The sequence below is a fragment of the Variovorax sp. Varisp36 genome, assembly GCF_047304235.1.
Classification (GTDB): Bacteria; Pseudomonadota; Gammaproteobacteria; order Burkholderiales; family Burkholderiaceae_C; genus Variovorax.
In genome coordinates this window covers 54,776-99,635 of record NZ_JBGLYU010000017.1, presented here as the reverse complement: position 1 = coordinate 99,635, position 44,860 = coordinate 54,776, and the positions used below count along the sequence as shown (strand labels likewise).

At 67.8% G+C, this 44,860-nt stretch carries 51 protein-coding genes and 2 pseudogenes (1 of these 53 only partly in view); 22 read left to right on the top strand and 31 right to left on the bottom strand.

The window, feature by feature from the left end:
* The first annotated feature begins 7 nt into the window (after positions 1-7).
* Together ACCD11_RS12980 and ACCD11_RS12975 are read left to right on the top strand one after the other, a co-directional pair.
* Positions 8-883 (top strand): peptidoglycan DD-metalloendopeptidase family protein, encoded by an 876-nt coding sequence (locus ACCD11_RS12980; RefSeq protein ID WP_413314152.1) that lies wholly within the window; start codon positions 8-10, stop codon positions 881-883.
* 42 nt (positions 884-925) lie between these two features.
* Complete coding sequence (locus tag ACCD11_RS12975) at positions 926-1,177, top strand: nucleotidyltransferase family protein (RefSeq protein ID WP_413314151.1); 252 nt, start codon at positions 926-928, stop codon at positions 1,175-1,177.
* Between the two features lie 84 nt (positions 1,178-1,261).
* Here ACCD11_RS12975 and ACCD11_RS12970 read toward each other — a convergent pair whose 3' ends face one another.
* The 4 genes from ACCD11_RS12970 to ACCD11_RS12955 form a co-directional block, all read right to left on the bottom strand.
* The gene (locus tag ACCD11_RS12970) at positions 1,262-2,197 is read right to left on the bottom strand and encodes a succinylglutamate desuccinylase/aspartoacylase family protein (protein ID WP_413314148.1); all 936 of its coding nucleotides are present in this window, start codon (positions 2,195-2,197) and stop codon (positions 1,262-1,264) included.
* A 111-nt stretch (positions 2,198-2,308) separates the two neighbouring features.
* Positions 2,309-3,280: an MBL fold metallo-hydrolase gene (locus ACCD11_RS12965; RefSeq protein ID WP_413314147.1), complete on the bottom strand. Its 972-nt coding sequence runs from the start codon at positions 3,278-3,280 to the stop codon at positions 2,309-2,311.
* A gap of 76 nt (positions 3,281-3,356) precedes the next feature.
* A complete protein-coding gene (locus ACCD11_RS12960; protein WP_413314146.1) occupies positions 3,357-4,559 on the bottom strand; it encodes an ammonium transporter in 1,203 nt (400 codons plus the stop codon).
* A 151-nt stretch (positions 4,560-4,710) separates the two neighbouring features.
* Entirely contained in the window at positions 4,711-5,616 is a 906-nt protein-coding gene (locus tag ACCD11_RS12955; protein ID WP_413314145.1) for a LytTR family DNA-binding domain-containing protein, read from the bottom strand.
* Between the two features lie 157 nt (positions 5,617-5,773).
* Here ACCD11_RS12955 and ACCD11_RS12950 point away from each other — a divergent pair, with 157 nt between their 5' ends.
* A complete protein-coding gene (locus tag ACCD11_RS12950; RefSeq protein WP_413314144.1) occupies positions 5,774-6,994 on the top strand; it encodes an acyltransferase family protein in 1,221 nt (406 codons plus the stop codon).
* On the opposite strand, the gene ACCD11_RS12945 is transcribed toward ACCD11_RS12950, so the two are convergent.
* The gene (locus ACCD11_RS12945) at positions 6,924-7,358 is read right to left on the bottom strand and encodes a PaaI family thioesterase (RefSeq protein WP_007833850.1); all 435 of its coding nucleotides are present in this window, start codon (positions 7,356-7,358) and stop codon (positions 6,924-6,926) included. The two genes, ACCD11_RS12950 and ACCD11_RS12945, sit on opposite strands and share 71 nt — an antisense overlap.
* A 166-nt stretch (positions 7,359-7,524) precedes the next feature.
* A complete protein-coding gene (ylqF, locus tag ACCD11_RS12940) occupies positions 7,525-8,487 on the bottom strand; it encodes a ribosome biogenesis GTPase YlqF (RefSeq protein WP_413314143.1) in 963 nt (320 codons plus the stop codon).
* Positions 8,488-8,695: 208 nt separating this feature from the next.
* Here ylqF and ACCD11_RS12935 point away from each other — a divergent pair, with 208 nt between their 5' ends.
* The 3 genes from ACCD11_RS12935 to ACCD11_RS12925 all read left to right on the top strand — a co-directional run bounded on the left by ACCD11_RS12935 (position 8,696) and on the right by ACCD11_RS12925 (position 10,368).
* On the top strand, positions 8,696-9,310 hold the full coding sequence (locus ACCD11_RS12935; RefSeq protein WP_413314142.1) for a cell envelope protein SmpA: 615 nt from the start codon (positions 8,696-8,698) through the stop codon (positions 9,308-9,310).
* A 145-nt stretch (positions 9,311-9,455) separates the two neighbouring features.
* Positions 9,456-9,884, top strand: coding sequence for a CBS domain-containing protein (locus tag ACCD11_RS12930; protein ID WP_413314141.1), 429 nt, complete (start codon positions 9,456-9,458; stop codon positions 9,882-9,884).
* A gap of 124 nt (positions 9,885-10,008) precedes the next feature.
* Positions 10,009-10,368, top strand: coding sequence for an HPF/RaiA family ribosome-associated protein (locus ACCD11_RS12925; protein ID WP_007833857.1), 360 nt, complete (start codon positions 10,009-10,011; stop codon positions 10,366-10,368).
* Between the two features lie 6 nt (positions 10,369-10,374).
* Here ACCD11_RS12925 and ACCD11_RS12920 read toward each other — a convergent pair.
* The 6 genes and pseudogenes from ACCD11_RS12920 to ACCD11_RS12895 form a co-directional block, all read right to left on the bottom strand.
* Positions 10,375-10,808, bottom strand: a pseudogene (locus ACCD11_RS12920) (MerR family transcriptional regulator).
* Positions 10,809-10,855: 47 nt separating this feature from the next.
* Positions 10,856-11,782, bottom strand: a complete 927-nt coding sequence (locus ACCD11_RS12915; protein WP_413314140.1) for an SDR family NAD(P)-dependent oxidoreductase — start codon at positions 11,780-11,782, stop codon at positions 10,856-10,858.
* A 96-nt stretch (positions 11,783-11,878) separates the two neighbouring features.
* Complete coding sequence (locus ACCD11_RS12910) at positions 11,879-12,262, bottom strand: response regulator transcription factor (RefSeq protein ID WP_056587832.1); 384 nt, start codon at positions 12,260-12,262, stop codon at positions 11,879-11,881.
* A gap of 123 nt (positions 12,263-12,385) precedes the next feature.
* Positions 12,386-13,942, bottom strand: a complete 1,557-nt coding sequence (gene gshA / locus ACCD11_RS12905; RefSeq protein WP_042673437.1) for a glutamate--cysteine ligase — start codon at positions 13,940-13,942, stop codon at positions 12,386-12,388.
* A 152-nt stretch (positions 13,943-14,094) separates the two neighbouring features.
* Positions 14,095-14,412 carry a putative quinol monooxygenase gene (locus ACCD11_RS12900; protein WP_413314138.1) on the bottom strand — a complete coding sequence of 106 codons (318 nt, stop codon included), beginning with the start codon at positions 14,410-14,412 and terminating at the stop codon, positions 14,095-14,097.
* Positions 14,409-15,098, bottom strand: coding sequence for an alpha/beta hydrolase (locus ACCD11_RS12895; RefSeq protein WP_007833869.1), 690 nt, complete (start codon positions 15,096-15,098; stop codon positions 14,409-14,411). The genes ACCD11_RS12900 and ACCD11_RS12895 overlap by 4 nt, the downstream gene beginning before the upstream one ends.
* Positions 15,099-15,245: 147 nt before the next feature.
* Between ACCD11_RS12895 and ACCD11_RS12890 the strand changes: the two genes are divergently transcribed.
* Positions 15,246-15,719, top strand: coding sequence for a Fur family transcriptional regulator (locus ACCD11_RS12890; RefSeq protein WP_007833871.1), 474 nt, complete (start codon positions 15,246-15,248; stop codon positions 15,717-15,719).
* Positions 15,720-15,725: 6 nt separating this feature from the next.
* Here the strand turns inward: ACCD11_RS12890 and zigA are convergent, their stop codons facing one another.
* The 3 genes and pseudogenes from zigA to ACCD11_RS12875 form a co-directional block, all read right to left on the bottom strand.
* The gene (gene zigA, locus ACCD11_RS12885; protein ID WP_413314136.1) at positions 15,726-16,919 is read right to left on the bottom strand and encodes a zinc metallochaperone GTPase ZigA; all 1,194 of its coding nucleotides are present in this window, start codon (positions 16,917-16,919) and stop codon (positions 15,726-15,728) included.
* A 90-nt stretch (positions 16,920-17,009) separates the two neighbouring features.
* The gene (locus ACCD11_RS12880; protein ID WP_413314135.1) at positions 17,010-17,723 is read right to left on the bottom strand and encodes a DUF899 family protein; all 714 of its coding nucleotides are present in this window, start codon (positions 17,721-17,723) and stop codon (positions 17,010-17,012) included.
* A 104-nt stretch (positions 17,724-17,827) separates the two neighbouring features.
* Positions 17,828-18,016, bottom strand: a pseudogene (locus ACCD11_RS12875) (oxidoreductase); the annotation flags it as partial.
* 201 nt (positions 18,017-18,217) lie between these two features.
* Between ACCD11_RS12875 and ACCD11_RS12870 the strand changes: the two are divergent.
* The gene (locus ACCD11_RS12870) at positions 18,218-18,871 is read left to right on the top strand and encodes a glutathione S-transferase (RefSeq protein ID WP_413314134.1); all 654 of its coding nucleotides are present in this window, start codon (positions 18,218-18,220) and stop codon (positions 18,869-18,871) included.
* A gap of 48 nt (positions 18,872-18,919) precedes the next feature.
* Here the strand turns inward: ACCD11_RS12870 and ACCD11_RS12865 are convergent, their stop codons facing one another.
* The 3 genes from ACCD11_RS12865 to ACCD11_RS12855 form a co-directional block, all read right to left on the bottom strand.
* Positions 18,920-19,717 carry an enoyl-CoA hydratase/isomerase family protein gene (locus ACCD11_RS12865; RefSeq protein WP_007833879.1) on the bottom strand — a complete coding sequence of 266 codons (798 nt, stop codon included), beginning with the start codon at positions 19,715-19,717 and terminating at the stop codon, positions 18,920-18,922.
* A 22-nt stretch (positions 19,718-19,739) separates the two neighbouring features.
* A complete protein-coding gene (locus tag ACCD11_RS12860; RefSeq protein WP_413314133.1) occupies positions 19,740-20,162 on the bottom strand; it encodes a hypothetical protein in 423 nt (140 codons plus the stop codon).
* A 64-nt stretch (positions 20,163-20,226) separates the two neighbouring features.
* Positions 20,227-20,499, bottom strand: a complete 273-nt coding sequence (locus tag ACCD11_RS12855) for a DUF2164 domain-containing protein (protein WP_007833887.1) — start codon at positions 20,497-20,499, stop codon at positions 20,227-20,229.
* A gap of 104 nt (positions 20,500-20,603) precedes the next feature.
* Between ACCD11_RS12855 and ACCD11_RS12850 the strand changes: the two genes are divergently transcribed.
* Both ACCD11_RS12850 and ACCD11_RS12845 read left to right on the top strand, forming a co-directional pair.
* Positions 20,604-21,803, top strand: a complete 1,200-nt coding sequence (locus ACCD11_RS12850; protein WP_413314132.1) for a lactonase family protein — start codon at positions 20,604-20,606, stop codon at positions 21,801-21,803.
* Between the two features lie 30 nt (positions 21,804-21,833).
* Positions 21,834-22,046, top strand: a complete 213-nt coding sequence (locus ACCD11_RS12845) for a hypothetical protein (protein WP_007833897.1) — start codon at positions 21,834-21,836, stop codon at positions 22,044-22,046.
* 16 nt (positions 22,047-22,062) lie between these two features.
* Here ACCD11_RS12845 and ACCD11_RS12840 read toward each other — a convergent pair whose 3' ends face one another.
* The 3 genes from ACCD11_RS12840 to ACCD11_RS12830 form a co-directional block, all read right to left on the bottom strand.
* Entirely contained in the window at positions 22,063-22,971 is a 909-nt protein-coding gene (locus ACCD11_RS12840; RefSeq protein WP_007833898.1) for a DUF808 domain-containing protein, read from the bottom strand.
* Positions 22,972-23,089: 118 nt separating this feature from the next.
* Positions 23,090-23,782, bottom strand: a complete 693-nt coding sequence (locus ACCD11_RS12835) for a PepSY-associated TM helix domain-containing protein (protein ID WP_413314131.1) — start codon at positions 23,780-23,782, stop codon at positions 23,090-23,092.
* 1 nt (position 23,783) lies between these two features.
* Positions 23,784-24,302 carry a GNAT family N-acetyltransferase gene (locus tag ACCD11_RS12830; protein WP_042673438.1) on the bottom strand — a complete coding sequence of 173 codons (519 nt, stop codon included), beginning with the start codon at positions 24,300-24,302 and terminating at the stop codon, positions 23,784-23,786.
* Between the two features lie 87 nt (positions 24,303-24,389).
* Here ACCD11_RS12830 and ACCD11_RS12825 point away from each other — a divergent pair, with 87 nt between their 5' ends.
* From ACCD11_RS12825 to ACCD11_RS12815, 3 genes are read left to right on the top strand one after another with little or no spacing between them, the layout of a single operon-like run.
* Positions 24,390-24,539 (top strand): hypothetical protein, encoded by a 150-nt coding sequence (locus ACCD11_RS12825; RefSeq protein WP_007833921.1) that lies wholly within the window; start codon positions 24,390-24,392, stop codon positions 24,537-24,539.
* Positions 24,536-24,826 (top strand): VF530 family DNA-binding protein, encoded by a 291-nt coding sequence (locus ACCD11_RS12820; protein ID WP_007833923.1) that lies wholly within the window; start codon positions 24,536-24,538, stop codon positions 24,824-24,826. The genes ACCD11_RS12825 and ACCD11_RS12820 overlap by 4 nt, the downstream gene beginning before the upstream one ends.
* The gene (locus ACCD11_RS12815) at positions 24,823-25,110 is read left to right on the top strand and encodes a 2Fe-2S iron-sulfur cluster-binding protein (RefSeq protein ID WP_413314130.1); all 288 of its coding nucleotides are present in this window, start codon (positions 24,823-24,825) and stop codon (positions 25,108-25,110) included. Before ACCD11_RS12820 ends, ACCD11_RS12815 begins: the two co-directional genes overlap by 4 nt.
* Here ACCD11_RS12815 and ACCD11_RS12810 read toward each other — a convergent pair.
* The gene (locus ACCD11_RS12810; RefSeq protein ID WP_413314129.1) at positions 25,107-26,420 is read right to left on the bottom strand and encodes an MFS transporter; all 1,314 of its coding nucleotides are present in this window, start codon (positions 26,418-26,420) and stop codon (positions 25,107-25,109) included. The genes ACCD11_RS12815 and ACCD11_RS12810 overlap by 4 nt on opposite strands.
* Before the next feature lie 87 nt (positions 26,421-26,507).
* On the opposite strand from ACCD11_RS12810, the gene ACCD11_RS12805 reads away from it, so the two are divergent.
* Positions 26,508-27,164 carry an RluA family pseudouridine synthase gene (locus tag ACCD11_RS12805; RefSeq protein ID WP_007833934.1) on the top strand — a complete coding sequence of 219 codons (657 nt, stop codon included), beginning with the start codon at positions 26,508-26,510 and terminating at the stop codon, positions 27,162-27,164.
* A 4-nt stretch (positions 27,165-27,168) separates the two neighbouring features.
* Here ACCD11_RS12805 and ACCD11_RS12800 read toward each other — a convergent pair whose 3' ends face one another.
* The 5 genes from ACCD11_RS12800 to egtB form a co-directional block, all read right to left on the bottom strand.
* Complete coding sequence (locus ACCD11_RS12800; protein ID WP_007833935.1) at positions 27,169-27,609, bottom strand: universal stress protein; 441 nt, start codon at positions 27,607-27,609, stop codon at positions 27,169-27,171.
* 117 nt (positions 27,610-27,726) lie between these two features.
* Positions 27,727-28,485 carry a 2OG-Fe dioxygenase family protein gene (locus ACCD11_RS12795; RefSeq protein WP_413314128.1) on the bottom strand — a complete coding sequence of 253 codons (759 nt, stop codon included), beginning with the start codon at positions 28,483-28,485 and terminating at the stop codon, positions 27,727-27,729.
* Positions 28,482-28,766 carry a DUF427 domain-containing protein gene (locus ACCD11_RS12790; protein ID WP_056587596.1) on the bottom strand — a complete coding sequence of 95 codons (285 nt, stop codon included), beginning with the start codon at positions 28,764-28,766 and terminating at the stop codon, positions 28,482-28,484. Before ACCD11_RS12790 ends, ACCD11_RS12795 begins: the two co-directional genes overlap by 4 nt.
* 170 nt (positions 28,767-28,936) lie before the next feature.
* Positions 28,937-29,833, bottom strand: coding sequence for an L-histidine N(alpha)-methyltransferase (egtD, locus tag ACCD11_RS12785; protein WP_007833938.1), 897 nt, complete (start codon positions 29,831-29,833; stop codon positions 28,937-28,939).
* A gap of 113 nt (positions 29,834-29,946) precedes the next feature.
* Positions 29,947-31,200, bottom strand: a complete 1,254-nt coding sequence (gene egtB / locus ACCD11_RS12780) for an ergothioneine biosynthesis protein EgtB (protein WP_413314127.1) — start codon at positions 31,198-31,200, stop codon at positions 29,947-29,949.
* Positions 31,201-31,360: 160 nt separating this feature from the next.
* On the opposite strand from egtB, the gene ACCD11_RS12775 reads away from it, so the two are divergent.
* The gene (locus ACCD11_RS12775) at positions 31,361-32,707 is read left to right on the top strand and encodes an NAD(P)/FAD-dependent oxidoreductase (RefSeq protein WP_413314126.1); all 1,347 of its coding nucleotides are present in this window, start codon (positions 31,361-31,363) and stop codon (positions 32,705-32,707) included.
* Positions 32,708-32,753: 46 nt separating this feature from the next.
* Here the strand turns inward: ACCD11_RS12775 and ACCD11_RS12770 are convergent, their stop codons facing one another.
* Positions 32,754-33,272 carry a thermonuclease family protein gene (locus ACCD11_RS12770; protein WP_007833944.1) on the bottom strand — a complete coding sequence of 173 codons (519 nt, stop codon included), beginning with the start codon at positions 33,270-33,272 and terminating at the stop codon, positions 32,754-32,756.
* A gap of 122 nt (positions 33,273-33,394) precedes the next feature.
* Here ACCD11_RS12770 and ACCD11_RS12765 point away from each other — a divergent pair, with 122 nt between their 5' ends.
* Together ACCD11_RS12765 and ACCD11_RS12760 are read left to right on the top strand one after the other, a co-directional pair.
* Complete coding sequence (locus tag ACCD11_RS12765) at positions 33,395-33,874, top strand: tetratricopeptide repeat protein (protein WP_413314125.1); 480 nt, start codon at positions 33,395-33,397, stop codon at positions 33,872-33,874.
* Between the two features lie 119 nt (positions 33,875-33,993).
* Entirely contained in the window at positions 33,994-36,996 is a 3,003-nt protein-coding gene (locus ACCD11_RS12760; protein WP_413314124.1) for a transglycosylase domain-containing protein, read from the top strand.
* Between the two features lie 37 nt (positions 36,997-37,033).
* On the opposite strand, the gene ACCD11_RS12755 is transcribed toward ACCD11_RS12760, so the two are convergent.
* Both ACCD11_RS12755 and ACCD11_RS12750 read right to left on the bottom strand, forming a co-directional pair.
* A complete protein-coding gene (locus ACCD11_RS12755; RefSeq protein WP_042673454.1) occupies positions 37,034-38,011 on the bottom strand; it encodes a TRAP transporter substrate-binding protein in 978 nt (325 codons plus the stop codon).
* 226 nt (positions 38,012-38,237) lie between these two features.
* Complete coding sequence (locus ACCD11_RS12750) at positions 38,238-39,929, bottom strand: long-chain fatty acid--CoA ligase (protein ID WP_413314123.1); 1,692 nt, start codon at positions 39,927-39,929, stop codon at positions 38,238-38,240.
* 227 nt (positions 39,930-40,156) lie between these two features.
* Between ACCD11_RS12750 and ACCD11_RS12745 the strand changes: the two genes are divergently transcribed.
* On the top strand, positions 40,157-40,597 hold the full coding sequence (locus ACCD11_RS12745; RefSeq protein WP_413314122.1) for an OsmC family protein: 441 nt from the start codon (positions 40,157-40,159) through the stop codon (positions 40,595-40,597).
* Between the two features lie 43 nt (positions 40,598-40,640).
* Entirely contained in the window at positions 40,641-41,609 is a 969-nt protein-coding gene (locus ACCD11_RS12740; protein ID WP_413314121.1) for a Bug family tripartite tricarboxylate transporter substrate binding protein, read from the top strand.
* A gap of 20 nt (positions 41,610-41,629) precedes the next feature.
* Here the strand turns inward: ACCD11_RS12740 and ACCD11_RS12735 are convergent, their stop codons facing one another.
* Positions 41,630-42,349, bottom strand: coding sequence for a Crp/Fnr family transcriptional regulator (locus ACCD11_RS12735; RefSeq protein ID WP_413314120.1), 720 nt, complete (start codon positions 42,347-42,349; stop codon positions 41,630-41,632).
* Positions 42,350-42,492: 143 nt separating this feature from the next.
* On the opposite strand from ACCD11_RS12735, the gene ACCD11_RS12730 reads away from it, so the two are divergent.
* The 3 genes from ACCD11_RS12730 to ACCD11_RS12720 all read left to right on the top strand — a co-directional run.
* On the top strand, positions 42,493-43,002 hold the full coding sequence (locus ACCD11_RS12730; RefSeq protein WP_007833966.1) for an ester cyclase: 510 nt from the start codon (positions 42,493-42,495) through the stop codon (positions 43,000-43,002).
* Positions 42,999-43,772 (top strand): SDR family NAD(P)-dependent oxidoreductase, encoded by a 774-nt coding sequence (locus tag ACCD11_RS12725; RefSeq protein ID WP_413314118.1) that lies wholly within the window; start codon positions 42,999-43,001, stop codon positions 43,770-43,772. The genes ACCD11_RS12730 and ACCD11_RS12725 overlap by 4 nt, the downstream gene beginning before the upstream one ends.
* A gap of 205 nt (positions 43,773-43,977) precedes the next feature.
* A protein-coding gene (locus ACCD11_RS12720) for a hypothetical protein (protein ID WP_413314116.1) crosses the window boundary here: on the top strand, positions 43,978-44,860 show its 5' portion. 191 nt of this gene lie beyond the right edge of the window; the window shows 883 of its 1,074 coding nt (coding positions 1-883); it begins with the start codon at positions 43,978-43,980; the stop codon falls past the right edge of the window.

The window sequence follows — 44,860 nt, the reverse complement described above, 5'->3', positions numbered from 1 at the left end:
GGGCCCGATGGCAGCGCGGATCAGCCGCAGCGCCGTGCTCGGCACCATCGGCCTCATCGCCACGATGCACGCCGACGCCGCGACCAAGTCGGCGGCAAAGAAGCAGCCAGCCGCAGCACCCGGCGTATGGCCGCGCGCCTCGCAGGTGCCCGGTGGCATCGCCCGCCTGTCGCTGGGCCCGTCGGCCAAGCGGCCGCAGGCCTTCGCGGGCGACATCCCCCTGCTCGTGGTGGGCGACGCCATCGAATGGACTGCGATCGTCGGCATCCCCCTCGCGACCGAACCCGGCGAGGCGAGCATCACCGTGCGCGCCGAAGGCAAGCCCGAGCGCCAGATCGCCTACACCGTGGCCCCGAAGCAGTACCGCGAACAGCGCCTCACCGTGGCCCCGCGCACCGTCGACCTGTCGCCCGAGGACGAGGCGCGCTACGTCAAGGAACGCGACCACCTCACCGGCGTGATGGCCACCCTCACCGACATGCGCCCCGACACCGTTCTGCAGATGCGCGTGCCCGTCCCCGGCCGCCGCTCCAGTTCCTTCGGCCTGCGCCGCGTGTTCAACGGCCAGTCGCGCAATCCGCACAGCGGCATGGACATCGCGGCCGGCACCGGCACGCCGGTGCTCGCGCCCCTGCCCGGCAAGGTGATCGACACGGGAGACTATTTCTTCAACGGCGGCACCGTCTGGCTCGACCACGGCGGCGGCCTGCTGACCATGTACTGCCACCTGAGCCGCGTCGACGTGAAGGTCGGCGACGTGATGAAGACCGGCGAACCATTGGCCGCCGTCGGAGCGACTGGTCGCGTGACGGGGCCGCATCTGCACTGGTCGGTGATGCTGAACCGGGCGATGGTGGACCCGGCGTTGTTCATCGCGGTTTGAGATCGAGCGAGCAGCCGCACCACACTCCAACATCGCGCCGGCATTCACGAAATTGCACTGAGTCACCACGTCAATGGCGCGTGGGTGTTCGGCTCTGGATCGCGCGGCGAGGACGGGCCTGACAGCGACCTCGATCTGCTGGTCGAACCCACCGCGCAAGCCACCCTCATGGACATTGGAGCGATCAGGTTCGAATTGAAGAGCCTGCTTGGCTTGGAGGTTGACGTGCTGGCGCCCAACGGTTTGCCTCCGAAGTTTCGAGATCAAGTACTACGCGAGGCTGTGCCGGTATGACCGGAAAACGCAAGATGCCGTAGTGCGCAACCTCGAAGTGATCGGTGAAGCCGTGAAGCTATTGGAGACCTGGACCTCAGTGCCTCAGATCGGCTTGGTCAGGTAAACCGCCTCCCGCCCGACGATCACGCGCTGCGCCGGCATGAAGATCGTGCAGTCGTCGCACAGCGCGCGAATTTCCTCGTCGCCGTTGGTCGCGATCAGTTCGCCCTTGGCGAAGGTCTCGAAGCCGATCAACGGTCGCACGAAGGCGAAGTCCGGCGACCTGATGACGTGCGTCTGCAGCAGCTGGAAGCGCCGTTGCGGCTCGGGCGCAGGCGCGGCCAGGTCCTTGTCGACGAGGCCGAAGTACGCGAGGAAGTCGTACGTGACGGCCGTCGCCAGTTCCGATGCCGAACGCAGAAAGTGCTGGCCGCACTCGACCACCATCGCCACGCCCTTGCCGTCCGGCCCGCCGTGGCTGCCGTACTGGATCAGCGGGGTGCCCGAGCCCAGGCCGTCGGGCATCACGAGGTGCACCGAGGGACGGCCGATGGCCAGCGCGACCTTGGCGTTGCGTTCGAACGCCGGGTAGACCCAGAACGGCACGACGGGCTGGCTGGTCGAGTGGATGTCGAGGATGTGGTCGGCCGCATCGACCACCGGGCGCAGGATGCGCGCACGGCTCAGCTCGGGGCTGTCTTCGCTGCCGTCCAGCCACTCGGGCGACCAGATGCGGTTGAGGTTGTGCACGAGCTGGCGGCTGTCGAAGGGGAGCGCCTCGTTGAAGGACTCGTACGCGGCCACGTTGGCAAAACTCACGGTAAGCGTGCCGATCTTCGGGCGCACGTTGTTGTCGAGCAGGTGCGTGGCCGCCGTCATGCCGCAGATCTCGTTGCCATGCGTCAGCGCGTTGATCAGCACGTGCGGGCCGGGCTTGCCGGACTCGAAGCGGTGCACGTAGTCGATGCCGACGTTGCCCTTGCGGTACGCAGAAAGGTCGCGGGGGAGGACTTCGAGGGCGGGGGGAGATTGGGTCATGGGGCGAATGGTTAAGGCGAAGCGGTCGGCCAGTTTGCTACAGGACGCGCATTCGCGCCGAGGGCGCAGCAACACCGGGCCGCGCCGCTCGGGCTTCATCCATTCAGCCGGCTATCGCACCTGCTGGTAGTCCACCGGCACCCACACGTAGCCCTTGCCCTCGGCCCGCACGTGGCCCAGCCCCGGGAACGGCAGGTGCGCGCTGCCCACGAGGTAGCGCCCCTTGGCCGCGTCGGCGTACGCCTTCTTGCGCTCCACGGCGGCAGGCTTCGAGTCGACGTCGAACGAGATCGTGACCTGCGGCTGCGCGAACTGCACGGCGGCAACGTGCATCAGGTCGCCCCACAGCACCAGCTTCTGGCCCTTGGACTCGACGACGTAGATGTTGTGGCCCGGCGTGTGGCCATGGGCGGGCACGGCCCTGATGCCGGGCAGCAGGTCGGTGCCGCCCTTCATGCCCTTGAACTTGCCGGCTTCCACGTACGGGTTCAGCGACGCCATCGCGCCCCGGAAGAAGTCCTTCATCTCGGCAGGGGCCTTCTCCAGGTTGGCCTTGCTCAGCCAGAAGTCGGCGTCTTCCTGCCCGGCGTGGATGGTGGCGTTGGGAAACACCAGCTTGCCGTCCTGCACGAGGCCTCCGACGTGGTCGCCGTGCATGTGGGTGATGAGCACGTCGTCGACCTGGTCGGGCTGGTAGCCCGCGGCCTTGAGGTTGGCCTGCAGGCTGCCGAGGGTGGGGCCGAACAGGCCGCCGGCGCCGGTGTCGACCAGCACCAGCTTGCTGCCGGTGTTGATGAGGTAGCCGTTCACCGAGGTGGGCACGGCATCCTTCTCGAAACCGCGATCGAGCAGCTTGCCGACCTGCGCCTGCGTGGTGTTGGTGAGCAGCTTCTTGGGTTCGAGGTCGAGAGTGCCGTCGAACAGCGCAGTCACCTCGAAGTCGCCGAGCATCATCCGGTAGAAGCCGGGCGCCTGGGTCTTGACCTGCGGGGCGCCGGCCTGCGCCGCGAACGAAAGCATCAACAGGCTGCCGGCCAGTGCGGCGATGCCGCGGCGCAGCCAGCGGGCGGGTGTTCTTGTCATGGGTTCTACTCCTCGGCGGTTGTAAGGGGCGCCGAGAATAGCCCAAGCAGGCCCATCCTGCTGCGATGGCTGGCGATTACCAGTTGACCTCGCGCTCCGGCGTGGCCGAGATGTGATGGATCGACAGGTCGGCGCCGTCGTACTCCTCCTCCTGCGACAGCCGCAGCCCCACCGAAGCCTTGAGCGCGCCATACACCGCCGCACCCGCCAGCGCGGCCCAGGCCACGCCGATGACGGTGCCGATGAGCTGCGCCCACACGTTCACCCCGCCGATGCCTCCCAGCGCCTGCGTGCCGAAGATGCCCGCCGCGATGCCGCCCCAGGTGCCGCACAGGCCGTGCAGCGGCCACACGCCGAGCACGTCGTCGATCTTCCATTTGTTCTGCACCAGCGTGAACATGTAGACGAAGATCGCGCCCGCCACGCCGCCCACCACCAGCGCGCCCAGCGGATGCATCAGGTCGGAGCCGGCGCACACGGCCACCAGGCCGGCGAGCGGGCCGTTGTAGACGAAGCCGGGGTCGTTTTTGCCCATGGCCAGCGCGACCAGCGTGCCGCCGACCATCGCCATCAGCGAGTTGACGGCCACGAGGCCCGAGATCTTGTCGATGCTCTGCGCGCTCATCACGTTGAAGCCGAACCAGCCCACGCACAGCACCCACGCACCGAGCGCGAGGAACGGGATGTTCGATGGCGGATGCGCGCTCAGCGAGCCGTCGCCCCTGTAGCGGTTGCGCCGCGCGCCCAGCAGCAGCACCGCCGGCAGCGCGAGCCAGCCGCCCACCGCGTGCACCACCACCGAGCCCGCGAAGTCATGGAACTCGTGGCCCGTGAGCGAGGCGATCCAGCCCTGGATGCCGAAGTGCTTGTTCCACGCGACGCCCTCGTACAGCGGGTAGACGAAGCCGACGATCACCGCAGTCGCGATCAGCTGCGGCCAGAACTTGGCGCGCTCGGCAATACCGCCCGAGATGATGGCCGGGATGGCTGCCGCGAAGGTGAGCAGGAAGAAGAACTTCACCAGCTCGTAGCCGCTCTTTTCCGCCAGCTCGCTGGCACCGACGAAGAAGTGCGTGCCGTAGGCCACGCCGTAACCCACGAGGAAATACACGATGGTCGACACCGAGAAGTCGACCAGGATCTTCACCAGCGCATTGACCTGGTTCTTCTTGCGTACGGTGCCCAGTTCGAGAAAGGCAAAACCGGCGTGCATGGCCAGGACCATGATGGCGCCGAGAAGGATGAACAGCGCATCTGCGCCCTGTTTGAGTGCGTCCATTGAAGCTTCTTGCTGATTTTTGATTCGAATTGGTGCGTCGCACCTGAATGACCTGGAGCGGTCGATCGATGAAGCAAAAATGGTGCCCGAAGGCTCTCCGATGGTGCGCAATGAACCAAAACGGACTTCCGCGAGCCCGCCACGCACCGGATCAGCCCGCCCCGGCGCGCAACGCGTCCCGGTGGCGGCGGCTGCAGGGCACGGTGGTGCCGTCGTGCATGTGCAGCCGGGCATCGCCGCCGTCCAGCGGCTCGATTTCCTTGATGCGGCCCAGGTTCACCGCATGGCTTCGGTGCACCCGAACGAAGCGGACGGGGTCGAGCTGCGCCAGGAAGTCGGTCAGCGTGGCGCGCAGCAGGTAGTCATGGCCGTTGACGTGCAGGCCGACGTAGTTGCCCTCGGCCTGGAGCCAGTCGATGTCGGTGGCGGCGATGAGGAATTCGCGGCGCAGCTTGCGCACCAGGAAACGCTCGGGGCGCACGGGCGGCGACAAGGCTTCGGGCTCGGCGGGTGCGGCGCCCTTCTGTTCCGCCGGAGCCTCCGGCGCATCGAGCACCCGCGCCTCGCCCTGCAGCCGCAGCATGAACAGCCGGTAGGCCCAGATGCCGAAGACGATGCTTGCGTACACACGCACGTCCTTCAGGTACTCGTAGCCCCATTGGTCGATCCAGCCGCCGAATTCGTAGCGTTCGCCGGCCAACGCGTAGACGACTGCGCGCAACCCGAACATGCCCACCACGTGGACCACGCTGAACGCCACGCTCGCCACCGCATGCCAGGCCAGGAAGCGCACCCAGTGCCCGCGCACCAGCGGCGACAGCCGGCGCTCGACGGCGACCAGCGCCGGGATCAGCAGCAACAGCACCAGGTGGCTCGATCCTTCCCAGGTCGCGACCTCCCAGTTGGCGCGCGGCACGGCGCGCGCGCGCATGTCGACGATCGCGACCATCGTGCTGAACACGGCCTGCAGCGTCATCAACACGATCCAGAAGGCCACCTCCACGGGACGGCGGATCGGCTCGTAGCGCTCGTAGAGGTTCCTGCGTGGGTCTCCCATGGGGCGGGATTCTCCCGAAAACGGGCCTTTGGGGGCGGTGAATTTCGTCCCTCGAAACCACCGCTCGTCACAAAGCGGGGGGCATCCGTCCCCCGGATGCGCCGCGCGGGGAACACGGGCCCGAGCATCGCGGCTTCTTTGCTTCGAGGAGCTTGCGATGAACATCACCGCCGACCCGTCCGCCCATCGCCGCCACGACATCGACGCCCTGCGCGCGCTGGCCTTCCTGTTCGTCGTCCTCTATCACGTGGGCATGTACTACGTGGCCGACTGGCCCTGGCACCTGAAGAGCCCGCACGCGGCCGAATGGCTGCAGTGGCCGATGCGCGTCCTGAACCTCTGGCGCATGGACCTCGTCTTCCTGGTCTCGGGCGTGTCGCTCGGCTTCCTGAGCCGGGGCCAGGGCACCTGGGGCCTGCTGCGCAGCCGGGGGCTGCGGCTGATGCTGCCACTGGCCTTCGGCATGGCGGTGATCGTGCCGTACCAGGCCTATGCGCAGGGGGTGGCCAACGGGCTGGTCGCGCCGGGCTTCGGTGCCTTCGTGCTGCGCTACCTGTCGATGGCCGAACCGTGGCCGAAGCGGGCCTTCGACGGCGCGGAGTTCGGCATCACCTGGAACCACCTCTGGTACCTGCCCTATCTGTTCACCTACACGGCGCTGGTCTCGCTGACACTGCCGCTGTGGAATTCCGCCGCCGGCCAGTGGCTGCGACGCGGCTTCAACGGCCTGCGCGGCTGGAAACTGCTGTTGCTGCCGGCCGTGCCGCTGCTCGTCTTCACCACGCTGCTGGCCTCGCGCTTTCCACCCACGCACAACCTTGTGCGCGACTTCCACCTGCACAGCCTGTATTTCACGATGTTCCTCTACGGCTACTGGATGGGCGTGGACACCGGCGTGTGGAGGGAACTGGAGCGGCTGCGCCGGGTGTCGCTCACGCTGGCGGTCGCGGTGATCGCCGCCTTCATCGCGCTGCGGGCCGGCGCGAAGGGCCCGGCGTCCGGCCTGCCGATGGACACGCTGCGCATGCTCTACCTGTGGCTGGCCGTCGCGGCCATCCTCGGCCATGCCCACCGCCACCTGAACCGCCCATGGCCCTGGCTTCGCTGGGCCAACGAGTCGGTGTACCCGTGGTACGTGCTGCACCAGACGCTGATCATCGCCGCCGCGAGCGCGCTGGCACCGCTTGCGCTCGGCCCGGTGCTGGAGCCCGCGTTGCTGGTGGCGCTCACGGTGCTCGGCAGCTGGGCGCTGACCGACGGTCTGATCCGCCGCGTGAACTGGCTTCGGCCGCTGTTCGGGCTGAAGCTCAGGCAGCCGGCTTCGCCGCAGCCTCTTCCACCGGAACCAGGATGGCGTTCCCCGTCGCCACGAGCTTGAGCGCATCGTCGCCTCCGCCTTCGGGTTGCGCATAAAGCTCGGACGCAACGAACACCTGCTTGCGCCCGGCCTTCGCCACACGCGCGCGTGCCACGAAGGCTTGACCCACGGCCGGTGACATGAAGTTCACCGAGAAGTGCGACGTCATCACGCGGCCGGCCAGCGAGGCGGCTGCGTAGCCGCTCACGGTATCGAGCAGTGCGGAGATCATCCCCGCGTGGAGGAAGCCGGCGTACTGCCCCATGTCTTCCTTGCGCCATTTCATGCGCAGCTCGGCCTCGCCGTTGCCGGCCTGGGTGGCCTCGATACCGGCCCAGCGATTGAAGGATGCGGTTTCGTTGAGAGCCTTGAAGGTTTCGAGCATGGCGTGTCCTTTGCGGGGGCGGGTGTGAGAAGCGGTTCAGGCCACTCTACGAACCACGCAGGACAGGCGCCGTCACGCGCGTGACGGGCGGGGTAGTGAACAGTTGCATTGGCGACAGCGGCGCTCTTCGCGCCGGAGTGGCGAGTCTCGGGGCGTCGGGCGCCTCTCAGGCGTCCTGTTCGGGCGCGATCTCGGGCTTCGGCTTGCCCTTGTGCTTGCGCGCGGCCTTCTTCGCCGCGCGCTCGGCATCGGCACGCTGGCCATCGGCCAGCCACAGCGCGAACTCTTCCGGCGTTTCGAGCGTGATGTGCCCCAGGTTGCCCGCGCGAAACTCGTGCATCACGATCTCCGCTGCCTTCTGAAGGTTGACGCGGCCCTTGCCCAGCAGCGCGCCGCGCTTGCGGCCGATGGTGTCGAGCAGCGCCTCGTCCTTCATGCCGGCCATGGTCTCGGTGTCGAGCTCCACGAGCTTGAAGCGCGCGGCCACGCCCGCGGCGTAGTGCGTCTTGAGGTAGTTGAGCAGCTCCAGCGCCACCTCTTCCTCGTCGAAGGCGTTGCGCCCCACCGCGCCGCTGGCCGCTAGGTTGTAACCGCTCTTGGGCACGATGATGCGCGGCCACAGCATGCCGGGCGTGTCCCACAGATAGAAGTCGTCGGCCAGCGTGATGCGCTGTTCGAGCTTGGTGATGCCGGCCTCGTCGCCGGTCTTGGCCTTGCGTCCGCCGGTGAGCGTGTTGATGAGGGTGGACTTGCCCACGTTGGGAATGCCGCAGATCAGCACGCGCATCGGCTTGGCCATGCCGCCGCGGTTCGGTGAAAGCTCATGGCAGGCCTTCACGAGTTGTTGCGCGGGCGTGGTCTGGCTCGCATCGAGCCCGATGGCGCGCGTGGCAGGCAGCGCGTTGTAGTGCGCCAGCCAGAGTGCGGTGCGCACGGGGTCGGCCAGGTCCTGCTTGTTGAGCACCTTCAGCGTGGGCCGTCCGGCCGTGAGCTCGGCCAGCATCGGGTTGGCGCTGGAACCGGGCAGGCGCGCATCGAGCAGTTCGATGACCACGTCGATGTCCTTCACCCGCTCGGTGATGGCCTTCTGGGTCGCATACATGTGACCGGGGAACCACTGGATCGCCATCGGTTGGCTCTTTCTTTCGCGCTGTCTGGGAATGGGGGGCCACCGAAAGGGGGCCGGGTGCGCATTGTGAACCGGGAACCTGAACGGGACCTTGTTGCTACGCTTTCGATAGCTGGATGCGGGCATTCTGCCTTCGCTTCGGGCCTGTTCGATCCTAGAATCCGCGCGCTGCCCCGCGCAGCCACTCCAACAACTTCGAGGGAAATCCATGTTCAAGCGCCTTGCCGCTGCCGCCTTGCTGGCAGCCATCGTCGTGCCCGCGACCGTCACCGTCGCCCATGCCCAGCGGCCTTCTCCTCCCCCCGGCCCCATGATCAACGGCTACCTGTGCTGCAACATGCGCACCTACGGCGACTCGATCAGCGACATCAACTACGACGAGCAGGGCACGAGCATCGTCGCGGTGGGCACGCCGGCGCGCATCACCGCGTACGACTTCCGCTGGTTCAACCTGGATCTGGCCGGCAAGCCGCAGCGCATCAAGAACGACTACAGCCGCAACATCCCGTTGCCTGCGTTCGCGCAGCGCTATGTGGTGACCGAAGACCCGAAGCAGAAGATGGCGGCCTTCCCGCCCGCCGTGCGCGACGCCATCCTCGCCGTGAAGGTGATGCCCGGCATGACGCGCGAGCAGGTGCTGATGGCCATCGGCTATCCGGTTGCCAGCGAGAACCCCAGCCTCGACGCACCGGTGTGGCGCTACTGGCGCGACAGCTGGTCGGAGTTCCAGGTGCAGTTCGACGAGAGGGGTCTCGTGAAGACGGTGGTGGGCGATCCCGTGGCGTTGAGCCGCGTGCTGGCCGCAGCGCCCGCCCAGCCTTAAGTCCTCTCGCATTGCGCGTGCGTTGCAAACACGCGCAATCCCCTAGGGGGTTTGCATCGCGGGGGCAGTCATCGCCCCTATGATTTGACCGAGTGCGGCGCCCGAGCGTCGGTCGAATCGAAACCCTTTGATGGAGTTACCCGCGATGAAACCCGTCTCCGAACTGCTCAAGCGCCATGATTCCGCAGCATGGCGCACCTCCCCCGACACCAGCGTGTTCGATGCGCTGTCCACCCTGGCACGCTTCGAGGTGGGCGCGCTGATGGTGATGGACGGCGAGAAGCTGGTGGGCTTCCTGTCCGAACGCGACTACACCCGCAAGGTCGCCTTGCAGGGCAAGAACTCGAAGGAAGTGAAGGTACGCGACATCATGACGCCCGACGTGATGACCGTCACCCCGCAGACCCGCACGCGCGCCTGCATGACGCTGATGAGCCAGCGCAAGTTCCGCCACCTGCCGGTGGTCGACGGCGACAAGGTGATCGGCATGATCTCCATCCAGGACCTGATGGACGACATCATCTCGGACCACGAGGCCACCATCGAGCAGCTGACCACGTACATCCAGGGCTGAACCCCTGTTGCCCGCTTTGCGGACCCTGCCCGGCGCATGGGTAGGGAACAGGCCTACGCACGCCGGGGCACAGGGGGGCGCACAGTGGGCCTTCGTTCATCCATCTATCCAGCAGGAATATTGCATGCAGATCCAGGTCAACACGAGCAACGGCATCACGAACAAGGACGCGCTGGAGCGTTGGGCCGACACCGAGATCAAGCAGCACCTGAGCCGTTTCGTCGACGACGTGACGCGCGTCGAAGTGCACTTGAGCGACGAGAACCACGACAAGACCGGCGGCGGCGACAAGTGCTGCGTGATGGAGGCACGCCTGGCGCACCACCAGCCGCTGGCGGTGACGCAGCACGCTACCAGCCTCGACGAGGCCTTCCGCGGCGCGGCCGACAAGCTCAAGCGCTTGCTGGACAACACGCTGGGGCGCCTGCACAACCACCGCGACCGCGGCTCGATCCGCACGGACCCGGGCTTCATCGCCGAGTAGGTCCGCTCACCTGCCCTTGCGCTTCGGCGGCTTCGGGCCGGGCGTTTCGGCGGGAACGAGCGGCGGGCGGCGGCCGCTGGCCATCCATTCGTCGTAGAAGCCGATCTTGCGGTCGACCAGCGACAGCGCCCGCTTCCGATGGTCTGGGTCACGCGCTCCCGGTGCGCGGCGAGCATGTCGGGCCGCTGGCGCAGCGTGACCTTGCCCTGCACTGCCAGCGCGGTGTATTCGCGCATCTCGGCAATCGACATGCCGGTGCGGCGCAGGCGCTCCATCAGGTCGAGCCAGCCGACGTGCAGCTCGACGTAGAGGCGCCGGCCGCCCTCGTCGCGCGCCACGCCGGGCACCAAGCCCTGCGTCTCGTACCAGCGGATGGCGTGCACCGTGCGGCCGGTGCTTGGATTGAATGAACCGGCGATTCCGGAAAATCCCCTGGAAATGCTCGGGTGCACTCGAGGTCAAGCGCCATGGACACCATGGGCGTCGATCAGCCCCTCTTCGCGTTCGCCATGCCCTTGGCGACTTCGTTCGCGCCCTGCGCGGTACCGCTCTGTGGCACGGCCTCGCCTTCGCGCTGCGTGACCTCCGACAGGCGCGCCGCCAGTTGCTCCGGCGTGTCGGCGTCAATGCCCAGCCAGACGCCCTGCGTCAGCGTGATGTGCGCGGCCTCGAAGGTGCCGGCGCCCGCGCACAGGATGGTGCGGTTGGGCGCATCCTGCGCGGCCAGCACCAGCATCGCGGGCACCACGGCCTCGGGGCGGAAGGCTTCGAGCATTTCCTTGGGGAACAGGTCCTCGGTCATGCGCGTGGCGGCGGTGGGCGCCAGGCAGTTCACGCGGATGTCGTTCTTCGCGCCTTCGATGCTCAAGGTCTGCATCAGGCCCACCAGCGCGAGCTTGGCCGCGCCGTAGTTGCTCTGGCCGAAGTTGCCGTACAGGCCCGACGACGAGGTGGTCATCACGATGCGGCCGTACTTCTGCTCGTTCATGAGCGCCCAGACGGCCTTGGTGCAGTTCACTGCGCCCATCAGGTGCACGTCGACCACCAGCTTGAAATCGGCCAGCTCCATCTTGGCGAAGCTCTTGTCGCGCAGGATGCCGGCGTTGTTGACCAGGATGTCGACGCGGCCCCAGGCATCGACCGCCTGCTGGACCATGGCCTGCACCGCCTCGAAGTCCGTGACGGACGCGCCATTGGCAATAGCTTCGCCGCCCGCGGCCTTGATCTCGTCGACCACCGCCTGCGCGGCACTCACCGAACCGCCGGAGCCATCGCGCGCGCCGCCCAGGTCGTTGACCACTACCTTCGCGCCGCGCGCCGCCAGCGCCAGCGCGTGCTGGCGGCCGAGGCCGCCGCCCGCGCCGGTCACGATGGCCACGCGGCCCTTGAAGTCGATGCTGCTGTTGTTGCTCATTTCTCTCTGTCGCTTTCCTGGGAGTTGCTCGGCGCCGCCTCGGGCGGCAGCGTGGCGTTTTACCCCAGAAGGCGTACGACCCCAGTCGTGCGCGCGTCACCCGGGGGAGCGCACCTTCTCGCAGAAGGCCACCAGCTGGTCGAGTTCGGCCGATTTGTCGAAGAAGGCATCGGCGCCCAGCGCGCGCGAACGCTCGCGCATGTCGGCGGTGGCGTAGTTGCTGAGCACGACCACCTTCTGGTGCGGCGCCCGGTGACGGCAGGCGCGAATCACGCCGAACCCGTTGCCGCGCTGGAGGAACAGGTCGATGATGGTCAGGTCCCAGTCGTCCTTGGAGGCGTGCAGGCGCAGCCAGTCGATGGCCTCCTGCTCGGTGCTCGCGGAAGCCACGACTTGTGCCTCGGCCACGTCTTCCAGAAAACCGGCCAGGTTCTCCCGGATCACCGGACTGTCTTCGACGAGATATGCCTTGAACCGCATGGCGGCCATCTTCGCCCCGGCCCGTTTGCACGCGGTGGGCAATGCGGGTCAATGCCTGTAGGTCATCCGCCACCCCCCCTGTCGTCAAGCGAAGGGGCTCGAAACGAAGACTGAACCAAAGTCCTAAGCGGCGACGGCCATGCGGCCGCGTGACACGCCCAGGCGCGCGGGCGAGACGTACTGCTCGCGATAAATTTCGAAGGGCATGGTGTCGGCCGCCTCGATGCGCTTCTGCTCCTGCAGCGACTCGGCCGTCATCTGCTCGAATTCGGCCTGCTGCGCGGCCGGGAACGGCAGCCCCAGCAGCGTGGCGCGGGTCTGCTCGGACTGGGCGCGCACGAAGCCGATGAAGGAGTTGCCATGGTCTTTCTCGACGGCTGCGAGCACGCGGGCCGAGGGCAGGCTGTCGGGGTTGTGCAGCGCGGCCCTGGCGGCGCGCACCGCGTCGGCATGCGCCGTGCCGCCCTGCGCCGCGTCGAGCGCGGCGGCGATGGGCTGGCACTGCTCGACCAGCTCCAGGCCCCAGTCGGCCAGCGCCACCTCGCGCCCGCCGCGCAGCAGCTTCAGGCCCGGCTCGCGGCCGCGCGCGGCCGTGAGGTGCTGGTTCTGCGCGAGCTCGGCGATTTCCTGCGGCGTGTCGTTGGGGCTGTCGCTCAACAGGCAGTGCAGCAGGAACACGTCGATGAAGCGCATGGTCTGCGCGTTGATGCCGACGGTCTCGAAGGGGTCGAGGTCCATCAGGCGCACCTCGACGTACTCCACGCCGCGCTCGCGCAGCGCATGCAGCGGGCGCTCGCCGGGGTTGATCACGCGCTTGGGGCGGATGGTGCCGTAGAACTCGTTCTCGATCTGCAGCAGGCTGGTGCCGAGCTGGTTGTAGTCGCCGCCGAGGTTGCGGATGCCGATGGCTTCGTACGCCGGCCACGGGCGCGTGAGCGCGTCCTGCAGCGAGGCGGCGTAGCCCTCGAGGCTGTTGTAGCTCACGGCCAGCGAGGCCTGCGCGTCGCTCTGGTAGCCCAGGCGGCCCATGCGCAGCGAGGTGCCGTGCGGCATGAACATGCTGCCGTCGCCCAGCGGCTGCAGCTCGTGCGGACGGCCCGCCACGAAGCTCGAACACAGGGCCGGCGAGGCGCCGAACAAGTACAGCAGCAAAAAGGCCTGGCGGCGGAAATTGCGGATCAGCGCAAAGTACTGTTCGCTCGACACGTCGGGCAGCGACCAGTTGTAGTGGATGCCCGAGATGGTCTGCATGCGCCGGCCGTAACGGTGGCTCAGGCCCATGCGGTAGACGCTCTTGGCGCGGCCCACGTTCGAGGAGCCGTAGCGGCCGATCGGAATCGTCTCGTCGGTCGGCAGGCCGCAGGGCATGCTCGACACCCAGAGACGCTCGTCGCCGAGCTGGTCGAGCACGCGGTAGGTGAACTGGTGAACCCGCGTCAGTTCCTCGAGCGCCGATTCGACGCCCGCATGCACGCCCGTGATGAGTTCGAGCTGCGATTCGCTGAAGTCGGTGGTGATGTGCGGATGCGTGAGCGCCGAGCCCAGGGCGATCGGATGCGGCGTCAGCGCGAGCTTGCCGTCGGGCAGCGCGCGCAGGCTTTCCTTCTCGATGCCACGCCGCATGCCCTTCAGTCGTGCGGCTGAAAGTGCAACCAGCCTCTCCTGCAATCTGTTGCTCATATTGTTATACCCATCAATCTTCTGAGGGGCTGGAAGGTAGCACGGGCGCGCGGGCATTGCTCGTGCAGGGAATCCCTCGCCCCGCTACCCTGTCGCTCGCTATGTTTTTGATAGCTTTCTGCATAGGCCGCGCTTCGGATGGCGCACGAAGCTCAGGCCCTGGCGCGGCCCGCCGACAGGTCGATCTCGCTCGACTCGTAGACGTGCATCTCCGGCGTGCCGTCGGCCATGGCCGCGAGCGCCTTGCCGAAAGCCCGCGAGGCATCCACGCGGAAGTGCGCCTGCAGCGCGGCCATGTCGCTCCACCGCTCCACGAAAGTCAGGCGCAGCGGCTCCTGCACGTCGGTCGAGACCTCGTGCGAGATGCAGCCGGGCTCGGCACGCGAGCGCAGCACGTGCTCGGTGCTGATGGCGAGCATCGCCTGCAGGGTGTCGGGCTTTGCCAGGGCGTGTCCGATGACCAGAATCATTTTGTTGCCTCCTTCGACAAGGTTCGGCCGAGCACCCGCAGCAGGAAGCTGTTGAGGTCGGCGATTTCTTCCATGCACACCGAGTGCGCCATCGTGTATTCGTGCCACTCGACGGCATGGCCCAGAGCGGCCAGCGCGTCGCGCGAGCGCATCGCGGCGGCCAGGGGCACCACGGGGTCCTGACGGCCATGGGCGAGGAACACGGGCGTTTCGTGGTTGGCGGCATGCCGTTCGGCCGCCGTGGTGGCCGCGATCGGCAGGTAGCCGGAGAGGCCGACGATGCCGGCCAGGCGCTCGGTGTGGCGCAGGCCCGTCATGAGCGCCATCGCGCAGCCTTGCGAGAAGCCGGCCACCACGATGCGGCTGGCGGCGATGCCGCGGGCCTTTTCATTCGAGATGATCGCTTCGATGGTCGCCTGCGAGCGGCGCAGGCCGGCCTCGTCCTCCTGCGCCGCCAGGTCGGGCAAGGCGATGTCGTACCAGGCCGGCATCCGGTAGCCGCCGTTGATGGTCACGGGCATGACCGGCGCATTGGGGAACACGAAGCGCACCGGGCCCACGGGCGAGAGGTCGAGTTCGTTGGCGATGGGCACGAAATCGTTGCCGTCGGCGCCGAGGCCGTGCATCACGATCACCGTGGCGGTGGGATTGGGGGCGGTTTCGATCTCGATGGGAGGACGGGACATGGTCGGACAAAGGTATTCAGGAACGGGGATGGCCAGACCTTAGCGCATTCGGGCCCGGCCGAAGGCGCCGATACGGCCGGTTGGCTGACTTGCACATCGTTTCGCCGCCCGCGGCGCCGCGGAATGCAACACAATGGCGTTTCGCATATGAAGACCACCACCTCGCATCCGAAGCCCTGTCCCGCCGCCCCGTTCGACAGCGAAATGCTGTTGCGCGGCAGCGGCCTGCGCGTGACCCGCGCCGCGCAGACCGTGCTCGAACTGCTCGAACACAATTCGCAGCCGCTCACGCACGAGGAAGTGGCCGCTGCCTATACGGCGGCCACAGGCGAAGCACCCGACCGCGTCACCGTCTACCGCGTGCTCGACCGACTGGTCGAGGCGGGCCTGTGCGATCGCCGCGTCGGCGCCGACCGAGTCAATCGTTTCTCGCGCCACGTGGAGGCCGAGTCGGGCAACACCTTCGAATGCGACCAGTGCCACAAGGTGCTGGCGCTGCCGTCCGACCCCGAGCTTCCGAAGGTGATGGGCCGGCTGGGCCGGGCCTTGCGCAAGCAGGGCATCGATACGCGGCACACGGCGCTGACGCTGCACGGCACCTGCGGCGACTGCGCCCGATAGCTCTTTTCACGCGTTCCACGAAGGGAACGGGTCCGGGAAGTTCCGCCACCACGAGGCGCCGAAGCGCATTTCGTCCTCCGTGAGCAGGCAGGCATCGAGCCGGGTGCGCAGCGCTTCCTCATCCATGCCGATGCCGATCAGCACCAGCTCCTGCCGGGCGTCACCCGTGGCCGAGTCCCAGTTCTTGCGGATCAGCTCCAGCGCGTCAGGGTCGGTCGGCCAGTGCTCGCGCGGCACCGCCGCCCACCAGAAACCCGCCGCGCCATGGCGGCAGGCGCCGCCGGCCTGCGACCACGAGCCGGCGCGTGTGGCGCGGCTCGCGAGCCAGAAGAAGCCCTTGGAGCGCACCACGCCTTCCCATTCGCTGTGCACCAGCTCCCAGAAGCGCTTGGGATGGAACGGGATGCGCGAGCGGTACACGAAGCTGCGGATGCCGTATTCCTCGGTTTCCGGCAGGTGCTCGCCGCGCAGCTCGGCCAGCCAGCCCGGCGCCTGCTCGGCCTGCTCGAAGTCGAACAGGCCGGTGTCGAGCACGCGGTCGAGCGCCACGCGGCCGAACTCCGACACCTCGATGCGCGCGCGCGGATTCAGCCTGTGCAATATCGCCATCAGCCGCTCGCGCTCCTCGCGCGCGACGAGGTCGGTCTTGTTGACCACCAGCACGTCGCAGAACTCGATCTGCTCGATCAGCAAGTCGACCACCGTGCGCGTGTCTTCATCGCCGAGGGACTGCCCCCGCTGGCCGAGGCTGTCGGCCGAGCCGTAGTCGCGCAGGAAGTTGAAGGCGTCGACCACGGTCACCATGGTGTCGAGCCGCGCCACGTCGGCCAGGCTCTTGCCGTCCTCGCCCGCGAAGGTGAAGGTCTCGGCCACGGGCAGGGGCTCGGAGATGCCTGTGGACTCGATCACGAGCTGGTCGAAGCGGCCCTCCTTCGCGAGGCGATGGACCTCGAGCAGCAGGTCTTCGCGCAGGGTGCAGCAGATGCATCCGTTGCTCATCTCGACCAGCTTCTCGTCGGTGCGCGAGAGCTGGGCGCCGCCGTCGCGCACGAGCGCAGCGTCGATGTTGACCTCGCTCATGTCGTTGACGATGACCGCCACGCGCCGGCCCTCGCGGTTGTGGAGGATGTGGTTGAGCAGCGTCGTCTTGCCGGCGCCGAGAAAGCCGGAGAGCACGGTGACGGGAAGGCGGTCGGCCATCGGGGTGGTCTCCATATATGCAACAGAATTGCATTATATGAAGCAACGCAACCATGTTGCGTTTATACCCCCCCCGAGAGGCCCAATCGCTCAGTAGGACAGCTTGGGATACCAGTCGGTCCCCCGCCCTTCGGGCGTCATGTCGAGCAGGTTCCATATCGGCATCGCATCGGGCGCGCCGCGCGGGTCCTGTCCGGGGTCGGAGGTTCCAGCGCCCATCTCGCCGCCCCAGAAGTGGCGGATCGTCCCGCCGTCGCGCCGGAACACGTTGAATGCCGGGTTGTCGCCGCTTTCGGGCGTCTCGCCGGCGTAATCGCGGTTGAAGGTGTTGCCGGCCGATGAATACAGCGGCAGGTGCCGCCAGCCGCGCTCCCTGGCGAAAGCCGTCATCCGCTCGATCGGCGAGCTCGCGACGACCGCGAACGCCACGCGCTGCAGGATGTCGGGCATCTCGCCGTCGTAGGCGCTCAGCAGCGAAGTGCACATGGGGCACGGACGCTCACGTTTCGGGCCATACATCCAGTTGTAGGTGATGAGCGTCCCGTGCTTGCCGAAGAGTTCGGAGAACCTGACCGGCCCACCGGCTCCCTGAAACTCGTAGTCTTGCGGCACCTCGCCACCCGGGGGCAGTGCGCGGCGCATTTCCGCGACGCGTTCGATGCGTCGGCGCAAATCGATCTCCTCGGCAAGGAGTTCCGTGCGAGCCCGCCGGTAGGCGACGCTTTCGCCCGGGAACCGGACGGAATTGGAACGGGCAAGCCGGCTGGCGGATACCAGTTCGGTGGCTTCGGCTGGGGCGGACATGGCAGGTCACCTCCTGGGGTGATTGAAGGGATTGACGTGCATGGTGCACCCGCGCGCAGGCCGTTGCCGGTACGCGCTTTTCCCCGGTCGGGCGCGAACTTGTCCTACGGCCCTACCTGCATCTCGAAAGCCGCGACCTGCCTTCCATCGATGTCGGTGAAGCCGTACTCGCGCGCCAGGTCGGCAACGCGCAACACCTCGCCGCTTTTCTCCAGCACCCTCGCATCGCCCGCCAGCGCCGCGACCGCCCGCCCCAGGTAGCGCGGCGATTCGATGCGCGCCAGCTCTCCGCGGCTCGCGCCGGTGACCACCGCCACGCAATCCTTCAGCGGGCATAGCGTGCCGGCGGGCAGGTTCGATTCAGGCCCGTGCAAGGGGTCGTCGTCGAGCCGGAGGAAAAGGCGTTCGTGCATGCGGCGATTGTGTGGAAAAACCTGCCCGCACGCGACCGGGCACGGTCACCGAAAATCGGCCGCTTCGCCTGTACGCCGCGCATGCCCAACGCTCTCCCCGTCCTCTATTCGTTCCGCCGCTGCCCCTACGCGATGCGCGCCCGCCTGGCGCTGGTCGCGAGCGGCCAGCCTTGCGAGCTGCGCGAAGTGGCGCTGAAGAACAAGCCCGCCGAGATGCTGCTGGCCTCGCCCAAGGGCACGGTGCCCGTACTGCTCACCGAAGACGGCGCGGTGCTGGAACAAAGCCTCGATGTGATGCTGTGGGCCCTGCGCCGCAATGATCCGCAGCGCTGGTTGCAGCCCGGCACCGGCACGCTGCAGGACATGCTCGCGCTGGTCGGCGCCTGCGACGACGACTTCAAGCCCCAGCTCGACCGCTACAAATATCCCGACCGGCATGCGGATGGTGGGAAGCCCGCCCGCGAGCGCGGCGCCCGGTTCCTGCGCGGCCTCGAAGCCAGGCTGTCGGCCACGCCGCATCTGGCCGGCGCCCACGCCACGCTGGCCGACGCCGCCGTCATGCCCTTCGTGCGCCAGTTCGCGATGGTCGACGCCGCATGGTTCGATGCCCAGCCCTGGCCCCGCCTGCAGGCATGGCTGTCGGACTGGACCGCCTCGGACCTGTTCGAGCGCGCCATGCACAAGTACGCGCCCTGGAAGGCGGGCGAGGCGGGTGTCGACTTTCCTCCAGGCTGAGGACCGCGCACCGTGCCTGGAGTTCGGCACGCTGCCCGATGGAAGCAGTCAGCCGAAGTCCGGCGCGCGCCGTTCGCGCAGTGAGGCCACGCCCTCGCGCACGTCGGCGCCCGCGAAGCCCATGAATTCGAGCGCCAGCGAGGCATCGAAGGTCGGCCCGGCCTGGCGCAGCCAGTTGTTCAGCGCGTACTTGGTCAGGCGGATCGCGCTCTGGCTGCCGGCCGCGAGCCGGTCGGCCACCTCGTAGGCGCGCGGCAGCAGGTCGGACTCCTCCACTGCGAGTGACACGAGGCCGATGCGCTCGGCCTCCTCGCCGCTCACCGGCTCGCACAGCAGCAGGTGGTACTTGGCCTTGGCCATGCCGCACAGCAGCGGCCAGACGATGGCCGCATGGTCGCCCGCCGCCACGCCCAGGCGCGTGTGGCCGTCGACGATCTTCGCGTTCTTCGCGGCGATGGAAATGTCGGCCAGCAGCCCCGCCACCAGCCCCGCGCCCACGGCCGGGCCGTGCATGGCGCTGACGATGGGCTTGTCGCAATTGATGATGTTGTAGACGAGGTCGCGCGCCTCGCGCCACACGCGCTGGCGCACTGCATCGTCGGTGGTCATGTCCTGCACCATCGCGAGGTCGCCGCCGCCCGAGAAGCCCTGGCCTTCGCCCCGCAGCACCGCGCAGCGCACGCTGTCGTCGGCCGATGCGTCGCGCCAGATTTCGGCCAGCTCGCGGTGGCCGTCATGGCCCGCCGTGGGCAGCTTGCCGTTGGCGGCCCGCATCTGGATGTCGAGCACCGCGCCATTCGCACCTCGGCGCGTGATGGCGAGGGTCTGGTAGCGGGCGTAGTCCATGGCGGGTGCCTCTTTCTTTCGTCTACTTTTTCGCGGCCGCTTCGCGGCAGCGCTGCACATTGGCATCGAAGCGCGAGGCCAGCCCCGGTTCGCACTCGTCGGAAGGCGTGAGCCTGCACATGCCGACGACCACGTAATCCATCACCGCCGACGTGCACATCGGGTAGGCCGCGAGATCGGGATTGGCCTTGACCTTGAAGCCCCAGCGTTCCGAAAACTGCACCGTGCGGATCATCGCGCCATGGAAGAAGCTGCGGTCCCTCGCGGCGATGGCGGCTTCCATGCGAGGCAGTTCCTCGTTCAAGTACCCGACCGAATCCATCGGAAAGCCTGACGGCTCCTGCTGCGCGGTGGCAAGGGACGCAGCCAGCACGAGGGGCAAGGCGGCAAGGGCGCGCAGAGCGGAGGTGAGCGCGGAACGTGGGGAAGTGCGGTGGAGATGCATGGCTTCGAATTCTGCAACGTTTTGAAGCACTTCTGAATGCGCGGCGATGCGCGGGCGCGACGCCCTACCTTCCCTTCTTTTGCTTGTCGTACTTGCGCCAATACTGGAATTCGTCCTCGTGCACTTCGAGGTCGACCTCCGAGATGCGCGATTGCAGGCGCTCCTGCACATCCGCCACGGCCTTGTTGTAGACGAGCGGGCCGACCTCTTCGAGGAAGAAGCCGAGCAGCGCGCCGGCCGCGATGTTGCCGATCGGCTCCTCCATGTTTTCGCGGAAGTAGCGCTCGATGGAGGTGATGGCCTGCTGGCGCGCTTCCTTCGGTATCTCGATGGTCATGTGGGCCCCGGGGAGTGAATCGATCGATTGTGCCGGGCGCGGGCCGGCGGCGAAGCCGCGCCGTTCGCTACCATGCGCGCACAACAACACCGGAGACAGACAGCATGAAGTTCCGCCCCGCCGCACTCGCGGCCCCCGCCCTGGCCGCCGCCCTTGCAGTGCTTGCCGGCTGCGCGAACATGACGCCCACCGTGCCGCAGCGCCAGCTGATGCTGGTCGCCAACGACGAGAAGCAGTCGTGGAACGACGCCGGTGTCGTGGCCCTCGGCCCGATGGGGCGCGACACGGTGCAGGTGCTCGACATCGGCACCGACCCGCTGGCGCCCAAGGTGCTCGGCACGCTGCAGCTGGACAACACCATCGCCGGGCCGCCGACCAACCTCGCGATCACGCCCGGCGAAACGCTGGCGCTGGTCGCCAACTCGCTCAACGTGATCGAGGAGAACGGCGCGCGCAGGCAGGTACCCGACAACCGCCTCTTCGTGATCGACCTGACCACCACGCCGCCCAGGCTGCTCGATACGCTGCAGGTCGGCAAGCAGCCCTCGGGCCTGTCGATCAACCGCGCGGGCAACCTCGCGCTGGTGGCCAACCGCGCCGACAACTCGGTGAGCGTGCTGCGCATCGCGGGCAAGAAGGTGACGCTGATCGACACCGTGGCCATGGGCGATTCGGTGGCGCACGTGCGCTTCACGCCCGATGGCAAGCGCGCGCTGGCTGCCAAGTTTCCGAGCCACAAGATCGCGCTGCTCGACGTGAACGGCGAGAAGGTCAGCTACAACAAGGTCGACCTCGCCGCCGGCCTGTGGCCCTACAACGTCGACGTGACGCCCGACGGCAAGCTCGCGCTCACGGCCGACAACGGCAACTCGGGCGCCTCCGACGGCCAGGTCGACACGGTGAGCGTGATCGACCTCGAAGCCGCGCCGCCACGCGTGGTCGACAAGGTGGTGGTGGGCGACGGCCCCGAAGGCCTCGCCGTGAGCCCGACCGGCAGGCATGCGGTGGCGGTGATCCTGCGCGGCAGCAACGCGTCGAAGAGCGCTTACTTCTACAACCGCAACGGCTCGGTGGTGCTGCTGAAGATCGACGGCAAGAAGGTCACGCGCGCCAATGAGGTGGAGGTGCGCGGCCTGCCCGAGGGCGCGGTGTGGAGCGCCGACGGCAAGTACCTCTACGTGGGCAACTTCATCGACCAGGACATCACGATCCTGCGGCTCGATGGCGACACGCTGGTGCCGACGGGCAAGTCGTTTCCGCTGCAGGGCCATCCGGCCGCGATGCGCGGGACAATGACGCACTGATCGATCCACACTCCCCCGCACGAAAAAGCCATGGCGCAACCCAAACGACAACTCCGCACGCTCGAGCGCGGCATCCTCTGCCTCGTGATCGGCGTCGCCGTTCTGCTGGGGCCGCGCTTCCTGCAGGGCACGCGCTGGTTCGAGATGGTGGCAGGGGCCTATCTGGTCGGCTGGTTCGCGGTGGTGCTGGGCGTGGCGTTGATCGCGGTCGAGCTGGTGAAGCGCGGCAAGCCGCGCCAGTAGCCAACAACCTGGCCTCTCAGGCCTTCTTGCCGCGCAGCTTGCCGACCAGTTCCACCACGGCCAGCACGATGGCGCCGGCCACGAGGCCCACGCCGGCGTTCACGCCCATCGAGCCCAGCGTGCCGAACACGCCGCCCGTGGCCGTGGCCCAGCCCTCGACCGCATGGCCCAGCGCCGGCAAGCCATGCACCAGGATGCCGCCGCCCACGAGGAACATCGCGGCCGTGCCGGCCACCGACAGCGCCTTCATGAGCCAAGGTGCCGCAGCCAGGATGCCGCGGCCCAGGGCGCGCGATGCGGCGCTGGCTCGCTGGCTCAGGTAGAGGCCCGCGTCGTCGAGCTTCACGATGCCGGCCACGAGGCCATAGACGCCGATGGTCATGATCAGCGCAATGCCGACCAGCACGGTCAACTGCGTCGTGAAAGGCTGGCCCTGCACGGTGCCCAGCGTGATGGCGATGATCTCGGCCGAGAGGATGAAGTCGGTGCGCACCGCGCCCTTGATCTTGTCCTTCTCCATCGCGACCACGTCGACCGAGGCGTCGGCCACGGCCTTCTCGTGGCGCTGGGTGTCGGCTTCGTGCTCCTTCTTGTGCAGAAACTTGTGCGCGAGCTTCTCGGTACCTTCGAAGCACAGGAACGCACCGCCCACCATCAGCAGCGGCGTTACCAGCCACGGCAGCCAGGTGCCGATGGCGAGCGCCGCGGGCACGAGGATGGCCTTGTTGACGAACGAGCCCTTGCACACGGCCCAGACCACCGGAATCTCGCGCTCGGCCTTGACGCCGGACACCTGCTGCGCATTGAGCGCAAGGTCGTCGCCCAGCACGCCGGCCGTTTTCTTGGCGGCGACCTTGGTGAGGATCGACACGTCGTCGAGAACGGTCGCGATGTCGTCGAGAAGCAGGAGCAGGCTGGTGGCCATGGGGCAAGATCAGGGCTGAAAAAGAAGCGGCGAGCTTATCCGCAGCCGGTATCCGGCCCCTGCAATAACCGTACGCGGGCGCCCTGAACGGGAGCCGGCATGCGAGCTTGCCGGCGAATCAGAGAGCGCCGAGCGCAATGGCCAGCATCGCGGCCAGCGACACGCCGAACAGCGCCAGGCCCACGCGGCGGCGGCGGTGCGTAAGCATCCACAGCGCCACGCCCGAGATCGACAGGAAGATCAGGCTGCCGGCCAGCGTGTCGACCAGCAGGATCCACGGCAGCGGCATGCTGCCGCCCTTGTGCATGTTGGTAAGCGTGGCAACGAAACCATTGTGCGTAGTGGCGACGCCGACCGAGCGGTTGCCCTGCCAGTACTCGGCCTGCACGATCTCGTTGGGGCCGCCGAAGTTGAACACCCAGTGGGCCGGCTGCATGAGCGCCGGGGCGCTCTTGTCGCCCGTGTCACTCTTGTCGGCCCAGGCGACGGGCTTGGCCGGTTCGATGCGCGAGGAGCTGGGCGGGCCGCTCATGTGCAGCGCCCCCTGCAGCCACAGGCTCATCGCCTCGGGCGTTGCCGGCACCGGATCGGGCAGCGCCAGCTGGGCGCGCGTGCGCTCCTGGGCCTGCGGCAGCTTCAGCACGTTGCGGTGGTTGAGCCAGATGCCGCTGAAACCGAACAGCAGCCCCAGCACCGCGCCCCACAGGCCGAACCAGCCATGGGTGCGGCGAATCCATTGCACGGCGGCGGTGCGGCGCTGGTGCGATCGCACGCGCGCGGCGTGGCCGAGGGTGCTGCCGCCGGCGTCCATGTCAGGAAACGTCGCGCTTGAGGCGGATTTCCTCGACGCGCACGGTGCCCAGGGCGGTGGTCTTGGCGGTCTTCATCTCGCGCTTGAAGCCGGCGAGTTCGTGGAAGCGCATGGCGCGATCGTTGCGGATCGGCACCCAGATGGTGACCGTCGTGCAGCCCTCTTCTTCCAGGCCTTCGCGCGCGGCGTCCCAGAGGGCCACGCCCACGCCCTTGCCCCAATGCTCGGGCTTGACGTAGATCGCCCAGATCTCGCCGGTGGTGGGCGGCGTCTTGGGGTCGCGCGAGCGGTCGAAGCCGACGAAGCCGACGATCTGGCCGTCGAGCGTGGCCACGTGCACCTGGGGTTCGCTGAATTCGATGGCTTCGCGCCACTTGGCTTCGCGCGAGGCCGGGGCCAGCATGCGCAGCTCTTCTTCGGGGAGGATGCCTTCGTAGGCGGCCTTGGCGGACAGGGCGTGGACCTCGGCAACGGCCTTGGCGTCGCGCATGGTGGCGGGGCGAACTTCGTAATCTGACATGAATGCGGGAAATCGGATGGAACCGCGTATTGTCGCCGCACCGCTAAACTGCCTGCTGTATCCGTCGCAACAACAGGAGAATTCGACATGGCCAAGGGTCAGCAACGCAGCACCAAGGAAGCGAAGAAACCGAAGAAGGACACTTCGCCACCCAAGCCTGTGGGCACCGGCGGCATCGAGCCCGTGCGCACGATCACCACCGCCGTGATCCCCCGCGGCAAGCTCAAGAACAAGTGACCGGTCAAGCGCCAGCCCCCGCGGCCAAAAAGGCCCAGCCACGCAACCCGTTGCACGGGCTGACGCTGGAAGCCATCGTCACGGCGCTGGTCGACTACTACGGATGGGAGCACCTGAGCGAACTCGTACCCATCCGTTGCTTCACGCTCGACCCGAGCGTGAGTTCCAGCCTCAAGTTCCTGCGCAAGACGCCGTGGGCGCGCGAGAAGGTCGAGAGCCTGTACCTCTTCATGCTGCGCGAGCAACGCCGCGAGCAGCAGCAACAGGAACCGCCGCCGCAACCATGAAGGTCCGACTCGAGCCCTCGGGCCTCGACTTCGAGACCGACGCCGCCACCACGCTCCTGAAGGCCGCCGAAGAAGCCGGCATCGAACTGCCGAGCTCGTGCCGCAACGGCACCTGCCGCACCTGCATCTGCCGGCGGCTGTCCGGCGAAACCCGCCACACCATCGAATGGCCCGGCCTGAGCGCCGAGGAAAAGGCCGAGGGCTGGATCCTGCCTTGCGTGGCACAGGCGCTGGGCGACCTGACGCTCGACGTGCCCGGCGCTCGCGCCCTGTTCGCGGATTAGGCCGGGGGAGGCCTGGCGGAAGGCGCCGCCACCACCAGCCGGTCCCGCTGCGCCAGCGACGGGAACAGCTTGAACCACGTCAGCGCGACCAGCATCGTCCCCACGCCGCCCACCACCACCGAGCCGACCGGTCCGAGCAGCGCCGCCGTGGCGCCCGATTCGAACTCGCCGAGCTGGTTGCTCGCGCCGATGAAGATCGAGTTGACCGCGCTCACCCGCCCGCGCATGGCGTCGGGCGTCTCGAGCTGCACCAGCGTCTGGCGGATCACCACGTTGACCATGTCGGCGCCGCCCGAGACCGCCAGCGCGATCAGCGAGACGACGAAGCTCTTCGAAATACCGAACACCACCATGCACACCCCGAAGAGCCCCACGGCCAGCAGCAGCGTGCGCCCCACGTTGCGCTCGACCGGCCGGCGCGTGAGCGCGATGGACATCACCAGCGCGCCCACCGCCGGCGCGCTGCGCAGCAGGCCGAGCCCCCAGGGCCCCGTGTGCAGGATGTCCTTGGCGTAGATCGGCAGCAGCGCCACCGCACCGCCCAGCAGCACCGCGAACAGGTCGAGCGAGACTGCGCCGAGCACGGGCTTGCGCTTCCAGATGAAATCGACGCCCGCGAACACGGTGGCCAGCGTGACCGGTTCGCGCGCGGCCGGCGTGTAGGCATAGCGCAGCCGCAGAACCAGCGCGCAGGCGACCGCAAAGAACGCCACGCTGGCGCCGTAGACCACCGCCATGCCTGCCACGAACAGCAGGCCGCCGAGGGCCGGCCCGCCGATGATCGCGCCCTGCATGCCGGCCGAGCTGAAGGCCATCGCGCGCGACAGCATGGCGGGCGGTACCAGCAGCGGCGTCAGCGCCTGCTGTGCCGGCATCTGGAAGGCGCGCACCGCGCCCAGCACCAGCGACAGCCCCAGCAGCAGGCCGCGCGTGTCGTGCTTCTCCAGCACCGCCAGCAGCAGCGCCAGCGCCACCAGTCCCTGCACCGCGAAGCAGGCCGCCACGATGCGCCCGCGATGGTGGCGGTCGACGACATGGCCGGCCAGCAGCGCCAGCAGCAGCGCGGGAACGAACTGGTAGAGGCCCACGAGGCCCAGGTCCCAGGCGCTGCCGGTGAGCTCGTACATATGCCAGCCGATGGCCACCAGCAGCATCTGCGAGGCGGCGGTGCCGAACAGCCGCGCCGTCCACATCTGCATGAACGGACGCTCGCGCGTCAGGTCGGAAAAGCCGGGAGAAGAAACCGCGGCGCCCGAGGGAATGGCTGCGGCGTCGGGGGAAGAAGCGGAAACAGGGGCGGGGCCGGACATTCGTTCGAGGATAGCCGAGGCTTCATGAGCGCGGCATGAGAGGGCCAAAACGGGCCTGCAACGGGCTCTCTACACTCGGCGGCATCCATGACCGCGCCGCCGCTCCTGCACCCCCTCCACGAAGACCCCTACCTGCTGGTGTTCGACAAGCCCGCCGGCCTGCTCTGCGTGCCCGGCCGCGGCGAGGACAAGCAGGATTGCCTGAGCGCGCGCGCAATGCGGCAGTGGCCCGACGCGCTGATCGTGCATCGCCTCGACATGGGCACGAGCGGGCTGGTGGTGATGGCACGCGGCATCCCCATGCAGCGCGCGCTGAGCGCGGCCTTTGCCGAGCGGCGGGTGCACAAGCGCTATGAAGCCGTCGTCGACGGCGCGATGCCGGTGCGGGAAGACTGGTCGCTGATCGACGCGCCGCTGATGGCCGACTGGCCGCGCCGGCCACTGCAGAAGATCGATCCTGCGGGCAAGCCCAGCGTCACGCGGTGGAAGGCGGTGTCACTGCTACCCGGCGAGCCCGCCGCGACCCACGTGCTGCTGGAGCCGCTGACGGGCCGCTCGCATCAGCTGCGCGTGCACCTGCTGTCGATCGGCCATCCGATCCTCGGTGATGCGCTGTACGGCGATGCAGCCCTGCAGGCGCGTGCGCCGCGCCTGTTGCTGCACGCGAGCGAGTTGGGATTCGTGCACCCGGTGACGCAGCAAGACCTTTGCTTCAATCGGCCGCCCGATTTCATCGTCTCCTGAGCAATCAGCCGCCCTTGACGACCAGCACGGGCATGTTGGCGTCCTGCAGCACGCGCTGCGTCACGCTGCCCAGCAGCAGTTTCTCGATGCCGCTGCGGCCGTGCGAACCCATCACGATCAGGTCGGCCGCGATGGCGATGGCCGTATCGACGATGCCTTCGTGCACCACGTGGCCGTCGATCACGCGCTGGTCGCTGTGCAGGCCTTCGGCCGCCAGGGCAGCCACGCCGCGCGCGAGCGCCGCATTGGCACTGGCCGTGGCTGCTGCGAGGTATTCGTTCTGGCCGAGCGCGTAGTCCGCGCCCACGCCGATGAAGGGATAGTTGTCGATCACGTGAATCAACGTGATGCGGCTACCGAAAGCCAGCGCGAGACCGCTGGCCTTGCTGACGGCGAGCATGGAAGTTTCGGAGCCGTCGATCGGAACCAGGATGTGATTGAACATGGCGGGACCTCGCTTTCGTCGCAGACAGACACGACTCACCGTCGAGCCGGACCCCGAATTTAACCCCGATGCCGGAGGGAACCTGTAGGACTCAAGGCAGCGACGGGAAACGGGGCGTCAATCCCCCTGGAAACCCTTGGCCCGGCAAGTGATCACGAGCGTGTCGCGCCAGCCTTCGCCGCCCTCCTCGAGCGGCTGGATCGGCGTCGATTCATGGATCACACGCGCGTCGTCGAGCAGCAGCAGGGTCCACGGTTCGGTCATGGTGAAGCGCTCGCCGCGGCGGCCATTGGCCTCGAACACGCGCGTCTCGCCGCCCTTGATGCCGTGCCTGCCGACGAGTGCCACGGCCACGAGATCGACCCCATCACGGTGCGCACCTTCGGGCGTCGGCCGGCCGATGCCGCCGGCGGTGTCGATGCGGAACTGGTGCGCTTCCACGTACCAGCGCTGCTGTGTCGTGCCACGCATGTCGCTGCAGGCCTTGCCGAGCTGCCGCAGCAGCCGCTGCCACACGGGTTGTGCCACGGTGGCATCGAGCATCGGCGCAAACCAGCGCTGCATGCCGCCGTGCAGCGCGTTGTATTCGACCGGCTGCCAGTGCGCGCGGTGCGGCACCTGCGTGAGCGTGGCGTGGTCGTCGGCTTCGATGGTGAAACAGGCGTGGCGCCGAGTGCGGTAGCGGCCACCGTCCTTCAGGTAGTCGTCGGGCGGGAGGCCGTCCCAGTCGGCGTGCAGTGCATCGAGCTGCGCGATCGGTGCGCCAAGCCATTCGCCCACACCCTGCGGACTGAGTACCGCATAGCCTTGCTCGCGCAGTGCGGCGGGCAGCTCGGCCGGGGCGATGAACGGCGGAGTGAAGGCGGCCGTGGTCACTGCGCGCTGACCTTCACGTCCTTCCAGAACGCGACGCGGTCGCGGATCTCTTCGGCTTCGGGCTTGGGGTCGGCGTAGTACCAGGCGGCGTCGGTGTGGAGCTCGCCGTTGACCAGCAGCGAGTAGTAGCTGGCCGAGCCCTTCCAGGGGCAGGTGGTCTTGTGGTTGCTGAAGGTGACGTAGTCGCGGTTGAGTGCGCTCATCGGGAAATAGTGATTGCCTTCGACGATCACGGTGTCGTCGCTTTCGGCGATGGTGACGCCGTTCCAGGTTGCTTTCATGGTCTTGGCTCCAGGGGGAGGGTTGCGGGGCGCTGGCCGTTGCGCTGCCGCACGGGGCCGGGGTATTGTGCCGTTTGCTTGGCACCGTCGCTTTCTTCGTGGCTGTATGTGCCCTGTTGGGGTGTTTGTTTTTCGGGGCCGGGCGGAACTCCCGGCCCCGGACCCCAACCCTAGGCAACCAGCCAGTGAACGCTAAAAAGCTTCTCCGGATCCGTCCAAACAGCCCCAGGTCGAAACCCAGCCCGAACAGCCAGGGCACGAAGCCCTTCAACAGTGAACTTGTGCGAGTACTCCGTATGAATGGTCTCGCCCTCCTCGAACCCGAACGTCTCCCCATTCAGCGAAACGCTCTGAGCCGACCGGCTCACAAGATGCATCTCGATCCTCTGCCGAGGCGCGTTATAGAACGCCGCATGCGCAAACCCGTCAAGATCGAAGTCCGCATCGAGCTCGGCATTGGCGCGCCGCAGGAGATTCAGATTGAAGTCCGCAGTCACCCCTTGCGCATCGTTGTAAGCCGCATGCAGCCGCCCCGGATCCTTCACCAGGTCCACGCCAATCAAGAGCCCTCCGCCACGCAACATCCGGGCAGCCAGTTGCAGGAAGGCCAGCGCCTCTTCAGGCTCGAAATTCCCGATCGTCGACCCCGGGAAAAAACCGACGCGCCGCCCGGCACCCGCCACGGGCGCGGGCAGCACCAAGGGCATCGTGTAGTCAGCGGCAATGGGCTGCACCACCAGCTCCGGATAGTCGGCCTTCAGCCGCTGCGCAGCAGCCTCCAGATGCTCGCCGGAAATATCGATGGGCAGATAGCGCTTGGGCGAGTCGAGCGCATCGAGCAGCAGCCGCACCTTCGTCAACGACCCCGCACCGAACTCCACGATCTCCGCATTCGGCCCGATCTGCCCGGCGATCTCCCCCGCGCACTCGCCAAGAATGCGCAGCTCGGTGCGGGTCGGGTAGTACTCGGGCAGTTCGCAGATCCGGTCGAACAGCCGCGAACCCGCCGCGTCGTAAAAAAACTTCGGCGAAATGCGGCGTGGCGACCGCGCGAGCCCGGCCTGCATCTCGCGTCCGAACTCGGACAACGGCGCGGCGGCTGCGGGCGCAGACGAAGCGCGCGGCTTCGCGGCAGGCACGAACGACAGCGATGAGGAAGAGGAAGTTGGATTGCGCATGATCAAAGGTCTTTCGCGAGCCGCAGCCCCGAGAACTGCCAGCGCGCCGCCGGCGGAAAGAAGTTGCGGTAGCTGGGCCGCGTGTGCCCCGCCGGCGTGGCCACGCTGCCACCGCGCAACACCAGTTGCCCCACCATGAACTTGCCGTTGTATTCGGCAGCGATGCCGGGCATCGGCCGGAAGCCGGGGTACGGGTCGTACGAGGAACGCGTCCACTGCCAGACATGACCGGCCATCTGCGCGATGCCGGGCGCATCGAACGCGGCCTCCCATTCGAATTCGGTCGGCAGCCGCGCGCCGGCCCATTCGGCATACGCGGCGGCTTCATAGAAACTGAGCTGCGAGACGGGTGCATCGGCCTCCATCGGCCGCACACCATGCAGGCCGAACACATGCCAGCCCGCAGCACCCTGCGGCTGCGAACCGAAGCCCAGCCGCGGATCGTCGGACGCGAGCCAGTACGCCGGATGCCGCCACCCGTTCGCCTGCACGGCGGCCCAGCCGTCGGACAGCCAGAGCTCGGGCCGGTGGTAACCGCCATCCGCGATGAACTGCGCGTAGTCGCCGCAGTTCACCAGCCGGTCGGCAATCGCATAGGGCTGCAGCAGGGCCTTGTGGCGCGGCGTCTCGTTGTCGAATGAAAAGCCCTGCCCCGCATGCCCCACCTCGGCCACGCCACCGGGCTGCGCGAGCCAGTGCGCAGCCGGCGGTACCGCGGCCAGCCGCAGCGCAGGCCCGCCGGCCGGCTTGTAGGCCGGCAGCAGCGGATTGCATGACAGCGCGTGCAGGATGTCGGTGAGCAGCAGTTCCTGGTGCTGCTGCTCGTGGTTCAGCCCGAGCGTGACGATGGGCTCGACGGTGGCCCAGTCGAGCCCGCCCTCTTCCAGCAGCGCGACCACCGCCTCGTCCACGTGCCGGCGATAGGCATGCACCTCGCCCACCGACGGCCGCGTCAGCAGGCCCCGCTGCGGGCGCGGGTGGCGCGGCCCCAGCGCCTCGTAGTACGAGTTGAAGAGATAGTGAAAGCGCACATCGAAAGGCTGGTAGCCCGCCGCATGCAGCTGCAGCAGCACGGTCTCGAAGAACCACGTGGTGTGCGCGAGGTGCCACTTGGTCGGACTCGCGTCGGGCATGGACTGGATGCACTGGTCTTCGGCGGAAAGCGGGGCGGCAAGCGCCAGGCTCGCTGCACGCACCTCGCGAAACCTGTCGCGCAGTGCGCTCGCCGCCTGTGTGATCGGCCGGGAAAGCGTCATGGAATCTCCAGTCGGGTCAGCCGCAAGTTGTAGCCCATCCGGGCCGCGGCGGCGCGTAGGACAAAACGCCGCCGGCCCGCCGCGAGCACATCGGCAAAAAGGGCAGCCACTGTGGCACAAGATGGAAGCACGTGCAGGGCGGCTGCGTATCATTCGCCGCATGCAAACGACCAACCCCTCGGGCAGGCCCCAAGTCGTCATCGTCGGCTGCGGCTTCGGCGGGCTCGAAGCCGCGCGCAAGCTGCAAAACGCCGACGTGGACGTGACGGTGATCGACAAGACCAACCACCACCTGTTCCAGCCGCTGCTGTACCAGGTGGCGACCGCGGGGCTGGCGGCGCCGTCGATCGCGGCGCCGGTGCGCGCGCTGTTCCGCAAGCAGCCGAACATCACGACGCTGCTCGGCGAAGTGGCCGGCATCGACCCGGCGACGCGGTCCGTGCACCTGGCCAACGGCGACCGGGTGCCGTACGACCACCTGATCGTCGCGGCGGGCGCCACGCACAGCTACTTCGGGCACGACGAATGGGCGCCCGTGGCGCCGGGGCTGAAGACGCTGGCCGATGCCTTCGAGATCCGCCGCCGCGTTCTGCTGTCGTTCGAAAGCGCCGAAATCACGGCCGACCTGGAACACCGCCGAGCCCTGCTCACCTTCGTGGTGATCGGCGCGGGCCCCACGGGCGTCGAGATGGCCGGCACTCTGGCCGAGATCGCCAAGCACACGCTGTCGGGCGAGTTCCGCCACATCGACCCCGGCAGTGCCCAGGTGCTGCTGGTCGAAGGCGGTCCGCGCGTGCTGCAGGCCATGCCCGAATCGCTGAGCCGGAAGGCGCTCGAACAGCTGGAGAAGCTGGGTGTCGAAGTGCGGCTCAATGCGCGCGTGACCTCCATCGACGCCACCGGGCTCGAAGTGCAGACCGGCGGCGGCGCGGACGGCGCGCCCGTCGAGAGCTACCGGATCGATAGCAGCTGCGTGGTGTGGGCGGCCGGCGTGGCAGCATCGCCGCTGGGCCGCATGCTGGGCACGGCCACCGGCGTCGAGTGCGACCGCGCGGGCCGCATCAAGGTCGAGCCCGACCTGAGCCTGGCGGGCCGTCCCGAGATCAGCGTGGTCGGCGACCTCGCGGCCGCCATGAGCCACGCGCCCGGCAAGCCGCCCAAGCCGGTGCCCGGGGTGTCGCCCGGCGCCAAGCAGATGGGCCGTGCAGCCGCCGCCAACATCCTGCGCCGCATCGCGGGCCAGCCGACGGTGCCGTTCCGCTATGCCGACTACGGCAACCTCGCCACCATCGGCCGCAACTCGGCCGTGGTCGACCTGGGCACGCCCTTCGGCCCGCTGCGCTTCAGCGGCCGGCTCGCGTGGCTGTTCTGGCTGTTCGCGCACGCGTACTTCCTGATCGGCTTTCGCAATCGCATCGTCGTGATGATGGATTGGGCCGGCGCCTACTGGAGTTTCCAGCGCAACGCGCGCGTGGTGGCGGAAGTGCAAGGCAAGAGCGAATCCTGAGCGATGCCCTCCTCGCCAGCGGCCTCAGGCTCCGATCACACCGCCGTCAGAAGAAGCTGCCCCAGTGCGGCTGCTCGTCGCGCTGCTGCCTGCGCCATTCCCAGGGCGGGGTGGGCTTCGAGTCGGCCCACAGGCCCAGGCGCCGGGCGCGCGCGCTGTCCTGCAGCCTGAACAGCCCGCCGCCGCGCCGGGTGGCCAGGTGGTTGTAGTCGTACACCCAGGCCCAGCCTTCGGCCACCATGCGGCTGCCGGCGTCCTCGCCGTTGCAGCTCACGTCGGCCACCGTGCGGCCGTAGCGGTCGGTGTCGATCTCGGTGATGAGCGCCTGCTCCCGAAAGCAGATGTTGCTCAGCGCCTGCCTGCTGCGCTGGCCGTAGGGCTGGGCTTTCTCGGGCGCGTCGATGGCGGCGATGCGCACCTTCACGCGCTCGTAGGCGCCGATACGGCCGCAGCGGGCGGTGAGCGTGTCGCCGTCGCTGATGCCGACGACGAGGCAGGTGCGCGGAGCGGCCTGGGTGAGAAGAGGAAAGGCAAGAAGAACGATGGGCAGCGCGCGAAAGTGCATGGAAGAGCCGGATGTGGGCAGAATGGCCGGACCGATCGAGGCTAAGTGATCCGTGCGCAGGGAGGGGTCGGGACACAGATTTTTTCTTTCTTCTGAACCGCGCTTCGAAGGAGACCCCTCACATGCAGGAACCCACCCGGGACGACTGGTTTTTCGCGGCGAACGACGCGTGGGACGCCGGCGCGCACAAGAAGGCGCTGTCGCTGTTTCTCAAGGCGGCGGCCGCGGGCGAGGCCCACGCGCTCAACAGCGTCGGCTACTTCCTCGACCACGGCATCGGCGTGAAGCAGGACAGCGCCGCTGCGCGCGACTGGTACCGCAAGGCCGCCAGGGCCGGCGATGTCGCGGGCTGCGCCAATCTCGCCATCTGCTATCGCGACGAAGGCAACTTCCGCTGGGCCCGCTTCTGGTTCGAGCGCGCCTATGCGCAAGGCGACGGCGACGCGGCGCTGGAACTGGGCCGGCTCTTTCTCTGGGAAGGACCGAACCAGAATCACCGCAAGGTGGTCGACTACCTGACGAAGGCGATGGCCTCCTCGTATGTCAGCGTGGACGGGAAGAAGGAAGCCGGCAGGCTGCTGAAGTCGCTGGGCCGGAAGTAGGAAAGGCAAGGACGCCCGGGCCAGTTGGCTGGCGCGATCTTACCCATGCCAAATCGACGCGAAAAAGAGCATCATCGTCACTGACGAACCCACGGTGCAGACTGTTCGCGAGGCAGAGCATGACATGGTTCAAGAAGCTTTTCTGGGTCGGCGCCGGGGTCGCCGTGGGGGGCACGCTTGCCGTATTCGCGGTAGACGAACTGAAGACTTCCCGGCTGCAATCGGCCCTGTGGCGCGACCTCGGCAACGGTGCCAGCTTCAGCGTCGACGCCGGTGCCAGCGATGCCATCCGCTTTCCCCACACCGGACCTTACGACGAGCGGCTGGGCTATCACGATCTTCCCGACTTCATCCAGCGCCTGGACTCCCAGGGCTACGCCATCACCCGCCAGGCCCGCCTGTCGCCTCGGCTGATCGAACTGCAGGAGCGCGGGCTCTTCATCCCGTACCGCGAGAAGAACCAGGCCGGCCTGGCCGTGCGCGACTGCCGCAATGCGGCACTGCTGCACACGCGCGTGCCCCAGCGCGCATACGAGCGCTTCGAGGACGTGCCGCCGCTGCTGGTGAGCGCCCTGCTGTTCGTCGAAGACCGCCACCTGCTGGACGCGGAGCCGGCGCAGCGCAACCCCGCGATCGATCCGGAACGCTTCGCGAAGGCCGCGCTCGAGCAGGCGCTGCGGGCGGTCAGCCTGAGCCATACGGCGACGGGCGGCAGCACGCTGGCGACCCAGATCGAGAAGTACCGCCACTCGCCGCAAGGCCGCACCGGGTCGGTCCGCGACAAGCTGCGCCAGATGGCATCGGCCTCGCTGCGTGCCTACCAGGACGGTGAGGACACGCAGGCGCGGCGCCGCCAGATCGTCGTCGACTACCTCGACACGGTGCCGCTGGCCGCACGCCCGGGCATGGGCGAGGTGCACGGCCTGGGCGACGGCCTGTGGGCCTGGTATGGACGCGACTTCGGCGAAGTGAACCGCCTGCTCGCCGACAACGCCGAGGGGACGGCGCTCACCGACGAAGCGCTGCGGCAGCAGGCCGAGGCCTTCAAGCAGGCACTGTCGCTGATGATCGCGCAGCGCCGACCGTCGCAGCACCTGCTCGGCGACGGCACAGGCCTTGGCCGGCTGACCGACAGCTACCTGCGGCTGATGGCCGAGGCAGGCCTGATTTCGCCCGAGCTGCGCGATGCGGCCCTGCCACTGCCCCTGCGGCTGCGGCCCGAACTGCCGCCAACGCCCCGGCCGGACTTCGTGCGGCGCAAGGCCGCGACTGCACTGCGCACCCACATCTCCACGCTGCTCGGCGTGCCGCGCGCCTACGACCTGGAGCGACTGGACCTCGAGGCCGAGACCAGCCTGGACGGCGAGGCGCAGGCGATGGTGGCGCGGGTGCTGGCCGGCCTGCGGACGCCCGCCGCGGCCAAGGCTGCGGGATTGTTCGGCTTCCACCTGCTCGATCCGGGTGCGGACCCGGGCCCGCTGGTCTACAGCTTCACGCTGTTCGAGCGGGGCGCGCAGGAGAACCTGCTGCGCGTTCAGGCCGACAACATCGACCAGCCCTTCGATGTGAACCAGGGCGCGCGGCTGGACCTCGGCTCGACCGCCAAGCTGCGCACCCTGGTGAGCTACCTGGAGCTCGTGGCCGAGTTGCACGCCCGCTGGGCCGACCTCTCCCCTGCCCAGCTCTCGGCGCTGGAGAACAATCCGCGCGACCCGCTGGGCGCGTGGGCGCGGCAGTACCTCCTGCGCGCCAAGGATCGCCGCCTCGCGCCGATGCTCGAGGCGGCCATGGAGCGGAAGTACTCGGCCAACCCCGGGGAGGCCTTCTTCACCGGCGGCGGCCTGCATCAGTTCGCGAACTTCGAGCGCTCGAGCGACAGCGAAACGATGACGGTGCGCGAGGGCTTCAAGCATTCGGTCAACCTGGTGTTCATCCGCCTGATGCGCGACCTGGTGCGCCACCACATGTTCGGCGGCGCGTCGGACGCCGAGCGCCTGCTGAACGACCCTGCCGACCCGCGCCGGCGCGAGTTGCTCGCGCGCTTTGCCGATCGCGAAGGCTCGGCCTTCCTCGTCCGCTTCTATCGCAAGTACCAGCACCGGTCGGCTGCGGAGGCCGAAGCCCTGCTGCTGCAGGGCCTGAGGCCATCGGCGCCGCGCCTGGCGAGCGTGCTGTTCACGATCGAGCCCGAGGCCAGCGACGCGCGGCTCGACGAGCTTCTCGTGCAGCGGCTGGGCCGCGGCGCCGGCTCGCCGCGCGCATTGCGGGCGCTGCGCAGTACCTACGCCGGCTTGTCGCTCGCCGATCGCGGCTACGTCGCGCGCGTGCATCCGCTGGAGCTCTGGCTTGTCGGTTTCCTGCAGCGCCAACCCGGCGCCTCGCTGACCCAGGTGCTGGAGGCGAGCGCGCGCGAACGCCAGGAAACCTACGCCTGGCTCTTCAAGACGCGCCACAAGAGCGCGCAGGACAAGCGCCTGCGCGAGCTGATCGAGCTCGACGCCTTCGCGCAGGTTCATCGCTCGTGGCAGCGCCTGGGCTACCCCTTCGCATCGCTGACGCCGTCCTACGCGAGCGCGATCGGCGCGTCGGGCGACCGGCCGGCTGCCCTGGCGGAACTGATGGGCATCCTCGTCAACGACGGTGTACGGCTGCCGACGCAACGAATCGGTGCACTGCACTTCGGGCGCGACACGCCCTACGAGACACGGCTGGAACCGCGCAACGCGAGCGCCGAACGGCTGCTGCCCGCGGAGGTGGTCGCGACGGTACGGCGCGCGCTGGTCGAGGTGGTGAACGACGGCACGGCACGGCGCCTGAAGGGCTCGCTCGTGGACACGCATGGCCGCGCGATCGAGATCGGTGGCAAGACCGGCACCGGAGACCATCGCTACGAGAAGACCGACCGGAACGGACGGGTGATCTCGGAGCGCAAGATCGATCGATCGGCCACCTTCGTGTTCATGATCGGAGACCGCTACTTCGGCACCATCATGGCTTATGTGCACGAGCCCTATGCCGCTCGCTATCGGTTCACGAGCGCGCTGCCGACTCAGTTGCTGAAGTCGCTGGGGCCGCAGCTACTGCCTGTGCTCCAGCGCAACGGGTGCGGGGGAGATCGATAAGACCGACGCGGCATCTATCTCCGCCCTGATGCTTTCCTCACTGCTTGCCGACGATGGCAAATAGCGCGGCCCGGGTTGTGGGATCAGCCATGTACTTGGCGTAGAGCGGCGACATTCTCCGGATGTATGAAGAAAAGTCCTGCACGTTGGAAAACTGGGCGCCTTCTTTCGTCACGGCAGCACGTGCGGAGACGACTCGTTTCTCCCAGAGCTCCCGCATCAGGTTCGCCGATTTTTTCCCGGCCTTCTGGAACACCGCTTTTTCGTCCGCACTGAGCCGGTTCCACAGTTTGGTGGAGACGACCAATGCTTCGGGAGAAATCATGTGGCTGTCCAGCAATGTGTATTTGGCCGCCTTGTAGTGTCCGGTGGCTTCGTAGGAGACCATGTTGCCTTCGGCGCAATCGATCGTTCCCTTCTGAAACCCATCGAGCACGTCCTTGTAGGGCACCACCACCGGAATGGCGCCCAGCAGCTTGACCATCTCGATGTAGACCTCGGACTGTTGCACCCGAACTTTCTGGCCAACAAGATCTTCTCGCGTGGTCAATGGTTTGTTGGCGCAATAGAACGACCGAGCGCCCCCGTCATACCAGCCGAGCACCACGTAGCCCGAAGCCTGCAGTGTCTGCGCCAGTCGCGCCCCTATTTCGCCATCCAGGTAGCGAAACATGTGGGCCGAGTCCGTGAACAGGAACGGGAGATTGAATGCCTTGAGTTCCGGCGCCGCTTCGGACAGTGGCGCCGAATTGAACTCGGCGACATCGATCTCGCCGGCCTTGAGCATCGCTACAGCCTTGCCCTGGTCTCCCAGAACAGCGTTGGAAAACAGCTCGATCTTGTATTTCCCCTTGGTTGCCGCATCCACTTCCTGAATGAAGCTTTTCATCGCCTCCGTCACCGGGTAGCCATCGGGGTGGGTGTTCCAGGCTCGCAACGATGTTTGAGCGTTGGCGGCAACGCCCCCCAAACAGAGAGCCGAGAGGACAAGACTGCAAAGCCGAGAGGAGCGCATAGATAACTTTTTTACAACGAATGTGTTGCAAAGAATAACGGAGAGGATCTTCTGAATCCTGACCATCGAAGTCAGCTTGCGCCCTGCTTTTGAATATGTTTGTACTCATTGCAGTGCAGCTTCAAATAGGGTAGTGCCTGTGAAGCCAGCAATTTCCCCGGCCGATCATGCGATGAAGCGCAAGCACGGCCGCGGGCTCGATCTCGATCGAGAGAAGACAATTTGCCTATGCGCCCTCCACCTCCTGCAGCAGCCGCCACATCACCTTGCCGCTGCCGCTCTTGGGCAGCGCATCGACGAACTGCACCTTGCGCGGGATCTTGTAGACCGCCATGTTCTCGCGGCACCAGTCGATGATCTCCTGCTCGGTGGTGTCCTTGTGCGTGGCGCGCAGCACCACCACGGCCTTGACCGACTCGCCGCGGTAGGCGTCCTTGGTCGAGATGACGCAGGCCTCCTGGATCGCCGGGTGGCGGAACATCAGCAGCTCGACCTCGGCCGGCCACACCTTGAAGCCACTCGCGTTGATCATGCGCTTCAAGCGGTCGGTGATGAAGAAGTAGCCGTCCTCGTCCATACGGCCCATGTCGCCCGAGCGGAAGAAGCGCTTGCCCTCGAACTCGACGAAGGCGGCGGCCGTGGCGTCGGGGCGCTTCCAGTAGCCCTGGAACACCTCGGGGCCATGGATGATGATCTCGCCCGATTCGCCGATCGGCATTTCGGCCAGCGTGTCAGGGTCGACCACGCGCGCGTCGGTACTCATGAACGGGATGCCCAGGCACTGCTGCTTGGGATGGTCCGACGGGTTGGTGTGCGACGGCGCGGCGGTCTCGGTAAGGCCGTAGCCCTCCTGGTACTTCAGGCCGTACTGCTCGAGCAGGCGCTGCGCCACGGCCTGCGGCATGGCCGCGCCGCCGCCGCCGATGTAGGTCATGCTCGACAGGTCGTAGCTCGCGAAGTTGGGGCTGGCCATGAGGTCGATGACCATGGTCGGGATGTTGGTCCAGGCCGTGACCTTCCAGCGCGAGATGAGCCGACCGGCCACGTCGCGGTCCCAGCGCGGCATGATGATCAGCGTGGCCGCCGCCAGAATCGCCGTGTGCATCATGCTCACCACGCCCGTGATGTGGAACATGGGCACCACGGCCAGCACCACCGTCTCGGAAGTCGACCCGCCCCACAGCTGCCCGGCCACCGCGTTGTGCATCAGGCTCGAATGGTGGTGCACGCAGCCCTTGGGCAGGCCGGTGGTGCCGCTGGTGTAGGGCAGCAGCGCCATGTCGTTGGCGCCCACCACGTGCTCGGGCGGCGGGTGGTTGGCTTCGAGCGTGTCGGTCCACGCGACGGTCTTGCCGCCGTCCAGCGCGGGCAGCGGGTGGCGGGTGGTGAGCCAGTCTTTCCAGGCGGGTGCCGGAGCGTCGTCGCCCGATGCGTCGGCGTCGAAGGCATCGGTGAACTGGGTCACGACCATGTGGTCGAGCCGCTGCTCCACGGGCAGCGCATTGCTGGCCTTGGCCAGCTCGCCCGCCAGGTCGCCGGTGATGATGGCCACCTTGGCGTCGGAGTCGGTGATGTAGTGCTTGAGCTCCTCGGCCCGGTTCATCGGGTTGACCGGCACCACGACGGCATTGGCGCGCAGGATCGCGAAATGCGCGATCACCAGTTGCGGGCAGTTCTGCATGTCGAGGATCACACGGTCGCCGCGCTTCACGCCCAGCGCATGCAGCGCGCCTGCCAGGCGCTCGGCCTGGGCGGCGAAGTCGCGGTAGGTGGTCACGCGGCCGAAGAACACGAGCGCGGGCTTGTCGGGGTAGCGTGCGGCCGAGGTGGCCAGGTTGTGCCAGAGCGAGGTGGCGGGGACGGTGATCGAGTGAGGGAGGCGTTTGGGCCAGAACTTGTAATGCGGGCGTTGTTGCATGGTGAGTACAGGCGGGGAAAAGAAAAAGCGACAGCCCGCCAGCCTAAGCCGCCACGGCCGCCGCTCCCATGGGGGAAGCCCCCCGGAGCGTCGCCTAGGCGACGCCCATTCTTCTGACGCCCCTCCCCCTTTCGAACCTGCGCACGCGCCGTACGACTACAGACAGCCGCCGGTTTCTGGGCGAACCTGCCGTTCCCTCCACACACCACCCAAGCGAAGGAACCGACATGCCAGCAGACAAGCACGCAAGCGTCCACTGGGAAGGCGCCGGCAAGACCGGCAAGGGCAAGGTCAGCACCGAGACCGGCGCCCTGAAAGACTACCCCTACGGCTTCGCGAGCCGCTTCGAGGACGACAAGCGCGGCACCAACCCCGAGGAGATCGTCGGCGCGGCGCATGCCGCCTGCCTCACGATGGCCTTCGCCTTCGCGCTCGAACGGGAAGGCCTGACCGCCACAAGCATCGACACCAAGGCCGCCGTGCGGCTGGCCAAGGACGGCGACGGCTTCAAGATCGACCGCATCCAGCTCGAGCTCGACGCGGCCGTGCCGAACCTCGAGGAAGCCAGGTTCCAGCAGATCGCGGCCGCCGCCAAGGCCGGCTGCCCGCTGTCGAAAGCGCTGGCGAGCGTGCCCGAAATCACGCTGAAGGCCACGCTGGCCGGCTGAGCGCGCTGACTATGATCGTCTCCTCACAAAAAGGAGACGGATCATGAACAACAAGACTGCCCGGATCGCGCTCGCGGTCCTTTCCCTTGCCATCGGCACCACGGCGATGGCCGCCTACCCCGACAAGCCGATCAAGGTCGTGATCGGCTTCCCGGCCGGCGGCCCGCTCGACCAGCATGCGCGCCTGCTCACCGACAGGCTGCAGGCCGTGCTCGGCCAGCCGCTGATCGTCGACTACAAGCCCGGCGCGGGCGGCTCGGTGGGCGCCGACGCGGTCGCCAAAAGCCCGGCCGACGGCTACACGCTCATGCTGGCCAACACCGGCGTGGCCGTGATCAACGGCGCGCTCTACAGCAAGCTGCCCTACAACACGCAGCGCGACTTCGTGCCCATCGCGCGCACCGCCATGCAGCCGCTGGCGCTGCTGGTCACGCCGAAGCTGCCGGTGCAGAACCTCAGGCAGTTCGTCGACTACGCCAGGGCGCGGCCCGGCCAGGTCAACTACGGTTCGGCCGGCAACGGCGGCATCAGCCACCTGGTGCCGGAGATGTTCAAGACCGCCACGGGCATCTTCATGGTGCACATCCCGTACCGCGGCAGCGCGCCCGCCTTTACCGACCTGATGGGCGGACAGGTGCAGTTCATGGCCGAGTCGATCCCGCAGGCAGCCAACTACCACAAGCAGGGCAAGGTGCGCGCGCTGGCCGTGACCAGCCGCGAGCGCAACCCCGCCCTGCCCGACGTGCCGACCGTGATCGAGTCGGGCTTCAAGGGCTTCGAGGTGGTGGGCTTCTATGGCTTCTTCGCGCCGAAGGACACGCCGAAAGACGTGGTCGCCAAGCTCGGCGAAGCGTTCAAACAGGTGCTGACCAGCCCCGAGGTGCGCGAACGCATGGTGAGCCAGGGCGCCGACCCGGCCTTCCTGGGCAGCGAGGAGTTCGCGCGCTTCCTGGCCGCCGAAACGCCGCGCTGGGAGAAAGCGGTGAAGGCCTCCGGCGCGCGGATGGATTGAACCGGAGCCCGCCGGCGCGTTCAGCTCGGCGTGGCCGCGTGCCGCTCCAGCTGCGCGCGGCTGAGCAGCTCGATGCCGCGGTAGCGCACGCGCAGCGTGCCATCTTCCTCCCACAGCTTCAGCTGCCGGTTCACGCTCTGGCGTGACACGCCGAGCATGAACGACAGGTCTTCCTGCGACACGCCCAGCATCGTGCCGCCGCCCTCGCCCGTGCCCTCGGCGCGTGCGTCCAGCGTGAGCAGGCGATGCGCGAGCCGCACCGGCAGCGGCATCAGGATCACGTCGTCGATCCACGCCAGCGCCTGGCGCAGCCGCAGGCACACCAGCCGGGTGAAGGCCATGTGCACGTCGGGATGTTCGGCCACCAGCCGGTGGAAATCGGCCGCCGCGACCACCGCCATCTCGGTGGTGTCGACCGCGCAGGTGTCGTAGACGCGCTCGCGTCCCACGAGCAAAGAGACCTCGCCGAACCAGTGGCCGGGTTCGAGCATCGCGATGACGGCCTCGCGCCCGCCCGGCGCCACCACGCTCACGCGCAGCGAGCCTGAAACCACGCCGAAGAGCGCATCGGGCGACGAGCCCTTGTGAAAGAGCGACTCGCCGCGCGCCAGCGTGCGCCGGTGCGCCACTTCGAGCAGGCGCCGCTGCACGTCTTCGGCCAGCCGCATGTCGCCGTTGTGCACCGGCGATGGCTGTGCGTCCGGCGCCGTGTCGGGAGATGAAGGGGGCGTGCGTGGCATCGCGGGTTTGTCCGTAGCGGCGATTGCCAACACCGGACAGTCTTGTTTCAAGGGCGTGCCGATAGTACGCAGCGAGCCCGGGCCGGCGCATTCGCAGCAACCCGATGTCACCTGTCGTCCCTGTCACATGGAGCACACCCCTGATGAACACACAACGCACCGAACTTCAAGCCCGCCGCGAGCGCCTCGTGCTCGATCACTTCGCCGACGAAACCCGGCAGGACTTCGACGCCGTGCTCGGCACCTTCCCGCACCCGCACTACGAGCTGATCCCGAGCGGCGAGGTGCACGACGGCATTGCCGACGTGCGCCAGTACTACACCGACACGCGCCGTGCCTTTCCCGACCAGCGCCACGAGATCATCCAGCTGCGGCACGCCGACGATTCGGTGGTCGTCGAGTTCTGGCTGCTGGGCACGCATCGCGGTCCGCTCAAGGGCCTGCCCCCGACGGGCAACAGCTTTCGCTGCCGCATGAATGCCTTCTTCATCTTCGAAGGCGACCGGCTGGTGTGCGAGCGCGTGTACTTCGACACGCTGACGATGCTGCGGCAACTGCTGGCGGGCGTGCCCGCGGAGCATGTGGCCGCGCTGATGGGCGCACTGTTGGGCCAGCCCGCAGCCGCACGCCCGCAAGAAGCGGCAGCCGCATGACTGCGCCGCGCAACGATGCGCTCGCGGGCCGCCACGCCGTCGTGACGGGTGGCGCGCGCGGCATCGGCCGGGCGATTGCGCAGCGCTACCTCGCGGCCGGCGCCAGCGTCGCGCTGTGGGACCTCGATGCGGCCGTGCTGGCGAATGCGCTGCAAACGCTCGCACCGCTCGGCACCGCGACCTCGGCGGTCGTCGATGTGCGCGACGAAGACCAGATTGCTCGCGCGGCCTCGCAGTCGCAGGAGCGCTTCGGCGGCATCGACATCCTCGTCAACAACGCGGGCGTGCTCGGCCCGACCGTGCCGGCCTGGGAGCACACGCCCGCACAGTGGCGCAACGTGCTCGACATCAACCTGACGGGCGCGTGGCTGTGCTGCCGCGCGGTGGCGCCGGTGATGCTCGCGCAGCGGCGCGGGCGCATCGTCAACATCGCCTCGGTCGCCGGCAAGGAGGGCAACGGATTCAATGCCGCGTACTCGGCGTCGAAGGCGGGGCTCATCGCGCTGACCAAGTCGCTGGGCAAGGAGCTGGCTTCTTCGGGCGTGCTGGTGAACTGCATCACGCCGTCTGCGGCCGACACCGAGGTGTTCGCGGCCGTGCCTGTGGAGCACCGCGAACAGCTGCGGACTGCGCTGCTGTCGCGCGTGCCGATGGGGCGCTTTGTCGAGGTCGATGAAGTGGCTGCGATGGCTGCGTGGCTTGCATCGGATGAATGTTCGTTCAGCACTGGCGCGGTGTTCGACATCTCGGGCGGGCGGTCGATGTACTGAAGGGGCATTCGGGGCGTGTGCACAGGCCACCGGGTACTCCCCTGCGCGAATGTCCCCCGGCCTGCGGCCTCCTCCTTTATTTCGCTGCGGGGAGCACCCGGCGCCCTGCGCACGATGAGCGCTCTGCTCATGCCGGCAGTTCAACCGCTCCCCCGAACAACGCACGACGAATCGAAAAGCAAGCATTCATTTCCAGGAGACGACCATGATCCGAGACCCCGAGCCCACCGGCTTCGCACAGCTGCCGGAATTCGACGGCACACGCAACGCCGCCATGCCGCAGGATCGCCTGCGCGCCATCCGCCATGGGGCCGAAGGCCTGCGCGAGCGGCTGCTCGACGCGCCGCCGGTGCGCTTTGCGCGCAGCTTCAACCTGCTGCGCATTCCGTACCCCGCGTGGTTCGCCTTTACCGGCGTGTACTCGCAGCAACTGCTCAAGCCGCACATGGTCCACCTGCTGGCGCGCAGCGTGCTGATCCAGTACGACGACTTCGAGGGCCGCCTGCGCACGCTGCTGTTCACGCCGGCCGACTTCGAGGCCGGCAACGAAACGCCCTACTTCAAGCGCCTGAGCGAGCAGACGCCGAAGTTCCTGCACAAGGCGATCGCGCCGGTCTACCAGACCGTGCCGCAGGCGCTGGCGAGCTGCGGCATCGCGCCGGAGCAAGTCGACTACATCACCTACGACCACCTGCACACGCAGGACGTGCGCCGCTGGCTCGGCAACGCCGGCACGCCGGGCCTGCTGCCGAACGCAAGGCTGCTGGTGCACCGCCAGGAGCTCGAGAACGTGCGGGGCCTGCTGCCGATACAGGCCGAGTGGTACTGCCCGCGCGGCCTCGACGGCGTGCCGGCCGAACGCATCGTCGCCTTCGACGGCAGCATCCAGCTGGGCCGCGGGCTCGCTCTGGTGCACACGCCGGGCCACACCGAGGGCAACCATTCGCTGGTCTACCGCACCGGCGACGGCCTGCGCGTGAGCAGCGAGAACGGCGTGGCAGCCGACAGCTGGGCGCCTTTGCAGTCGCGGCACAACGGCATCCGCCGCTACGCGCAGGCCACGGGCGCGGAGGTGATCCTCAACGGCA

What these genes read in the sequence shown, in the direction of transcription:
- gshA (WP_042673437.1), bottom strand. Translation starts at nt 13,942, where the DNA reads ATGAGCAACAGATTGCAGGAGAGGCTGGTTGCACTTTCAGCCGCACGA.
- ACCD11_RS12765 (WP_413314125.1), top strand. Translation starts at nt 33,395, where the DNA reads ATGCAGGAACCCACCCGGGACGACTGGTTTTTCGCGGCGAACGACGCG.
- ACCD11_RS12725 (WP_413314118.1), top strand. Translation starts at nt 42,999, where the DNA reads ATGACTGCGCCGCGCAACGATGCGCTCGCGGGCCGCCACGCCGTCGTG.
- zigA (WP_413314136.1), bottom strand. Translation starts at nt 16,919, where the DNA reads ATGGCCGACCGCCTTCCCGTCACCGTGCTCTCCGGCTTTCTCGGCGCC.
- ACCD11_RS12930 (WP_413314141.1), top strand. Translation starts at nt 9,456, where the DNA reads ATGAAACCCGTCTCCGAACTGCTCAAGCGCCATGATTCCGCAGCATGG.
- ACCD11_RS12890 (WP_007833871.1), top strand. Translation starts at nt 15,246, where the DNA reads ATGAAGACCACCACCTCGCATCCGAAGCCCTGTCCCGCCGCCCCGTTC.
- ACCD11_RS12910 (WP_056587832.1), bottom strand. Translation starts at nt 12,262, where the DNA reads ATGCGGTTCAAGGCATATCTCGTCGAAGACAGTCCGGTGATCCGGGAG.
- ACCD11_RS12945 (WP_007833850.1), bottom strand. Translation starts at nt 7,358, where the DNA reads ATGCTCGAAACCTTCAAGGCTCTCAACGAAACCGCATCCTTCAATCGC.
- ACCD11_RS12900 (WP_413314138.1), bottom strand. Translation starts at nt 14,412, where the DNA reads ATGATTCTGGTCATCGGACACGCCCTGGCAAAGCCCGACACCCTGCAG.
- ACCD11_RS12935 (WP_413314142.1), top strand. Translation starts at nt 8,696, where the DNA reads ATGTTCAAGCGCCTTGCCGCTGCCGCCTTGCTGGCAGCCATCGTCGTG.
- ACCD11_RS12915 (WP_413314140.1), bottom strand. Translation starts at nt 11,782, where the DNA reads ATGAGCAACAACAGCAGCATCGACTTCAAGGGCCGCGTGGCCATCGTG.
- ACCD11_RS12955 (WP_413314145.1), bottom strand. Translation starts at nt 5,616, where the DNA reads ATGGGAGACCCACGCAGGAACCTCTACGAGCGCTACGAGCCGATCCGC.
- ACCD11_RS12755 (WP_042673454.1), bottom strand. Translation starts at nt 38,011, where the DNA reads ATGCGCTCCTCTCGGCTTTGCAGTCTTGTCCTCTCGGCTCTCTGTTTG.
- ACCD11_RS12970 (WP_413314148.1), bottom strand. Translation starts at nt 2,197, where the DNA reads ATGACCCAATCTCCCCCCGCCCTCGAAGTCCTCCCCCGCGACCTTTCT.
- ACCD11_RS12850 (WP_413314132.1), top strand. Translation starts at nt 20,604, where the DNA reads ATGAAGTTCCGCCCCGCCGCACTCGCGGCCCCCGCCCTGGCCGCCGCC.
- ACCD11_RS12870 (WP_413314134.1), top strand. Translation starts at nt 18,218, where the DNA reads ATGCCCAACGCTCTCCCCGTCCTCTATTCGTTCCGCCGCTGCCCCTAC.
- egtD (WP_007833938.1), bottom strand. Translation starts at nt 29,833, where the DNA reads ATGCAGGCCGGGCTCGCGCGGTCGCCACGCCGCATTTCGCCGAAGTTT.
- ACCD11_RS12800 (WP_007833935.1), bottom strand. Translation starts at nt 27,609, where the DNA reads ATGTTCAATCACATCCTGGTTCCGATCGACGGCTCCGAAACTTCCATG.
- ACCD11_RS12830 (WP_042673438.1), bottom strand. Translation starts at nt 24,302, where the DNA reads ATGTCAGATTACGAAGTTCGCCCCGCCACCATGCGCGACGCCAAGGCC.
- ACCD11_RS12805 (WP_007833934.1), top strand. Translation starts at nt 26,508, where the DNA reads ATGACCGCGCCGCCGCTCCTGCACCCCCTCCACGAAGACCCCTACCTG.
- ACCD11_RS12865 (WP_007833879.1), bottom strand. Translation starts at nt 19,717, where the DNA reads ATGGACTACGCCCGCTACCAGACCCTCGCCATCACGCGCCGAGGTGCG.
- ACCD11_RS12760 (WP_413314124.1), top strand. Translation starts at nt 33,994, where the DNA reads ATGACATGGTTCAAGAAGCTTTTCTGGGTCGGCGCCGGGGTCGCCGTG.
- ACCD11_RS12770 (WP_007833944.1), bottom strand. Translation starts at nt 33,272, where the DNA reads ATGCACTTTCGCGCGCTGCCCATCGTTCTTCTTGCCTTTCCTCTTCTC.
- ACCD11_RS12730 (WP_007833966.1), top strand. Translation starts at nt 42,493, where the DNA reads ATGAACACACAACGCACCGAACTTCAAGCCCGCCGCGAGCGCCTCGTG.
- ACCD11_RS12745 (WP_413314122.1), top strand. Translation starts at nt 40,157, where the DNA reads ATGCCAGCAGACAAGCACGCAAGCGTCCACTGGGAAGGCGCCGGCAAG.
- ACCD11_RS12815 (WP_413314130.1), top strand. Translation starts at nt 24,823, where the DNA reads ATGAAGGTCCGACTCGAGCCCTCGGGCCTCGACTTCGAGACCGACGCC.
- ACCD11_RS12740 (WP_413314121.1), top strand. Translation starts at nt 40,641, where the DNA reads ATGAACAACAAGACTGCCCGGATCGCGCTCGCGGTCCTTTCCCTTGCC.
- ACCD11_RS12950 (WP_413314144.1), top strand. Translation starts at nt 5,774, where the DNA reads ATGAACATCACCGCCGACCCGTCCGCCCATCGCCGCCACGACATCGAC.
- ACCD11_RS12775 (WP_413314126.1), top strand. Translation starts at nt 31,361, where the DNA reads ATGCAAACGACCAACCCCTCGGGCAGGCCCCAAGTCGTCATCGTCGGC.
- ACCD11_RS12980 (WP_413314152.1), top strand. Translation starts at nt 8, where the DNA reads ATGGCAGCGCGGATCAGCCGCAGCGCCGTGCTCGGCACCATCGGCCTC.
- ACCD11_RS12735 (WP_413314120.1), bottom strand. Translation starts at nt 42,349, where the DNA reads ATGCCACGCACGCCCCCTTCATCTCCCGACACGGCGCCGGACGCACAG.
- ACCD11_RS12860 (WP_413314133.1), bottom strand. Translation starts at nt 20,162, where the DNA reads ATGCATCTCCACCGCACTTCCCCACGTTCCGCGCTCACCTCCGCTCTG.
- ACCD11_RS12840 (WP_007833898.1), bottom strand. Translation starts at nt 22,971, where the DNA reads ATGGCCACCAGCCTGCTCCTGCTTCTCGACGACATCGCGACCGTTCTC.
- ACCD11_RS12925 (WP_007833857.1), top strand. Translation starts at nt 10,009, where the DNA reads ATGCAGATCCAGGTCAACACGAGCAACGGCATCACGAACAAGGACGCG.
- ACCD11_RS12895 (WP_007833869.1), bottom strand. Translation starts at nt 15,098, where the DNA reads ATGTCCCGTCCTCCCATCGAGATCGAAACCGCCCCCAATCCCACCGCC.
- ACCD11_RS12880 (WP_413314135.1), bottom strand. Translation starts at nt 17,723, where the DNA reads ATGTCCGCCCCAGCCGAAGCCACCGAACTGGTATCCGCCAGCCGGCTT.
- ACCD11_RS12835 (WP_413314131.1), bottom strand. Translation starts at nt 23,782, where the DNA reads ATGGACGCCGGCGGCAGCACCCTCGGCCACGCCGCGCGCGTGCGATCG.
- ACCD11_RS12855 (WP_007833887.1), bottom strand. Translation starts at nt 20,499, where the DNA reads ATGACCATCGAGATACCGAAGGAAGCGCGCCAGCAGGCCATCACCTCC.
- egtB (WP_413314127.1), bottom strand. Translation starts at nt 31,200, where the DNA reads ATGACGCTTTCCCGGCCGATCACACAGGCGGCGAGCGCACTGCGCGAC.
- ylqF (WP_413314143.1), bottom strand. Translation starts at nt 8,487, where the DNA reads ATGGCGATCCAGTGGTTCCCCGGTCACATGTATGCGACCCAGAAGGCC.
- ACCD11_RS12810 (WP_413314129.1), bottom strand. Translation starts at nt 26,420, where the DNA reads ATGTCCGGCCCCGCCCCTGTTTCCGCTTCTTCCCCCGACGCCGCAGCC.
- ACCD11_RS12960 (WP_413314146.1), bottom strand. Translation starts at nt 4,559, where the DNA reads ATGGACGCACTCAAACAGGGCGCAGATGCGCTGTTCATCCTTCTCGGC.
- ACCD11_RS12750 (WP_413314123.1), bottom strand. Translation starts at nt 39,929, where the DNA reads ATGCAACAACGCCCGCATTACAAGTTCTGGCCCAAACGCCTCCCTCAC.
- ACCD11_RS12965 (WP_413314147.1), bottom strand. Translation starts at nt 3,280, where the DNA reads ATGACAAGAACACCCGCCCGCTGGCTGCGCCGCGGCATCGCCGCACTG.
- ACCD11_RS12790 (WP_056587596.1), bottom strand. Translation starts at nt 28,766, where the DNA reads ATGAAAGCAACCTGGAACGGCGTCACCATCGCCGAAAGCGACGACACC.
- ACCD11_RS12845 (WP_007833897.1), top strand. Translation starts at nt 21,834, where the DNA reads ATGGCGCAACCCAAACGACAACTCCGCACGCTCGAGCGCGGCATCCTC.
- ACCD11_RS12825 (WP_007833921.1), top strand. Translation starts at nt 24,390, where the DNA reads ATGGCCAAGGGTCAGCAACGCAGCACCAAGGAAGCGAAGAAACCGAAG.